Origin of the sequence: Streptomyces sp. NPDC087422 (genome assembly GCF_044744145.1) — a bacterium.
In the GTDB taxonomy this organism is placed as follows: Bacteria; Actinomycetota; Actinomycetes; order Streptomycetales; family Streptomycetaceae; genus Actinacidiphila.
Genome location: NZ_JBIUXT010000010.1, coordinates 225,187 through 271,882 on the forward strand (window position 1 = coordinate 225,187; position 46,696 = coordinate 271,882).

Here is a 46,696-nt window from a genome sequence, read left to right on the forward strand (position 1 = left end):
GTCAGGGAATCACCCTGTTCAAGGAGTTGGAACGTGAGACAACGCATCGGACTGCTCGCCGCCGCCGCGGTGGCGATCCTGGCCCCGCTCGGCGCCGCGACCTCCGCCAGCGCCGCGGGCGAATTCCACGTCTCGGGCGTCTACTACACGCAGGAACAGTGCCAGGCGGCGGGCGCCGCGGGCGTCGCGCTCTGGGGTCCCAACTACTTCTGCTCCCAGGCCAACGGCTTCGTGTACCTCTACACGCACTGACCCCGTGACCCCGCGGACCCGCTGATCCCACCGGGGTCACCGGCGGCACGGGACCGGGGGCGCGGCGCGGGCCCGCCCCCGGTCGTCACCGTGACGACACCCGAACGTCTTCCTGCGGTGGTTCGTTCAGGACAGAATCACCCCTCGTGACGATGACGGATGCCACGGAGACCGCCCACGCCGGCGGGAACGGCCCTGCGGCGCTGCTGCGCGGACTGCTGGTCGGCGGGGCGTTCGGCGCCGGGGTGGCGGCGATCGTGGTCGGCGGCACCATCGGCAAGGTCGCGGTGTGGGGCAGCGGTATCGCGGCCCTGGCGCTGCTGGTCCTGACCACGGCCGCGTTCAGCGCGCGGCGCCGGGTGCGGCGGCCGGTCGTGGAGCGGGTCAAGGCCGTCGCCATGATCGAGAGCAGGCGCGCCACCAGCGGGGAGTACGCGGACGTGCCGGTGGCCTTCGACCTGACCGTGGCGCCGGACGACCGGCCCGCGTTCCGGGCCCACGTCCACCGGTCGGTGAATCTGGTCGACCTCCCCGACTTCCCGGTGCGCGGCATCGTGGTGGTCGAGTACCGGCCCGACAGGCCGTGGGACGTCACGATCGTCAGCGAGCCGGACGCGGAGTGGGCGAGCCGGGCGGCGCGGGCGTCGCTGGACTCGGCGCCGGAGTCCACGCGGGTCCGCGATCCGGAGAAGGCCGGCCCCTGGTGCGCGATCGCCGTCCTCGGCATGCTGGCCGGCGCCGCGGTCGTCGTCCTGGTCTTCCGCGGCGACCTCTTCACGGACGACCCGGCGAAGCCCTCCTCGTCCGCGACGAGCCCCGGCGCCTTCGGCGGTTCCGGCCGTTCCGGCGGTTCCGGCGCCACGAGCACGACCGTCTCGCGGAGCGTGACCACGGCCGACGTCAGCACCTCGATCCTCATCGGAGGGCAGTTGCGCGCCACCTCCGACGCGCTGCTCAAGGCCGGGGTGTCCACCGCCGTCAGCGTCAGCGTCACCGACCGCCGTATGACGGCCCGCGGCACGAAGCCGGACGAGTGGGCACCGGGTCAACTGCCCGTGGTGCTGACCGACCTGCCGTACGAGCGGATGCCGGAACTCGTCAGGGAGGCCAGGACCAACCTCGGGGTCACGGGCGCGGGCGCCGGCTCCTGGAGGATCGACATCGCCCGCGACGCGAAGACCAGGGCCGTGGTGATCCGGGTGACCGTCACCGGCGGCAACGGCACGGCCGACGTGCAAGCGGACGGAACAGGACGTATCACCGCGACCCACTCGCTGTGAGGGCCGCCGCCGCACGCCTCAACGAGCCCAGGTTTGGCGGCCGAACGCGGAGGGGTAAGCTTTCCGGCCCGATTGGCCACGGCCATGCCCCATATGGCACACTGTCCAAGTTGCTCGGTCGAGCGCCGATGCTGCGCGCCTCCCGTCGGGAGGACCGGAAGCGAGTCCCACAGTACTCGTCGCCTTAACTGCCCCTCGGGGCAGCGCTGGGGCGGACGTACGGGAATCTTCCGGGAAGCGTGAGCGCGGTTCCGACCAGGCATCCGGTGGGTGTTATCTCCCACGCAACCCCCTGAAGAGGGATTTCCGCATGCGGAAATTCGCGGAAGGGGCGCGACACGCCCGACCGCGTGGGTCGGCGAAGCGGATGTCAGAGCGTAAACAGAGACAAGGACTACGGAGTAGCCATGGCGGGACAGAAGATCCGCATCCGGCTCAAGGCCTACGACCACGAGGTCATCGACTCCTCGGCGAAGAAGATCGTCGAGACGGTGACGCGTACTGGTGCGCAGGTCGCGGGCCCGGTGCCGCTGCCCACTGAGAAGAACGTGTACTGCGTCATCAAGTCGCCGCACAAGTACAAGGACTCGCGCGAGCACTTCGAGATGCGCACGCACAAGCGCCTGATCGACATCCTCGACCCGACGCCCAAGACCGTTGACTCGTTGATGCGCCTGGACCTTCCGGCCGGCGTCGACATCGAGATCAAGCTCTGAGAGGCGCGGAGAAGATGACCAAGCAGATCAAGGGCATCCTGGGCGAGAAGCTCGGCATGACCCAGGTCTGGGACGAGAACAACCGTGTCGTCCCAGTGACTGTCGTCAAGGCCGGTCCGAACGTTGTGACCCAGGTCCGTACGAACGACGCCGACGGTTACGAGTCGGTTCAGCTCGCCTTCGGCGAGATCGACCCGCGCAAGGTGAACAAGCCCCTCAAGGGCCACTTCGCGAAGGCCGACGTCACCCCCCGCCGCCACCTGGTGGAGCTGCGCACCGCGGACGCCGCGGAGTACACGCTCGGCCAGGAGATCACCGCCGAGGTGTTCGAGGCAGGCGTCAAGGTCGACGTGACCGGCAAGAGCAAGGGCAAGGGCTTCGCCGGTGTCATGAAGCGTCACAACTTCAAGGGCCTCGGCGCCGGGCACGGCGTGCAGCGCAAGCACCGCTCGCCGGGCTCCATCGGTGGCTGCGCCACCCCCGGCCGTGTCTTCAAGGGCATGCGCATGGCGGGCCGCATGGGCAACGAGCGGGTCACCACCCAGAACCTGACCGTCCACGCCGTTGACGCGGAGAAGGGACTGCTGCTCATCAAGGGCGCTATCCCCGGTCCGAACGGCGGCCTCGTCCTGGTCCGCACCGCGGCCAAGGGGGCCTGAAGGCTATGAGCACCATCAACGTCCTGTCGCCGTCGGGCGACACCGCCGGGACCGTAGAACTCCCGGCCGAGATCTTCGACGCCAAGGTCAGCATCCCGCTGATCCACCAGGTCGTCGTCGCGCAGCTCGCCGCCGCCCGCCAGGGCACGCACAAGGTGAAGACGCGTGGCGAGGTCCGCGGTGGTGGCCGCAAGCCGTACCGCCAGAAGGGCACCGGCCGCGCCCGTCAGGGCTCGACCCGCGCCCCGCAGTTCGCCGGCGGTGGCGTCGTCCACGGTCCCGTACCGCGTGACTACTCGCAGCGCACCCCCAAGAAGATGGTCAAGGCCGCCCTCCGCGGCGCCCTGACCGACCGTGCGCGGCACAACCGCATCCACGTCGTCTCCGGCGTCGTCGAGGGCTCCGCCCCGTCGACGAAGGCCGCCAAGAGCCTGCTCGGCAAGATCAGCGAGCGCAAGAACGTGCTCCTGGTCATCGAGCGCGCCGACGAGGCCGCGTGGCTTTCCGCCCGCAACCTGCCCCAGGTGCACATCCTGGACGCAGGCCAGCTCAACACGTACGACGTGCTCGTCTCCGACGACGTGGTCTTCACCAAGGACGCCTTCGAGCGTTTCGTGGCGGGATCCGGTCCTGAGTCGGCCTCCGGCAAGGCCGTCGCCTCCGAGGATGAGCTCGAAGGGAGCGAAGCCTGATGAGCGACGACACGACCACCACCGGACCCGTGATCACCAGCAAGACGTACACGGACCCCCGTGACCTCTTGATCAAGCCGGTGGTCTCGGAGAAGAGCTACGCGCTGCTGGACGAGAACAAGTACACGTTCGTCGTCGACCCGCGCGCGAACAAGACCCAGATCAAGCAGGCCGTCGAGGCGGTCTTCTCGGTCAAGGTCACCGGGGTCAACACGATCAACCGGCAGGGCAAGCGCAAGCGCACCCGCACCGGTTTCGGCAAGCGCGCCAACACCAAGCGCGCCATCGTGACCCTTGCCGAGGGCGACCGAATCGACATCTTCGGCGGCCCGGTCTCCTAACGGAGGCCGGATCGTGTCGAAGTCCTGAATTCATCCGAGGACTGAGAAATGGGTATCCGCAAGTACAAGCCGACGACTCCGGGCCGTCGTGGCTCCAGCGTCGCCGACTTTGTCGAGATCACGCGGTCCACGCCGGAGAAGTCGCTGGTCCGCCCGCTGCACAGCAAGGGCGGCCGTAACAACGCCGGTCGTGTGACCGTCCGCCACCAAGGCGGTGGCCACAAGCGCGCCTACCGTGTCATCGACTTCCGTCGCCATGACAAGGACGGCGTGCCCGCCAAGGTCGCGCACATCGAGTACGACCCCAACCGCACCGCGCGCATCGCGCTGCTGCACTACGCGGACGGCGAGAAGCGCTACATCCTCGCCCCCGCGAAGCTCCAGCAGGGTGACCGGATCGAGAACGGCCCCAACGCCGACATCAAGCCGGGCAACAACCTGCCGCTGCGCAACATCCCGGTGGGTACGACGATCCACGCGATCGAGCTGCGGCCCGGTGGCGGCGCGAAGATCTCCCGCTCCGCGGGCGCTTCCGTCCAGCTACTGGCGAAGGAAGGCACCATGGCCACCCTTCGCATGCCGTCCGGTGAAGTCCGCATGGTCGACGTCCGCTGCCGCGCCACGATCGGCGAGGTCGGCAACGCCGAGCAGTCGAACATCAACTGGGGCAAGGCCGGCCGCATGCGCTGGAAGGGCGTCCGCCCGACCGTCCGCGGTGTCGCCATGAACCCGGTGGACCACCCGCACGGTGGTGGTGAGGGCAAGACCTCCGGTGGTCGCCACCCGGTCTCCCCGTGGGGTCAGAAGGAAGGTCGTACTCGCTCGCCGAAGAAGGCATCGAGCAAGTACATCGTCCGCCGCCGCAAGACGAACAAGAAGCGCTAGGAGCGGGTTTAGATGCCGCGCAGTCTCAAGAAGGGGCCCTTCGTCGACGACCACCTGATCAAGAAGGTGGACGTACAGAACGAAGCAGGCACCAAGAACGTCATCAAGACCTGGTCCCGCCGCTCGATGATCATCCCGGCGATGCTGGGTCACACGATCGCGGTGCACGACGGCCGTAAGCACGTCCCGGTGTTCGTCACTGAGTCGATGGTCGGCCACAAGCTCGGCGAGTTCGCACCGACCCGCACCTTCCGCGGGCACGAGAAGGACGACCGCAAGTCGCGGCGTCGCTGAGCGGGCTGAACCGTGACGACGAAGACAGACACTGAAGGGACAACCATGGAAGCCAGGGCCCAGGCGCGGTACATCCGCGTCACGCCCATGAAGGCCCGCCGCGTGGTGGACCTCATCCGTGGCATGGACGCCACGGAGGCTCAGGCGGTCCTGCGTTTCACCCCGCAGGCCGCGAGCGTGCCGGTCGGCAAGGTGCTGGACAGCGCCATTGCCAACGCCGCGCACAACTACGACCACACCGACGCCGAGTCGCTGTTCATCAGCGAGGCGTATGTGGACGAGGGTCCGACCCTCAAGCGGTTCCGGCCGCGCGCCCAGGGCCGCGCCTACCGCATCCGCAAGCGGACCAGCCACATCACCGTGGTCGTCGCCAGCAAGGGAGAGACCCGGTAATGGGCCAGAAGGTAAACCCGTACGGGTTCCGCCTCGGCATCACCACGGACTTCAAGTCCCGCTGGTACGCCGACAAGCTGTACAAGGACTACGTCAAGGAAGACGTGGCCATCCGCAAGATGATGACGCAGGGCATGGAGCGCGCCGGTATCTCCAAGGTGGAGATCGAGCGCACCCGTGACCGCGTCCGCGTCGACATCCACACCGCCCGGCCGGGCATCGTCATCGGCCGTCGCGGCGCGGAGGCCGACCGCATCCGCGGTGACCTGGAGAAGCTGACCGGCAAGCAGGTCCAGCTCAACATCCTCGAGGTCAAGAACCCGGAGATGGACGCTCAGTTGGTGGCCCAGGCCGTCGCCGAGCAGCTCTCCTCGCGCGTCTCCTTCCGCCGTGCCATGCGCAAGAGCATGCAGGGCACCATGAAGGCCGGCGCCAAGGGCATCAAGATCCAGTGCGGTGGCCGCCTCGGCGGCGCCGAGATGTCCCGCTCCGAGTTCTACCGCGAGGGCCGTGTCCCGCTGCACACCCTGCGCGCCAACGTGGACTACGGCTTCTTCGAGGCCAAGACCACCTTCGGCCGTATCGGTGTCAAGGTGTGGATCTACAAGGGCGACGTCAAGAACATCGCCGAGGTCCGCGCCGACAACGCCGCGGCCCGTGCGGGCAACCGCCCGGCGCGTGGTGGCGGCAACGAGCGTCCGCAGCGCCGCGGTGGCGAGCGCGGTGGCCGCGGTGGCGGTGGCGGCCGTCGTCCTCAGACCGACGGCGCGTCCGGCTCCCCGGCCTCCAAGACGGATGTTCCTGCCGTCGAGGCCCCGGCAGCAGCCGCGGAGACCCCCGGAACGGAAGGCTAAGTACCATGCTGATCCCCCGTAGGGTCAAGCACCGCAAGCAGCACCACCCCGGGCGCGACGGAATGGCCAAGGGCGGCACGGAGCTGGCGTTCGGCGAGTACGGCCTTCAGGCCGTCACGCCCGCCTACGTGACCAACCGGCAGATCGAGTCCGCTCGTATCTCCATCACCCGTCACATCAAGCGCGGCGGCAAGGTCTGGATCAACATCTACCCGGACCGCCCGCTGACCAAGAAGCCCGCCGAGACCCGCATGGGTTCCGGTAAGGGTTCTCCCGAGTGGTGGATCGCGAACGTCAAGCCCGGTCGGGTGATGTTCGAGCTGTCATTCCCGAACGAGAAGGTTGCTCGTGAGGCGCTGACCCGCGCCGCGCACAAGCTTCCGATGAAGTGCCGCATCGTGCGGCGCGAGGCAGGTGAGTCGTGATGGCGGCCGGTACCAAGGCTTCCGAGCTGCGCCAGCTTGGTGACGAGGAGCTCGTCAACAAGCTGCGCGAGGCGAAGGAGGAGCTGTTCAACCTCCGCTTCCAAGGGGCCACCGGGCAGCTCGAGAACAACAGCCGGCTCAAGGTGGTCCGCAAGGACATCGCCCGGATCTACACGTTGATGCACGAGCGTGAGCTGGGCATCGAGACGGTGGAGACGGTGGAGAGCGCCTGATGAGCGAGAAGAATGTGACTGAGACGACCGACGAGCAGCGCGGCTTCCGCAAGACCCGCGAGGGCCTTGTGGTCAGCGACAAGATGGACAAGACCGTAGTGGTCGCCGTCGAGGACCGTGTGAAGCACGCCCTGTACGGCAAGGTCATCCGCCGCACCAACAAGCTCAAGGCGCACGACGAGCAGAACGCCGCGGGCATCGGCGACCGGGTCCTCCTCATGGAGACCCGGCCGACCTCCGCGACCAAGCGGTGGCGCGTCGTCGAGATCCTCGAGAAGGCCAAGTAATCCCTGAGGGCACTCCCTCAGGACCGTTCCGTCAGGCTCGGCGGTGGCCCGCTCCCCGTGAGTGGGCCCCGCCGGGAACCGACGCGACAAACAGGAGATAGACGTGATCCAGCAGGAGTCGCGACTTCGTGTCGCCGACAACACTGGTGCCAAGGAGATCCTTTGCATCCGTGTTCTCGGTGGCTCGGGTCGCCGCTACGCGGGAATCGGTGACGTCATCGTCGCCACCGTCAAGGACGCGATCCCCGGTGGCAACGTGAAGAAGGGCGAGGTCGTCAAGGCGGTCATCGTCCGGACCGTCAAGGAGCGCCGTCGCGCCGACGGCTCGTACATCCGGTTCGACGAGAACGCCGCCGTCATCCTCAAGAACGACGGCGACCCCCGCGGCACCCGTATCTTCGGCCCGGTGGGCCGTGAGCTGCGCGAGAAGAAGTTCATGAAGATCGTCTCGCTCGCGCCGGAGGTGCTGTAACCGATGAAGATCAAGAAGGGCGACCTGGTCCAGGTCATCACCGGTAAGGACAAGGGCAAGCAGGGCAAGGTCATCGTTGCCTACCCCGCGCTCGACCGTGTCCTCGTCGAGGGTGTCAACCGGGTCAAGAAGCACACCAAGGCCGGCCAGACCGACCGCGGTTCGAAGACCGGCGGCATCATCACCACCGAGGCGCCCATCCACGTCAGCAACGTGCAGCTCGTTGTTGAGAAGGACGGCAACAAGGTCGTGACCCGCGTCGGCTACCGGTTCGACGACGAGGGCAACAAGATCCGCGTTGCCAAGCGGACCGGTGAGGACATCTGATGACTGACACCGCTACGACGCACGCACAGCCGCGTCTCAAGACGCGCTACCGCGAGGAGATCGCGGGCAAGCTGCGCGACGAGTTCTCGTACGAGAACGTCATGCAGATTCCCGGTCTCACCAAGATCGTGGTCAACATGGGTGTGGGCGACGCCGCCCGCGACTCCAAGCTGATCGAGGGCGCCATCCGCGACCTCGCCACGATCACCGGCCAGAAGCCGCAGGTCACCAAGGCCCGGAAGTCCATCGCGCAGTTCAAGCTGCGTGAGGGTCAGCCGATCGGCGCCCACGTCACCCTCCGCGGTGACCGCATGTGGGAGTTCCTGGACCGCCTGCTGTCGCTCGCGCTCCCGCGTATCCGCGACTTCCGCGGTCTGTCGCCGAAGCAGTTCGACGGCCGGGGCAACTACACCTTCGGTCTCACGGAGCAGGTCATGTTCCACGAGATCGACCAGGACAAGATCGACCGCGTCCGGGGTATGGACATCACCGTGGTCACCACGGCGACCAACGACGATGAGGGCCGCGCCCTCCTTCGTCACCTCGGCTTCCCGTTCAAGGAGGCGTGAGCCGTGGCGAAGAAGGCTCTCATTGCCAAGGCCGCTCGTAAGCCGAAGTTCGCTGTGCGCGCGTACAACCGCTGCCAGCGCTGCGGCCGGCCGCACTCCGTCTACCGCAAGTTCGGCCTGTGCCGCGTGTGCCTTCGTGAGATGGCCCACCGTGGCGAGCTGCCGGGCGTGACCAAGAGCTCCTGGTAGTCCGGGCAATCCGGATCACCAGGAACTCTCGGTAAGCATCTGGACGGTCGGGGGCCCAACCTTTTTCCCGTAAGGTAGAAGGGTTGGGCGTCCGCCGCCCGATTCGACTTACTACGCCGTAGGTCCCCGTACCGCACCCGTCCCGACGTGTCCGCCACCGTGCGGCGCACCTCTCGGGGAGAGGGATGGCACAGATAGGAAACCCCGGCGAGAGAGGCCCAGGGCCAACTCATGACCATGACCGACCCCATCGCGGACATGCTGACCCGTCTGCGTAACGCCAACTCGGCGTACCACGACGACGTCGAGATGCCGTTCAGCAAGATCAAGTCGCACATCGCGGAGATCCTCCAGCAGGAGGGTTACATCACCGGCTGGAAGGTCGAGGACGCCGAGGTCGGCAAGAACCTCATCCTCGAGCTGAAGTTCGGTCCGGAGCGGCAGCGCTCCATCGCCGGGATCAAGCGGATCAGCAAGCCTGGTCTGCGGGTCTACGCGAAGTCCACCAACCTGCCGAAGGTGCTCGGCGGCCTGGGCGTGGCGATCATCTCCACGTCCCACGGGCTGCTCACCGGCCAGCAGGCGCAGAAGAAGGGCGTGGGTGGGGAAGTCCTCGCCTACGTCTGGTAACCGGGAAAGCGAGGTATAGCAATGTCGCGCATCGGCAAGCTGCCCATCTCGGTTCCCGCCGGAGTGGACGTCACCATCGACGGCCGCACGGTCGCTGTGAAGGGCCCCAAGGGTTCCCTTTCGCACACCGTTGCCGCGCCGATCGAGATCGCCAAGGGCGAGGACGGCACTCTGCTGGTCACCCGCCCCAACGACGAGCGTGTCTCGAAGGCCCTGCACGGCCTGTCCCGCACGCTGGTGGCGAACATGATCACCGGCGTGACCGCGGGCTACAGCAAGCAGCTCGAAATCAGCGGTGTCGGCTACCGCGTCCAGGCGAAGGGCTCCAACCTGGAGTTCGCCCTGGGCTACAGCCACCCGATTCTCGTCGAGGCCCCCGAGGGGATCTCCTTCAAGGTCGAGAACCCGACGAAGTTCTCCGTCGAGGGCATCGACAAGCAGAAGGTCGGCGAGGTGGCCGCCAACATCCGCAAGCTGCGGAAGCCCGACCCGTACAAGGCCAAGGGCGTCAAGTACGCCGGCGAGGTCATCCGCCGCAAGGTCGGAAAGGCTGGTAAGTAGCCATGGCATACGGTGTGAAGATCGCCAAGGGCAAGGCGTACAAGGGTGCGGCACTCAAGCGTCGCCACATCCGCGTCCGCAAGCGGGTCTCGGGCACGGAGGCGCGTCCGCGTCTGGTCGTGACCCGTTCCAACCGTGGCATCGTGGCGCAGGTCATCGACGATCTCGCGGGCCACACGCTCGCGTCCGCGTCGACCCTCGACGCGTCCATCCGCGGCGGCGAAGGCGACAAGAGCGCCAAGGCCAAGCAGGTCGGCCAGCTCGTGGCCGAGCGTGCGAAGGCCAAGGGCGTCGAGGCTGTCGTGTTCGACCGTGGCGGCAACCAGTACGCGGGGCGCATCGCCGCCCTGGCGGACGCCGCCCGCGAAGCCGGACTGAAGTTCTGATCCGGTTCCGTAGCTAGCGGAAAACGAAGAGAGGTAATTCCAATGGCTGGACCCCAGCGCCGCGGAAGCGGTGCCGGTGGCGGCGAGCGACGGGACCGTAAGGACCGGCGGGACGGCGGCCAGCAGGCCGAGAAGACCGCCTATGTCGAGCGTGTCGTCGCGATCAATCGCGTCGCCAAGGTTGTGAAGGGTGGTCGTCGCTTCAGCTTCACCGCGCTGGTCGTGGTGGGCGACGGTGACGGCACCGTGGGTGTCGGTTACGGCAAGGCCAAGGAGGTGCCGGCCGCCATCGCCAAGGGTGTGGAGGAGGCCAAGAAGCACTTCTTCAAGGTCCCCCGTATCCAGGGCACCATCCCGCACCCGATCCAGGGCGAGAAGGCCGCGGGCGTCGTCCTGCTCAAGCCCGCTTCCCCCGGTACCGGTGTGATCGCCGGTGGCCCGGTGCGCGCCGTTCTGGAGTGCGCCGGTATCCACGACGTGCTGTCCAAGAGCCTCGGCTCGGACAACGCGATCAACATCGTGCACGCCACGGTGGCCGCGCTCCAGGGGCTTCAGCGCCCCGAGGAGATCGCCGCCCGCCGCGGTCTGCCGATCGAGGACGTCGCGCCCGCCGCCCTGCTGCGTGCGCGTGCCGGGGTGGGTGCGTAATGGCTCGCCTCAAGGTCACCCAGACCAAGTCCTACATCGGCAGCAAGCAGAACCACCGTGACACCCTGCGGTCGCTCGGCCTGAAGCGGCTGAACGACGTGGTGGTCAAGGAGGACCGGCCGGAGATCCGCGGCATGGTCCAGACCGTCCGCCACCTCGTCACGGTCGAGGAGGTCGACTGATCATGGGTAACGAAAGCCCGATCAAGATCCACAACCTCCGTCCGGCCCCCGGCGCCAAGACCGCCAAGACCCGTGTGGGTCGTGGCGAGGCGTCCAAGGGCAAGACGGCCGGTCGTGGCACCAAGGGCACCAAGGCCCGCTACCAGGTTCCGGAGCGCTTCGAGGGCGGGCAGATGCCCCTCCACATGCGTCTCCCGAAGCTCAAGGGCTTCAAGAACCCGTTCCGCACCGAGTACCAGGTCGTCAACCTGGACAAGCTCGCGACCCTCTACCCCGAGGGTGGCGAGGTCACGGTGGCCGATCTGGTCGCCAAGGGCGCGGTACGCAAGAACCAGCTCGTCAAGGTGCTCGGCACCGGCGAGGTGACCGTGGCGCTCCAGGTGACCGTGGACGCGGTTTCCGGGTCCGCCCAGCAGAAGATCACCGCCGCCGGCGGTACCGTGACCGAACTCATCTGAGTCAGATGTCACACGACGACCGGGGATGCCCAGCACCTAGGGGCATCCCCGGTCGTTGTTTCCTTGTATTTCCTTGGCCGATTGGTCATTCCTAGGGAGCCCGCCTCGCGGGTAGGGTGACGTCGGTTGTTACTGTTCGCAGAGCCTGTGTGCTTTCGCGGGTGGTACAGCCGTATGGCCAGCGCCGTATCTGCCCGTATCAGTCAGTACCTCATCAGACCGTCCTTCCGCCGTGCGCGGGGGGTGCAGGAGGCACCGTGCTCACCGCGTTCGCACGGGCGTTCAGGACGCCCGACCTGCGGAAGAAGCTGCTGTTCACGTTGGGCATCGTGGTGATCTATCGCCTCGGTGCGCATGTTCCGGTGCCGGGGATCGACTACTCGGTGGTCAACCAGTGCATTAAGGACACGAAGAGCAGCAACAGCCTCTTCGGCCTGGTGAACATGTTCAGCGGCGGCGCTCTTCTCCAGCTCACGATCTTCGCGCTCGGGATCATGCCGTACATCACGGCGAGCATCATCCTGCAGCTCCTCACGGTGGTGATCCCACGCCTGGAGGCCCTCAAGAAGGAGGGCCAGGCGGGCACCACCAAGATCACGCAGTACACCCGGTACCTGACCGTCGCGCTCGCGGTCCTCCAGGGCACCGGCCTCGTCGCCACCGCCCGCTCCGGCAGCCTGTTCTCCAGTTGCCAGAACAAGTTCGACATCGTGCCGAACCAGTCGATCTTCACCACCGTGACCATGGTGACCACCATGACCGCGGGCACCGTGATGATCATGTGGCTCGGTGAGCTGATCACCGACAAGGGCATCGGCAACGGCATGTCGATCCTGATGTTCGTCGCCATCGCCGCCGGATTCCCCGGCTCGCTGTGGGCGATCAAGGTCTCCGGCAAGATCGCCGGCGGCTGGGTGGAGTTCCTCGCGGTGATCGCCGTCGGTCTCGCGATGGTCGGCCTGGTGGTCTTCGTCGAACAGGCCCAGCGCCGAATTCCGGTGCAGTACGCGAAGCGCATGATCGGCCGCCGCTCGTACGGCGGCACCTCCACGTACATCCCCCTGAAGGTCAATCAGGCGGGTGTGATCCCGGTCATCTTCGCGTCGTCGCTGCTCTACATCCCGGCGCTGATCGTGCAGTTCTCCGGGTCGACCGCGGGCTGGGCGCAGTGGATCAGCCGCAACATGACCAAGGGCGACCACCCGATCTACATGGCCGCCTACTTCCTGCTGATCGTGTTCTTCGCCTTCTTCTACGTCGCTATCTCGTTTAACCCCGAGGAAGTGGCGGATAATATGAAGAAGTACGGTGGCTTCATCCCCGGCATCCGGGCCGGCCGCCCCACCGCGGAGTACCTGAGTTACGTGCTGAATCGCATCACGTGGCCGGGATCGCTGTATCTGGGTCTCATCGCTCTCGTGCCAACGGTCGCCATCGCGGTCTTCAACGGGAGCAACGGCAGCTTCCCGCTGGGCGGCACCAGCATCCTGATCATCGTGGGTGTCGGTCTGGAGACGGTGAAGCAGATCGAGAGCCAGCTCCAGCAGCGTAACTACGAAGGGTTCCTCCGCTGATGCGAATCGTCCTGGTCGGTCCCCCCGGCGCGGGCAAGGGGACGCAGGCCGCGTTCCTCGCCAAGAACCTGTCGATCCCGCACATCTCCACGGGAGACCTGTTCCGCGCCAACATCAGTCAAGGGACCGACCTGGGCAAGCAGGCGAAGGCGTTCATGGACGCCGGTGACCTGGTACCTGACGAGATCACCATCGGCATGGCGGAGGACCGCCTGGAGCAGGCGGACGCGGCGGAGGGCTTCCTGCTCGACGGCTTTCCGCGCAACGAGTTCCAGGCCCGCGCGCTGGACGCGTACATGGCCGGGCACGGGATCGCGCTCGACGGTGTGCTCGACCTGGAGGTCCCCGAGGACGAGGTCGTCAAGCGGATCGCCGGCCGCCGGGTGTGCCGCAACAACAGCGCGCACGTCTTCCATGTCGAGTACAGCAAGCCCGCCACCGAGGGCGTCTGCGACGTCTGCGGCGGCGAGCTGTACCAGCGCAGCGACGACGCGGAGGACAAGGTCCGCAACCGGATCGAGGTCTACCACCGCGAGACCGAGCCGATCATCGACTACTACAAGCAGCAGGACCTTGTGGTGACGATCTCGGCGCTCGGCCCGGTGGCCGAGGTCACGCAGCGCGCGATGGACGCGCTGCGCGCGGGCGAGCGGCGGTAGCCGCCGCAGAGCACGGCATCGGCCGTGGTGCCCTGACGGGCGCCACGGCCGTATCGTTGAGTGGGCACATGCCGTCCCCGAGGGGGCTGGCGGTGCCCGAGCACTGACGTACACAAGGAAGGCGCCAGCCGTCATGGTGGAGATCAAGACCCCCGAGCAGATCGCCAAGATGCGCGAGGCCGGGTTGGTCGTGGCGGCGATCCACCGGGCGACGCGCGCCGCGGCGGTGCCCGGCGCCACCACCAAGGACCTGGACGAGGTCGCCGCGAAGGTGATCGCCGACCACGGCGCCAAGCCGAACTTCCTGGGGTACGGCGGCTTCCCCGGCAACATCTGCACGTCGGTCAACGACGTGGTGGTGCACGGCATCCCGGACCGCGAGACGGTGCTCAAGGACGGCGACATGATCGCCATCGACGCCGGCGCCATCGTCGACGGCTGGCACGGCGACGCGGCCTTCACGTGCTTCGTGGGCAGCGGGCACGCGCCGGAGCTGATCGAGCTGAGCCGGGTCACCGAGGAGTCCATGTGGGCGGGCATCGCCGCCTTCCGCAAGGGCAACCGGTTGGAGGACATCTCCAAGGCGATCGAGGGCTACATCCGCCGCCAGCCGCGGCCCGCCTCCGGCAAGTACGGCATCGTCGAGGACTACGGGGGCCACGGCATCGGCACCCAGATGCACATGGACCCGCACCTGCTGAACTACGTCACCAAGAAGCGCGGGCGCGGCATCAAGCTGATCCCCGGCGTCTGCCTCGCCATCGAGCCGATGGTCACCCTCGGCACCCCCCGCACCCACGTCCTCGCCGACGAGTGGACGGTCAAGTCCGACGACGGCTCCTGGTCCTCCCACTGGGAGCACTCCATCGCCCTCACCGAGGACGGCCCCCTCGTCCTGACCGCCGAGGACTGCGGCAAGGCCAAACTGGCCGAGTACGGCATCACGACCGCTCCGGACCCGCTGGCGTGACGTCGGACGGGGAGCCGTCGGCGGACGGAGTCCGGCGCAGCCGCTCGAAGCTTGTGAGGCGCCCCAGGCGCCGAGCCCGCGAGAGCGGCGTGAAGAGGATTCGCCTGCGGCAAGGCCAAACTGGCCGAGTACGGCATCACGACCGCTCCGGACCCGCTGGCGTGATGATCCACCGGTCTGACGTTCCCCTGCTTAAGGATCTTCGGGGCAGGGCATACATCCCTGATTCGTCTTTCCGGGTGGCGTGACGTAGACTGACACGTCGGCTCTCGCGTGTCTTTTGGCATGTCTGGGGCCGACCAAGGTAGCCGATCCCGAAAGCAGGACATGGCCAAAAAGCAAGGCGCCATCGAAATCGAGGGCACCGTGATCGAGTCTCTGCCGAACGCGATGTTCAAGGTGGAGCTGCAGAACGGTCACAAGGTCCTCGCGCACATCAGCGGCAAGATGCGGATGCACTACATCCGCATCCTCCCGGATGACCGGGTCGTTGTGGAGCTCTCTCCGTACGACCTGACGCGCGGACGGATCGTCTACCGATACAAGTAGCAACGAGTAGATCTCAAGACCCGGAGAACCTCACCTCATGAAGGTCAAGCCGAGCGTCAAGAAGATCTGCGACAAGTGCAAGGTGATCCGCCGTCACGGCCGGGTCATGGTCATCTGCGACAACCTGCGCCACAAGCAGCGCCAGGGCTGACGCACGCCGACCTACCTGCATCCGCAGAACTTCGCGCGACGCACACACGTACATACGCAGTGCCCATCTCCTGCCACAAGGGGATGACACCTCCGGCGGAGGCCGGGGACCTGGTCGTACCACCGCTCAGCACACGAGCGGTCGGCGGTCAGGAGCCGGTACTGCGGAAGACCTCCGAAACCATCAGGAGCCAAGAAAATGGCACGCCTTTCAGGCGTTGACCTCCCGCGTGAGAAGCGCGTGGAGATCGCCCTCACCTACGTCTTCGGCATCGGGCGCTCCCGCTCCCAGCAGGTGCTGAAGGAGACCGGTGTGAACCCCGACATCCGCGTCCGCGACCTGGCCGAGGAAGACCTCGTCAAGCTGCGCGAGTACGTCGATGCCAACTTCAAGACCGAGGGTGACCTCCGTCGCGAGGTGCAGGCCGACATCCGCCGCAAGGTGGAAATCGGCTGCTACCAGGGTCTGCGCCACCGTCGTGGCCTGCCGGTCCACGGTCAGCGCACTCACACCAACGCCCGTACCCGCAAGGGTCCGCGTCGCGCCATCGCCGGTAAGAAGAAGCCGGGCAAGAAGTAGTCCTCAGCGGACGCTCATCAGCGGTCTTCGCTGTAGGACCGACCACCTCCACCGGGAGAAGTTGACACATGCCTCCTAAGGGCCGTCAGGGCGCAGCCAAGAAGGTGCGCCGCAAGGAAAAGAAGAACGTCGCTCATGGGCACGCCCACATCAAGAGCACGTTCAACAACACGATCGTCTCGATCACCGACCCCGCGGGCAACGTGATCTCCTGGGCCTCCGCCGGCCACGTCGGCTTCAAGGGCTCGCGCAAGTCCACCCCCTTCGCCGCGCAGATGGCCGCCGAGTCGGCCGCCCGCCGGGCGCAGGAGCACGGCATGCGCAAGGTCGACGTCTTCGTGAAGGGTCCCGGCTCCGGCCGCGAGACCGCGATCCGCTCCCTCCAGGCCACGGGCCTCGAGGTCGGTTCGATCCAGGACGTCACCCCGACCCCGCACAACGGCTGCCGCCCGCCCAAGCGCCGCCGCGTCTGACAAGCTGATACAGGAGACACGAGACAATGGCGCGTTACACCGGGGCCGACTGCAAGCGTTGCCGTCGGGAGAAGCAGAAGCTCTTCCTCAAGGGGAGCAAGTGCGAGAGCGCGAAGTGCCCGATCGAGATCCGTCCTTACCCCCCGGGTGAGCACGGACGCGGGCGCACCAAGGACAGCGAGTACCTTCTCCAGCTTCGTGAGAAGCAGAAGTGCGCGCGCATCTACGGTGTCCTCGAGAAGCAGTTCGTGAACTACTACAAGGAAGCGAACCAGAAGTCCGGCAAGACCGGTGAGAACCTTCTCCGCATCCTTGAGACCCGCCTCGACAACGTGGTGTACCGGGCCGGCTTCGCCAAGTCCCGCGACCACGCGCGGCAGCTCGTCCGTCACGGACACATCACCGTCAACGGCCGCAAGACCGACATCCCGTCGGCCCGTGTGTCCGTGAGCGACATCGTCGAGGTCCGCGAGTCGTCCCGCAACCTGACCCCGTTCGCGGTGGCCCAGGGCGAGGCCGGCGACAAGACCGTGCCCGCGTGGCTCGAAGCCAACGCCGGCAAGCTGCGGATCCTCGTGCACAGCCTGCCCGAGCGCCAGGTGATCGACACCCAGGTGCAGGAGCAGCTCATCGTCGAGCTGTACTCGAAGTAAGCAATTACTTCGGCGTACGGACCGAGGCGATGCCGGGCGGTACGACGGACGACCGTCGTACCGCCCGTATCCTCGTAGTACAGGGGGCGTCAAATAGCGGGCGCCCACGAATGAAGGACCGACACTCATGCTGATCGCTCAGCGTCCCTCGTTGACCGAAGAGGTCGTCGACGAATTCCGCTCCCGGTTCGTGATCGAGCCGCTGGAGCCGGGCTTCGGCTACACCCTCGGCAACTCGCTCCGCCGTACGCTCCTCTCCTCGATCCCCGGTGCCGCTGTCACCAGCATCCGGGTCGACGGTGTCCTGCACGAGTTCACCACCGTGCCGGGCGTCAAGGAGGACGTGACCGACGTCATCCTCAACATCAAGCAGCTCGTCGTCTCCTCGGAGCACGACGAGCCGGTCGTGATGTACCTGCGCAAGCAGGGCCCGGGTGTCGTCACCGCCGCCGACATCGCGCCCCCGGCCGGTGTCGAGGTGCACAACCCCGACCTGGTCCTGGCGACGCTGAACGCCAAGGGCAAGCTGGAGATGGAGCTGACCGTCGAGCGCGGTCGCGGCTACGTCTCGGCGGTGCAGAACAAGCAGCAGGGCCAGGAGATCGGCCGCATCCCGGTCGACTCCATCTACAGCCCGGTGCTCAAGGTCACCTACAAGGTCGAGGCGACCCGTGTCGAGCAGCGCACCGACTTCGACAAGCTGATCGTCGACGTCGAGACCAAGCAGGCCATGCGCCCCCGTGACGCCATGGCGTCCGCGGGCAAGACCCTGGTCGAGCTGTTCGGCCTGGCCCGCGAGCTGAACGTCGACGCCGAGGGCATCGACATGGGCCCGTCCCCCACGGACGCCGCCCTGGCCGCTGACCTGGCGCTGCCGATCGAGGAGCTGGAACTCACCGTCCGCTCCTACAACTGCCTCAAGCGCGAGGGCATCCACTCCGTGGGTGAGCTCGTGGCACGCTCCGAGGCCGACCTGCTCGACATCCGCAACTTCGGCGCGAAGTCGATCGACGAGGTCAAGGCGAAGCTGGCCGGCATGGGCCTGGCCCTCAAGGACAGCCCGCCCGGATTCGACCCCACCGCCGCCGCCGACGCCTTCGGCGCCGACGACGACGTGGACGCCGGTTTCGTGGAGACCGAGCAGTACTGATCGCCTCCGGCGCGGCCGGGACCCCTGGTCCCGGCCGTCGCCGGGCGCCTTCCCGGTTCGCACCGAACGGGGAAGGCACCGGGGCCCCGCCCCGGACCCCCATCGAGCTGGCAGCCGCCAGTTCGCACTGACATCGGTACCTCGTACGGCCGGTGCAGCGGAGAAGGAGAAAGACCATGCCTCAGCCCGCGAAGGGTGCCCGCCTCGGCGGCGGCGCCGCGCACGAGAAGCTGCTGCTCGCGAACCTCGCGAAGTCGCTGTTCGAGCACGGCAGGATCAAGACCACCGAGGCCAAGGCGCGCCGTCTGCGTCCGGTCGCGGAGCGGCTGATCACCAAGGCGAAGAAGGGCGACATGCACAACCGTCGCCAGGTGCTGCAGACGATCACGGACAAGAGCGTCGTCCACACGCTCTTCACCGAGATCGCGCCGCGGTACGAGAACCGCCCGGGTGGCTACACCCGGATCACCAAGGTCGGTAACCGCCGCGGCGACAACGCGCCGATGGCCGTCATCGAGCTGGTCGAGGCGCTGACCGTGGCGCAGGCCGCCACGGGCGAGGCCGAGGCCGCCACCAAGCGTTCCGCCAAGGACCGCGCCGGTGACGAGGCTCTGGCCGACCTCAAGAAGGACTCCGAGCCGGCGGACGCCACGCCCGAGACCGCGGACGACGCGGTCGAGGACGCCGCTCCGGCCGACGAGGAGCCCAAGGAGTCCAAGGACGCCTGAGCGTTCTGAGACCCCGGGAGCGACCCCGCGGGCCCGTACCCCTCTGCCGGAGGGGTACGGGCCCGTTCCGCTGGTCCCCGCGATCCCCGGCCCCCGAAGTCCCCAGAGTTCCCAGAGTCCCCTGAGTCCCCAGAGTTCCCTGATCCCGCTGAGAGGAATGCGCGCGTGAGCGACGAGGTGGCGCCCGGCGCCGTACGGGTGCGGCTGGATCTGGCCTACGACGGTACGGACTTCTCCGGGTGGGCCAAGCAGCGCACCCGGCGGACCGTGCAGGGGGAGTTGGAGGCGGCGATCCCGACGGTGCTGCGGATGGCGGAGCCGGTGGAGCTGACCGTCGCGGGGCGCACCGACGCCGGGGTGCACGCGCGCGGGCAGGTGGCGCACGTGGACCTGCCCGCGGACGTGTGGGCGGCCGAGGGCGGCAATCTGCGCCGCCGGCTGGCCGGACGGCTGCCGTGGGACGTACGCGTCTGGGACGTCTCGGCGGCACCCGCCGGGTTCAACGCGCGGTTCTCGGCGGTCTGGCGGCGGTACGCCTACCGCGTCGGCGACCACCCCGGCGGTGTGGACCCGCTGCTGCGCGGCCACGTGCTGTGGCACGACCGTCCGGTGGACGTCGACCGGATGAACGCGGCGGCCGAACTCCTGCTCGGCGAGCACGACTTCGCCGCATACTGCAAGAAGCGCGAGGGCGCCACGACCATCCGCACCCTGCTCGACCTGCGCTGGGAGCGTACGGCCGACGGTCTCGCGGTCGCCACGGTCCGCGCCGACGCCTTCTGCCACAACATGGTGCGCGCGCTGATCGGCGCGATGATCCTGGTCGGCGACGGCCACCGCCCGGTCGGCTTCCCCGGCGAGGTCCTGGCCGGGCGCGAGCGCCATTCCGCCGTCAAGGTCCTGCGCCCGCACGGCCTCACCCTGGAAGAGGTCGGCTACCCGGCGGACGACCAGCTGGCCGCCCGCTCGGTGGAGGCCCGCAACAGACGGACCCTGCCGTGCGCCCCCGCCGCGCCCGCCGCCGCCGCCGTTACGGGGTAGCGGCGCTCGCGGCGTCGCGGCCGCGCTGGATGACGCGCTGGAAGGCGAAGTCGGAGGCGTCGTTGGCGGCCTGCCTGGCGGTGGTGTCGGCCTTGGTGAGGGTCTTGCCGGTCTTGAAGCCGGAGATGGTGAAGTAGGCGTAGCGGCCGACGGCGTTGGACGTCATCTGGCAGGCGACGGCGTGGCAGAAGTCCTTGATGCCGCCGCCGTTGAGCGGGCCGAGGTAGTGGGCGGTCTTCTGCACCTTCGCCGCGTGGGCGGTGTCGTCGAAGACGGCGACGCCGACGGTGACGGCCACGCCGCCGCGTACGTAGGTGGCGCGGATCAGCTTGCGGCAGCCGTTGGCGGTGAGGGCGGCGGCCAGCTCGCTGCGGGCGCCGTCGGCGCACTTGGCGGTGGTGGCGGCGGCGGTCTGGGAGTAGACGTTGCCGCCGATCCGGAACTGCTTGCCGGGGAAGAGGCCGCCCACGGTGATCGGGGCGGTGTCCTTGGCGGCGGTGGAGATGAAGTCCAGCGGGTTGGGCGGCGGCGGGGGAGCGACCGAGGAGAACGAGGGCGCGGGCGGCAGCGGCGACTGCGACGTGGCGCCGCTGGTGGCCGAGGACGGCCCGGCCACCGGCTCGTCGTCCGAGCCGCCCGACATCACGACGGCGGTGGCGACGCCGCCCGCTATCACCGCGACGGCGACGATCCCGCCGCCGAGCATCATCAGCTTGCGCCGCTTGGCGCCGCTGGCGGCCTGCTGCTCGGCGAGCGCCCCCCAGTCGGGTGTCCCGGCCGAGGGGGGGCCGCCCGGCCCTGAGGCGGGCGTGTGCGCCCCTTGCCGACGCTGTCCCGCGCCGCGCTGCTGGCGCGGGAAGGGCTGACGGTGGGTGCCCATGCCGGGCGCGCCCTGCGGGGCGCCCTGGGGGCTCTGCGACGGGCTTCGGGGTGCGCCCTGGGCGGGGGCCTGGGGCGTGCTCCGGGGCGCGGTCTGGGCGGCCGAGGGCGGGCCTGTCGGGCCGGTGGGCCGCGCGGGGGCGGGGCCGGGCGGCGGCGCGGGAGCCGCGGGGGTCTCGGCGGCACCCGGCGCCGCGGCGGCGGGCGGCAGCGAGGCGTGCGGCCGGGCCGCGCCCTGGCCGGGGACGCCGGGCCGTACCTGGTACGCGCCCGGCTGCTCGGCCTGCGGCGACCACGCGGGACCGGACGAGGGCGCCTGCGGCTGCGACTGTCCGGGCTCGTGGCGGAACCCGCGCCGCGGGTCGTCCGCGTAGCCCCCCGGCGGCCCGGCCGGCTGGTCGGCGGCCGGGCCCGACGGCGGCTGCGGGCCCTGCGGCGCCTGCGCGTCGTACGGCGACGGCTGCTGCGGGGGTGCCTGGGCGGCGGCGTGGCGCGGCTGGGGCCGAGAGGGGATGACGCGTCCCTCAAGGACCTCGCGCTCGCCCTCGGGGGCGCTCGTGGGGGGTTCCTGCGGAGGCTGCGGCTGCTGTCCGGGCCCATCAGTCATGCCGCGCATCATATTGCCGGTCAGGCCGCGCACATATTCCGGTGAACACACCGGAGAACGCACCGGAGAACGCACCGGTGAACGCGCCGGTGGAGACCTCACGAAAACGAGTTGGGGCGGATCGCGCCCCACAGGGAGAATCCAGGACATGGGACATGTGGAAGCAGCGCACTTGGAGTACTACCTGCCGGATGGGCGGGCGCTGCTCGGCGACGTCTCGTTCCGGGTGGGCGACGGCGCCGTGGTCGCGCTGGTCGGCGCCAACGGCGCGGGCAAGACCACGCTGCTGCGGCTGATCTCCGGCGAGATCAAGCCGCACGGCGGCACGGTCACGGTCAGCGGCGGCCTCGGCGTGATGCGGCAGTTCGTCGGCAGCGTCCGCGACGACCGCACCGTACGTGACCTGCTGGTGTCCGTCGCGCACCCGCGGATCCGGACCGCCGCCAAGGCGGTCGACGCGGCCGAGCTGGCGATCATGGCGCAGGACGACGAACCGGCGCAGATGGCGTACGCGCACGCCCTGGCCGAATGGGCCGAGGCGCGCGGCTACGAGGCCGAGACCCTGTGGGACATGTGCACGATGGCCGCGCTCGGCGTGCCGTACGAGCGGGCGCAGTGGCGCGAGGTGAAGACGCTCTCGGGCGGTGAGCAGAAACGGCTGGTTCTGGAGGCCCTGCTGCGCGGCCCCGACGAGACGCTGCTGCTCGACGAGCCGGACAACTACCTGGACGTGCCGGGCAAGCGCTGGCTGGAGGAGCAGCTCGCCCTCACCAAGAAGACCGTGCTGTTCGTCAGCCACGACCGGGAGCTGCTGGCCCGCAGCGCGCAGAAGATCGTCGCCGTCGAGACCGGCCCTGCCGGGTCCACGGTGTGGGTGCACGGCGGCGGTTTCGACACCTTCCACGAGGCCCGCAAGGAGCGCTTCGCGCGCTTCGAGGAGCTGCGGCGGCGCTGGGAGGAGGAGCACGCCAAGCTCAAGGCGATGGTGCTGCGGCTGCGCCAGCAGGCGGCGAACAGCCCCGACATGGCGTCCCGCTACCACGCGGCGCAGACCCGGCTGAAGCGGTTCGAGGACGCGGGCGCCCCGCAGGAGCCGCCGCGCGAGCAGGACATCCGGATGCGACTGCGCGGCGGACGTACCGGCGTACGGGCGGTGACCTGCGAGAAGCTGGAGCTGACCGGTCTGATGAAGCCGTTCGACCTGGAGGTCTACTACGGCGAGCGGGTCGCGGTGCTCGGCTCCAACGGCTCGGGGAAGTCGCACTTCCTGCGGCTGCTCGCCGGGGACGGGAGCGTCGCGCACACCGGGACGTTCAAGCTCGGCGCGCGGGTGGTGCCCGGCCACTTCGCGCAGACCCACGCGCACCCGGAACTGCTCGGCCGCACCCTGGTCGACATCCTGTGGGGCGACCACGCGCACGACCGGGGCCGCGCCATGGGCGTCCTGCGGCGGTACGAGCTGGAGCGGCAGGGCGACCAGCCCTTCGACAAGCTCTCCGGCGGGCAGCAGGCCCGCTTCCAGATCCTGCTCATGGAGCTGGCCGGGACCACCGCGCTGCTGCTGGACGAGCCCACGGACAACCTCGACCTGGAGAGCGCCGAGGCCCTCCAGGAGGGCCTGGAGTCGTACGACGGCACGGTGCTCGCGGTGACGCACGACCGGTGGTTCGCGCGCAGTTTCGACCGCTATCTGGTCTTCGGGTCCGACGGTCTGGTCAGGGAGTCCACCGAGCCGGTCTGGGACGAGCGGCGGGTCGAGCGCAAGCGGTAGGGCCAGGCGGACGCCCGGTCCCCACGGGTCCTGAACGGCCCCTCCCGGCCCGGGAATCCGACGCGTTTTGACCCGTACGGGGGCGCGCGGGTATTCTTCGATGTCGTTATGCGTATTGGCTTGCTCTATCTCACGTGAGGGGCCCTTACGCCGGTCCACCGGGCCGATGACCAGCGGCAGGCAGACGGGTTGCGTCCCCGAATGCCGCCAGGGCTGGCCTGATCGTCCGGGTGGCCTTGTACAAGGACCCGTTTCCCCGGCCCCTCACGGGCTCGTGGAGACACCATCACTGAAGAAGCGAAGGCGACCGTGCGTACGTTCAGCCCCAAGCCCGGCGATGTCACCCGCCAGTGGCACGTAATCGACGCGCAGGACGTTGTCCTGGGCCGTCTGGCCACCCAGGCCGCGACCCTCCTGCGGGGCAAGCACAAGCCCATCTACGCCCCGCACGTCGACACCGGTGACTTCGTCATCATCATCAACGCCGACAAGGTGCACCTGTCGGGCAACAAGAAGACCCAGAAGATGGCGTACCGCCACTCCGGGTACCCGGGCGGCCTGCGCTCCGTGCGCTACGACGAGCTGCTCGACAAGAACCCGGAGAAGGCCGTGGAGAAGGCCATCAAGGGCATGCTCCCGAAGAACACCCTGGGCCGTCAGATGCTCTCGAAGCTGAAGGTCTACTCGGGCGACCAGCACCCGCACGCTGCCCAGCAGCCGGTGCCGTTCGAGATCACCCAGGTCGCGCAGTAGTACCGGCCACCAGCTACCAGAAAGAATCTGAGGAGAATCGTGGCTGAGACCACTGCCGAGACCGTCGTCGAGGGTGAAGAGACCTTCGAGGAGATCACGACCTTCGAGTCCGAGACCCCCGAGTCGGAGTACACCTCCGAGTCGCTCGCCTCGCGCTTCGGCGACCCGCAGCCGGCCGCCGGCACCGGCCGCCGCAAGCAGTCCATCGCCCGTGTCCGGATCGTTCCGGGCAGCGGCAAGTGGAAGATCAACGGCCGCACCCTTGAGGGCTACTTCCCCAACAAGGTGCACCAGCAGGAAGTCAACGAGCCCTTCAAGGTGCTCGAGCTGGACAACCGGTACGACGTCGTGGCCCGCATCAGCGGCGGCGGCATCTCCGGCCAGGCCGGTGCCCTGCGCCTGGGCGTCGCCCGCGCGCTCAACGAGGCGGACGTGGACAACAACCGCGGCCCGCTGAAGAAGGCCGGCTTCCTGACCCGTGACGACCGCGCGGTCGAGCGGAAGAAGGCCGGTCTGAAGAAGGCCCGCAAGGCCCCGCAGTTCAGCAAGCGCTAAGTCGCCTCCGGCGCGGGAACCAAACCCGCGCCGGGCGCATCGAACGCCTCGGAGACACTTTGTGCCTCCGAGGCGTTCGCATTCCTGGGAATCGGCACATTTGTCTGTTGATATGGCTCTGAGCCCTGGATGGTGGAGCCATGTCCCCGCACCGGGGGCGCGGACCGCGGGGCACGGGAGGCCCGGCGGCACAGGGATCGTCGCGTCCCGGGACGGCCGCACGACCGCACGGATCATCGGAGGAAACACTGTGGGACGACTCTTCGGCACCGACGGCGTGCGGGGCATGGCCAACGCCGACCTCACCGCCGAGCTTGCTCTCGGCCTGTCGGTCGCGGCGGCACACGTGCTCGGCGAAGCGGGCAGCTTCGCGGGCCACCGGCCGGTGGCGGTCGTGGGGCGCGACCCGCGCGCCTCGGGCGAATTCCTGGAGGCGGCCGTCGTGGCGGGCCTCGCGAGCGCGGGCGTGGACGTCCTGCGGGTCGGTGTGCTGCCCACCCCGGCGGTGGCGTATCTCACCGGCGCGCTGGGCGCCGACCTCGGCGTGATGCTCTCCGCGAGCCACAACGCGATGCCGGACAACGGCGTGAAGTTCCTGGCCCGCGGCGGCCACAAGCTCGACGACGAGCTGGAGGAGCGGATCGAGGCGATCTACGAGGAGCACCGCACCGGCGCCCCCTGGAACCGCCCGACCGGCGGCGGCGTCGGCCGGGTCCGCGACTACGACGAGGGCTTCGACCAGTACGTGGCCCACCTCATCGCGGTGCTGCCCAACCGCCTCGACGGCCTGAAAGTCGTCCTGGACGAGGCGCACGGCGCGGCCTCCCGCGTCTCGCCCGAGGCGTTCTCGCGCGCCGGTGCCGAGATCATCACCATCGGCGCCCAGCCCGACGGGCTCAACATCAACGACGGCTGCGGCTCCACCCACCTGGAGCTGCTGAAGGCCGCCGTGGTCGAGCACGGCGCCGACTTCGGCATCGCGCACGACGGCGACGCCGACCGCTGCCTGGCCGTCGACGCCACCGGTGAGGAGGTCGACGGCGACCAGATCCTCGCGATCCTCGCCCTGTCGCTGCGCGAGCGCGGCGCCCTGCGCGAGAACACCGTCGTCGGCACCGTGATGTCCAACCTCGGCTTCAAGCTGGCGATGGAACGCGAAGGCATCGAGATGGTGCAGACCGCCGTCGGCGACCGCTACGTCCTGGAAGCGATGAAGGAGCACGGGTACGCGCTCGGCGGCGAGCAGTCCGGGCACGTCATCGTGCTCGACCACGCCACCACCGGCGACGGCACCCTGACCGGTCTGCTGCTGGCCGCCCGCGTCGCCGCCACCAAGCGCACCCTGGCCGACCTGGCCGGGGTCATGGTGCGGCTGCCGCAGGTGCTGGTCAATGTGCCGGACGTCGACAAGAGCCGCGTCGACTCCACGCCCGAGCTGCTGACCGCCGTCGCCGAGGCCGAGACCGAGCTGGGCACCACCGGCCGGGTCCTGCTGCGGCCCTCCGGCACCGAGCCGCTGGTGCGCGTGATGGTCGAGGCCGCCGACATCGACCACGCCCAGTCCGTCGCCGGGCGGCTGGCCGACGTCGTCAAGTCCACCCTGGGCTGAGCCGCCCCGCGCGGGGGCCGACCGTACGTCGTCAGGCGGCGGGTACGTGCCGCTTCGCCCAGAGCCACTTCTGGGCGAGCAGCGTCAACGTGCCCGCCACCGCGATGCCCGCCAGGTTGATCACGAGCTGCAAGGTGGAGCCCCACGCCTCGCCCCAGGCCCCGTAGCTGATCCCCAGGGCGGCGTTCGCGGCGGCCGGCACCGTCGTCACCGAGATCGCCACGCCCACCAGCGCGCCCGACTTGGACGAGGTCAGGGAGAGGATTCCGGCGATCCCGGCGAGGAACGCGACGACGAACGAATCCCACGTCGGCTGCCAGATGAACTCCGTCGCCGGGTGCGGCGCGTCGAACCGCGCCTGCGTGAACAGCCCGAACAGGCTCATCAGGTCGCTGAACCCGCCGGTGATCAGCATCGCCACCGGGAAGCCGATCAGCAGCGCCGCCACCGACCGCCCCACCAGGCGGCGCTGACGCCGCACCACCCCCGTACAGATCCCGGCCAGCGGCCCGAACTCCGGCCCGACCACCATCGCGCCGACGATCAGGATCGAGCTGTCCAGCATCACGCCGTACGCGGCCAGCATCGTCGCCACCGTCAGGAACGCGATGTACGTGACGGTCAGCGTCGACTCCTCGTGCGTCTCCTCGACCAGCGACTCCCACAGCACCGCGTCCGCGCCCTCGCCCGGCGCGTCCTCCTCGGCCTTCTCCGCGCTCGTCGACAGCGTCAGGTCGATGTTCTCGACCGCGATCGAACCGGTCTCCGCCACGCCCAGCTCACGCAGCCCGGCCAGCAGGCCGTCGGCCGCCTCCCGCGCCACGTCGCAGGTCAGCACGTCGCCGAGCGGGTCGTACGCGGCGCCGCGCATCACCGTCAGATGGGTGGCGCCGAGGGTCGCGCCGACCAGTCGCGCGACCTCCTCGGTGCGGTCGGCGGGCACGATCATCCGCAGGTGCAGCACGGCGGGGCTCCCGTTTCCTCGACATCTGGCGGCCGCGTCGGGCGAGCCGCGTCATGTGACCGGCGCCGGGGTGGCCGGCGTCAGAGCTTGCGCAGCGACAGGCGCTGCACCTTGTGCCCCGGTCCCTTGCGGAGCACCAGCGTCGCCCGGCTGCGGGTGGGCAGCACATTCTGCTGCAAGTTGGGCTGATTGACGGTGCGCCACATCAGCCGGGCGTACTCCAGCGCCTCGTCCTCCGAGACCTGGGTGTACTTGCGGAAGTACGAGTGCGGGTCCTGGAAGGCCGTCTCGCGCAGTTTCCTGAACCGCCCCAGGTACCACTGCTCGATGTCCTCGGTGCGCGCGTCCACGTACACGCTGAAGTCGAAGTGGTCGGCCAGGCCGATCCTCGTCCTGCCGTCCTTGCCGGGCAGCGCCGGCTGGAGGACGTTCAGGCCCTCCACGATGAGGATGTCCGGGCGGCGGACCGTCAGCGTCTCGCCGGGCACGATGTCGTAGATCAGGTGCGAGTAGACCGGCGCGGTGACCTCGTCGCGGCCGGCCTTCACGTCCGCCACGAAGCGGGTCAGCGCGCGGCGGTCGTACGACTCGGGGAAGCCCTTGCGGGACATCAGGCCGCGCCGGTGCAGCTCCGCGTTGGGCAGCAGGAAGCCGTCGGTGGTGACCAGTTCGACCCGCGGGTGCTCGGGCCAGCGGGCCAGCAGCGCCTGGAGCAGCCGGGCCGTGGTCGACTTGCCCACCGCCACACTGCCCGCCACCCCGATCACGAACGGCGTCCCCGGCTGCGCGTGGTGCCCTCCCCCTGCCTTCGGCGGAGGCGCCCCCACCGCGTCCCCCAGGAAGGTGTTCAGCGCGCCGCGCAGCCGGTTGTGCGCGGCCACGTACAGATTCAGCAGCCGGGACAGCGGCAGATAGACGTCCACCACCTCGTCCAGGTCGATCACGTCGCCCAGGCCGCGCAGCCGCTCCACCTCCTCGGCGGTCAGCGGCAGCGGCGTGCGCTCGCGCAGCGCACTCCACTCCTCGCGGGTCAGGTCGACATAGGGGCTGGTCGCGGCTGGGGTCGTCGGCACGGGCCCCATTGTCCAGACGTACGTGTACGGAGCGCGGGCGGGGGGTGCGGCGCGCGGGCGGGGTGTGGAGCGCGGCCGGGGGTGCGGCGTGCGGCCGGGGGCACGGCGGGTGGGGGCACGGCCTAAGCTGGCCGGCATGAACGGCACGTCGGGCGAAGGGGATGGCCAGTGATCGTCGGGGTCGGGATCGACGTCGCCGAGATCGACCGCTTCGCCGCCGCCCTGGAGCGCACGCCCGGCATGGCCGACCGGCTCTTCCTCCCCGGCGAACTGCTGCTGCCGACCGGCGAGCGGCGCGGTGTCGCCTCGCTGGCCGCCCGGTTCGCGGCCAAGGAAGCGCTCGCCAAGGCCCTGGGCGCTCCCGCCGGGCTGCACTGGCTCGACGCCGAGATCACCACGGAGCCGTCCGGCCGGCCCCGGCTGACCGTCACCGGGACCGTGGCCGCGCGGGCCGCGGAGCTGGGGGTACGCGGCTGGCACGTCTCCCTCAGCCATGACGCCGGGGTCGCGTCCGCGGTGGTCATCGCGGAGGGCTGACCCGCGGGCGGGTCGCGGGGGCGGGTCGGGCGGATGCGCCGGGCGCGTCCGGTGCGCCTGGTCGGGGGGCTGGGTGTGCCGGTCCGCCTGGTCGGGGGGCTGGGTGCGCGCCGGGCGCGTAGTGTCCGTTGAGGCTGTTTCCGTCGAGCCCTGCCGGAGGACTTTCCATGAGGTACGCGCACGCGGTGGAGACCGTACGGGCCGCCGAGGGCGAGTTGATGGCCCGGCTGCCCGAGGGCGCGCTCATGCAGCGCGCGGCGGCCGGGCTCGCGGCGGCGTGCCGGGACCTGCTCGGGCGTACGTACGGCGCGCGCGTCGTCGTCCTCGCCGGGAGCGGCGACAACGGCGGTGACGCGCTGTACGCCGGTGCCCGGCTGGCCCGCCGCGGCGCCGCCGTGCACGCCGTGCTGCTGGCCCCCGAACGCGCCCACCGCGGCGGCCTCGCCGCCCTGCTGGCCGCCGGGGGCCGCGCCGCCGCCACGGAGGACGCCGAGGCGCTGATCGGGCGGGCCGACCTCGTGCTCGACGGGATCGTCGGCATCGGCGGCAAGGGCGGGCTGCGGCCCGGCGCCGTACCGCTCGCCGAGGCCGCCGGGGCCTCCCGCGCCCTCGTCGTCGCCGTCGACCTGCCCAGCGGCGTCGACGCCGACACCGGGGAAGTCCTCGGGGACGCCGTGCACGCCGACGCGACCGTCACCTTCGGTACGTACAAGCCGGGGCTGCTCGTCGACCCGGCCGCCACCTTCGCCGGGGCGCCCCGGCTCGTCGACATCGGCCTCGGGCCGTACCTCGGCGAACCCGAACTGGAGGCGCTCCAGCACGCGGACGTCGCCGCCGCGCTGCCGCGGCCGGGGGAGTCGAGCGACAAGTACCGGCGCGGTGTCGTCGGCGTCGTCGCCGGGTCCGGGCGGTATCCGGGGGCCGCCGTCCTCGCCGTCTCCGGCGCGCTGCGGGGCGGCGCCGGTGCGGTGCGCTACGTCGGGCCCGGCGGCGACGCCGTGCTCGCCCGGCACCCCGAGGTGCTGGTGTCCACCGGGTCCCCGCACAGCGCCGGGCGCGTTCAGTCCTGGGTGGTCGGGCCCGGCATCGGCGACTCCCCGGAGGCGCGGCAGGCCGTCACCGACGTGCTCGCCACCTCGGTGCCGGTCCTCGTCGACGCCGACGCCTTGCGCTTCCTCTCGCCCGCCGCCGTACGGGAGCGGAGCGCCCCCACCGTCCTCACCCCGCACGCCGGGGAGGCCGCCGCGCTGCTCGGCTGGGCGCGGGAGGAGGTCGAGGCGCGGCGCCTCGACGCCGTGCGGGGGCTGGCCGGGCGGTTCGGTGCCACCGTTCTGCTCAAGGGGGCCACCACGTTGGTGGCTTCGCCGTCGCCCCGGGCGGCCGTTCGCGTCAATCCGACGGGGGTCGCGTGGCTGGCGACGGCGGGGAGTGGGGACGTGCTGTCCGGGCTTACGGGGTCGTTGCTCGCGGCGGGGCTTGCGCCGATGGACGCGGCTGCTTGTGGGGCGTACCTGCATGGGCTCGCTGCGCGGCTGGGGTCGGGGGGAGCGCCGCTTGCGGCGTTGGATGTGGCCGCCGCCGTTCCCACTGCGTGGCGCAGCCTTTAGCTTGTCTTTCCCGCCCGCCCACCCGTGCGGGTGCTTTCTTCGTCTGCGGGTGCCGCTTGTGCCTGGGTCGGTGCCGGTCCGGGGCACCTCCTCGGGCGACGAACGTGTCCGCACTTCGATGACGTCCAGCCCTTGTCTGTTCGTCCCCCTGCGGGGGCACCCCGGCCCGTCCCCTCCCGGTACGTCGGCGTCCGCCCGCCGGTGGGGGTGGCCGGGGAGGGGGTGGGTGGGCTCGGGTACGTCGGTGTCCGGCGGTCCGGTGGGGGTGGCCGGGCGGGGTGGGTGGGCTTGGGTACGTCGGTGTCCGACGGTGCGCTGTGGTGGCGGAGGGGGTGGGTGGGGGCTCGGCTGCTTCCGGTGCGTCGGTGTCCGACGGTCCGGGGGGCAGGTGAGGCGGGGGGGGCTGGGGGGCTTGGGGTGGGGGGTAGGATCTGCGGGCCTTGTCGGGGTGTGCCGGTGGGGGTGGGCTGGTCCTGTGGGGGGATTGTCGATGACGTTCCGGCTGCGTGCTGTGCGCGCGTTGGTGTTGCTGGTCGGGTTCGTGTTGTTGGGGTTTGTGCTGTTGGCGGCGATGGCGGCGCTGGACTGGCTGCTGGTGACGCGGTGGTTCGCGGCGGGGGCGGCGTGGTTCGAGGGCACGATTTTGATGGTCACGGCGTTGGTGGCGGTGGCGATCGTGCGGGGGATGCTGGCGTTTCTGCGGGCCGGGCGGCTGGGGTCGGTGCCGGACGGGGTGGCGGTCGCGGCGCAGGAGCAGCCCGAGTTGTGGGAGCAGGTGCGGGCGGCGGCGGAGGTGGCGGGGGAGCGGGCGCCGGACGAGCTGTACCTGGTTTCCGAGGTCAACGCGGGGGTGGCGGAACAGAGCCGTCTGCTGGGCCTGTTGCCGGGGCGGCGCCGTCTGCTGCTGGGCCTGCCGCTGCTCGCGGGGCTGACCGTGCCCCGGCTGCGGGCCGTTCTGGCGCATGAGTTCGGCCACTACGGCAATCGCGACACCCGGCTCGGCGGCCTCACCCTGCGTGGCCGGGCGGCGGTACTGCACACGGTGGAGGTGTTCAGCGAGGGCACCACGCGGATGCATTACGTGGTCGGCGCCGTCTACGTCGGCTACGCCCGGATGTTCCTGCGGACCTCGCAGTCCGTCGCCCGCCAGCAGGAGTTCGCCGCCGATGAGTCGGCCGCCCGGTACGCGGGCCGTGACGCGACGGTCGGCGCACTGCGCGCCATGCCGGTCATCGACGCCGCGTACGACCACTACGTGGACACGTACGCCGGGATGGGCGGCCCCGTGGGGGCGCTGCCTCCGGTCGGCGAGGTCCTCGGCGGATTCTCGCGACTGCTCGCCGCCCGGCCGGGGGAGAGGCTCGCCGCGCTCGCGGACGGTCGGCGTCCGCCGAAGCCGCACCCGTACGACTCCCACCCGCCGCTCCAGGATCGGATAGCCCGGATCGAGCGGCTGCCCGCCGACGGCAGGACGGACGGGGCCGAGGGGGCTGAGGGGGAGGCGAACGCGCTGTCCCTGCTGCGGGACCAGAGCCAGGTGTTCGCCGCTCTGGAGGCGCGCACGCTGCCCCCGGAGGCGGCCGAGCGCCCGCGTCTGGCCTGGGACGACCTGGTCATGGCCCGCGCCTCGGCGGATGCCGAGGGCTGGTCCCGACCGCTGCTGCTCGCGGTCGCCAGGGCGCTGCGCGCGGAGTCGCCGGACCAGGACGGCGCGGCCCGTACGTCCCGCCGCGCCTCCTCCGAGACGGTGACGGACACCGATCTGCCCACCCTGGAGGACGTGCTCGACGCCTTCGACCACGGCCTGCTGTGGATGGCGGTCGCCGACCGTATCCCCAAGCCGCCGCAGGCGGGGCGCCTGACCGGCGCGTCGGCGCGCAACTTCATCCGGCCCGTGGTCTTCGACGGGCTGGCCGGTCTCATCCAGCTCCGTCTCATCGAGTCCGGACTCGCCGCCCCCGACATCGCCTGGACGGGCCGCCCCGGACTTGTTCTCCCGCCGGCCTGGGAGAACGGCATGGACGACGCCATCGACGCGGCCATCGCCGACACCCCCGACACGGCCCCCCTCCGCACGCTCCTCGCCGCCGCCGACCGGGAGGTCGTCCCGTAGCCGTGGCGGGGGTCAGGCCGGGCGAACGCAGAAGTGGTGCCCGGCCGGACTGGCGTAGACCCGGGCGCCCTCGCGGTCGGCGGGGCCGACATCGCCGGTCGGCCGCAGTCGGCGCCCGCCCGCCGCGAGCACCCGCGTGTCGGCGCTCTCCATGTCGTCCGTCGCGAGGTCGAAGTGCATCTGCTGGGAGGTCCCGTCGGGCCACCGGGGCATGACATGCCCCGGAACCCGCTGGACCACGAGCACGGGGAATCCGTCGCTGCGCAGGAAGTGGTGCGTGGCCGTCCGGGTGACCGAGCCGCCGAGCAGGCGGTGCCAGAACGCGCCTTCGCTCTCCGGGTCCGCGGCGTCCACGATCAGTGACGTCAGGCTGAAGGTCACGGTGTCTCTCCTCGGAATCGCTGGGGCTCAGACGGTGGGGATGATGCCGCCGTCGACCCTGAACTGGGCCCCGGTGAGCCATTTGGCGCGGCCGGACGCGAGGAACGCGATCATCTCGGCGACGTCCTCGGGTTCGCCGGGCCGTCCCATCGGCAGCTTCAGGTGCTCCACGATCCGCTGCGTGACGTCGTCGACGCCGATGCCCTCACTGTCGGCCATCCGCCGGAGGTGGTCGGCGGCTCCCTCGGTGACGACGAAGCCCGGCAGCACGCACACCACGCGTACGCCGTGGCCGCCCACCGCCGTCGCCAGTTCGCGGCTGTAGGCGTTGAGCGCCGCCTTCGACGCGGCGTACGACGCCTCGGCGGGCTGGGGGAGGTGGCTGGCGATGGACGAGACGTGCACCACGACGCCCGAGCCGCGCTCGACCATCCCCGGAACCAACGCCCGGTCGAGCCGGACCGCGCTGAGCAGATTCATCTCCAGGTCGGCGAGCCACGACGCGTCGGACCGCTCCAGAGTCGGCATCGGCCCGGTCGCGGCTCCCGCGTTGTCCACCAGGACGTCAACGCCTCCGACGCTGTCCAGCACGCGCTGCCCCAGTTCCCGCACCCCCTCCTCGGACCGCAGGTCGGCCGGGATGAAGGCGGCGTCCAGGTCGTCCGGCGGCGCGGTGCGCGAGGCCGTCAGCACCGTGGCGCCCGCGGCGGCGAAGCGGCGGGCTGTCGCCTCCCCGAGCCCTCGGCTGCCGCCGGTCACCAGCACACGCAGGCCGTCAAGCCCCTCGTTCTCGATCGTCACGGACGTTCTCCCCAGTAAAGTGAACCCGACTCCGGAAACTGTACACAAGCGGAGTCCGATTCACCTTATGGAGGACTGTTGCCGTCACCACGCCCGTTGCGCGCCGACGCCCGCCGCAACCGCGACGCGCTCCTCGCCGCCGCGCGCGAAGCGCTCCTCTCCGACGACGACGCCCACGTCGAGGAGATCGCCCGCCGTGCCGGTGTGGCCGTCGGCACGCTGTACCGCCACTTCGACACCCGCGAAGCCCTTGTCGCCGACGTGTACCGCCAAGAGGTCGCCGACCTCTGCGCGGCCCCCTCCCGGCTGCTCGCCCAGCACGCCCCCGACGAAGCCCTGCGCGCCTTCCTCCTGCTGCTCGTGGAGCACGCGGCGGTCGGCCGCGGCATGGGCGAAGTGCTGGAGAGCATCATGGCGACCGACTCGCCCGTCTTCGACGACACCCGCGCCGAGATGGCCCGTGCCCTGGACCACCTCCTCACCGTCGGCGCCGCCGCCGGCCTTATCCGCGAGGACGTCAGCGGCCGCCTCCTCCTCCGCGCCCTCGGCGGCATCTGCGGCCTGCGCTCCGAAGGCTGGCAGGACGACGCCGTACGCATCGCCTCACTCCTCTACAACGGCCTCCGCCTCCCCACCTAGCGCCTGTCCGGCGAATCACGAACGGCCTCCTTCGACCCTGCCCCGCTCCGCCACCACAGCCCACCGTCGGCCGCCGACGCACCCGTGCCCACCCACCCCCCTCCGCCACCCCCACCGGACAGGCGGACGCCGACGTACCCGTGCCCACCCACCCCCCTCCGCCACCCCCACCGGACAGGCGGACGCCGACGTACCGGGAGGGGACGGGCCGGGGTGCCCCCGCAGGGGGACGAACGGAAAGGGGCTGGACGTTTTCGAAGTGGGTGCACGTTCGTCGCCCGAGGAGGTGCCCCGGACCGGCACCGACCCAGGCACAGGCGGCACCCGCAGACGAAGAAAGCACCCGCACGGGTGGGCGGGCGGGAAAGACACGCCCAGCACCCGACCTGAGACACTGACCGCAATGGACGAGAAGCGGATGCGCGGCTGGGCACAAGTGGACCTGACCGCGCTGCGAGCAAACGTGAGAGCGCTGCGCGCAAAGGCACCCACGGCCGCGTTCATGGCCGTCGTGAAGGCCGACGCCTACGGCCACGGAATGGTCCCGTGCGCCAAGGCGGCCGTCGAGGCCGGAGCGACCTGGCTCGGCGTGGCCACCCCCGAGGAAGCCCTGACCCTGCGGGCAGCGGGCCTGAAGGCCCGCACCCTGTGCTGGCTGTGGACCCCCGGAGGGCCCTGGCGGGAGTGCGTCGAAGCCGACATCGACGTGACGGTGAGCGCGATGTGGGCGCTCCGCGAAGCCACGGCGGCGGCCGAGGCGGCCGGCCGCCCGGCCAGAGTGCAGCTCAAGATCGACGCGGGCCTCGGCCGCAACGGCGCCCAGCCCGCCCAGTGGCCCGAACTGGTCGCACGGGCCCGCGCGGCCGAGCGCGACGGCCTCATCCGGGTGACAGGAGTGTGGGCGCACTTCAGCTGCGCCGACGAACCGGGCCACCCCTCCATCGAGCGGGAGCTGAACGTCTTCAAGGAGGCCCTGGCGCAGGCCGAGGCGGCGGGCCTCACCCCCGAGGTGCGGCACCTCGCGAATTCGCCGGGCACCCTGACGCTCCCGGAAGCGCACTTCGACCTGGTGCGGCCGGGCGTGGCGATGTACGGCATCTCGCCGGTGCCCGAGATCGGCGGTTCCGCGGACTTCGGGCTGCGGCCGGTGATGACGGTCGTCGGCCGCCTGGCGTCGGTGAAGCGGGTGCCGGGCGGGCACGGGGTGAGCTACGGGCACAAGTACGTGACGCCGGGCGAGACGACGTTGGCGCTGGTGCCGCTGGGCTACGCGGACGGCGTGCCGCGGCACGCCTCGGGCACGGGCCCGGTGCTGGTCGCGGGCAAGTGGCGGACGGTCGCGGGCCGGGTCGCGATGGACCAGTTCGTGGTGGACCTCGGCGGCGACGCGGCCGAGCCCGGCGACGAGGCGGTGCTGTTCGGCCCCGGCGACCAGGGCGAGCCGACCGCCGAGGACTGGGCACGGGCGTGCGGCACGATCGCGTACGAGATCGTCACCCGCATCGGCGCGCGGGTCCCGCGGGTATACGTGGGGGAAGGCGCCGGTCCCGGCGCAGGCGCCAGCGACGGCGCGCCGTGCCCGTAGGCGTGACCGGCCCCCTGGTCTCGGCGGGCGAGACCACAGGCGGCAGCGACGACGCCCCGTGTCCCACGGCGTGATCGGCGCGCGGGTCCCGCGGGTATACGTGGGGGAAGGCGCCGGTCCCGGCGCAGGCGACAGCGATGGAGCACCGTGCCAGAAGGCGTGAAGTGGGAGAAGGCAGGGCTGGTCGGCGCGGCGATCGGGGTGGTCGCGGCGGGCGCGGCCGCGGGCGTGGCGATCGAGCGGGTGACCGTCGGCCGCGGGATGCGCCGTCGCGCCCGGCTGGCGCTGGACTCGGCGGGCCCGTACGGAACGCTGCGCGGACAGCCCGGCACGGTCGCGGCGGAGGACGGCACGGAGCTGTACTACGAGACCGAGGACGTCGCGCCGCCCGAGCCCGAGCCGCAGACACCGCCCTCGCGCCGCAGCCGCGGCTGGCTGCGCCGCCGCGCCGAGGCGCCGCAGCCGGTGACGGTGGTGTTCTCGCACGGGTACTGCCTGAACCAGGACTCCTGGCACTTCCAGCGGGCGGCGCTGCGCGGCACCGTACGGGCGGTGTACTGGGACCAGCGCAGTCACGGCCGCAGCGAGCGCGGCCGGGACCAAGTGGCGGGCGGGCCCGCCACCATCGACCAGCTGGGCCGCGACCTGAAGGCGGTGCTGGACGCGGCGGTGCCCGAGGGCCCGGTGGTGCTGGTCGGGCACTCGATGGGCGGGATGACGGTGATGGCGTTCGCCGACCAGTTCCCCGAGTACGTCGAGGAGCGGGTCGTCGGCGTCGCGTTCGTCTCGACGTCGGCGGGGAAGCTGGCCGCGGTGACGCTGGGGCTGCCCGCCGCGGGCGCGCGGGCGTTCCGGGCGCTGGCGCCCGCGGTGCTGCGGGCGCTGGGCAGCCAGGCGGATCTGGTCGAGCGGGGGCGGCAGGCCACCGCCGACCTGTTCGCGGGGATCATCAAGCGGTACTCGTTCGGCTCCGACGTGGACCCGGCGGTCGGCCGGTTCGCCGAGCGGCTGATCGAGTCGACGCCGATCGACGTGGTCGCCGAGTTCTATCCGGCGTTCACCGACCACGACAAGGGCGACGCGCTGTCGGTGCTCGACGGGTTGCCCGGTCTCGTACTGGCGGGGGACAAGGACCTGTTGACGCCGAGCGCGCACAGTACGGAGATCGCCGAGAAGCTGCCGGACGCCGAACTGGTGATCGTGGAGGGCGCGGGGCACCTGGTCATCATGGAGCGCCCCGAGGTGGTGAACGCGGCGCTCGCGCTGCTGATCGCGCAGGCCGCGGACTCGGTGCGCGCACCGGTCCCGCAGGTGCTGCGCGACCTGGCGGCGGTGCGGGCGTCGACCCGTACGACGGCCGCCGACGCGTAACATTCGCGTTCATGGCCACACCGCACGATGCCACGCCGCCGCACGAGACCGCCGCGCAGAACGCCGCCGAGCACGAGGCGGTGCGGCGCGGCGCGACACCGCACGAACCGGGCTCCGTGGGGATCACCGTCCCCACCCCCGACCTGATGCGCGACCTGGGCCGCCGCCTGGCCGCGCTGCTCGCCCCCGGCGACCTGGTGCTGCTCAGCGGCGAGCTGGGCGCGGGCAAGACCACGCTGGCCCGCGGCCTCGGCGAGGGTCTGGGCGTACGCGGCGCCGTCACCTCCCCGACCTTCGTGATCGCCCGCGTCCACCCCTCCCTGACCGCGGGTCCCGCGCTGGTGCACGTGGACGCGTACCGCCTGGGCGGCGGCCTGGACGAGATGGAGGACCTGGACCTCGACGTGTCGCTCCCCGAGTCCGTGGTCGTCGTGGAGTGGGGCGACGGCAAGGTCGAGGAGCTGTCGGAGGCGCGGCTCCAGGTCGTCATCGCCCGTACGGTCGGCGGCCCGGCGGACGGGGACGGCGAGGGCGACGACGTACGCGAGGTGACCGTCACCGGCGTCGGCCCGCGCTGGACCGGCCAGGACCTCACCGCGCTGCGCGCCTGACCCTCGCTCCGATCCCCCGTTCGGCCCCCGCTCCGCCCTCCGTTCCGACAGGCTGTCGGCAAGATGTTGCGCGAGGGCGGCCGGGCGTGGTCTGCTGGTTGCGGGTACCTGGTTAGGGCGCCCTAACTACGTCTCTTCGGGGAGGCGCACATGCCGGCCCAGATCCGGACCCAGGACACGCGGGACCCGCGGCGGGACACCCCGCCGCCCAACGTCGGCGCCCTGCTGGCCGCCGGAGCCGCGGCCCGCACACTGTCGACCCCGCCGGACGACGGCGAGGAGCCCGCGCCGGCGGACCCGCCGGTCACCACGGCGACGGGCAGGACGACGGACGCGCCGGAGGCAGAAACCGGCGCGTGAGACGCGCGGCTACTCCACAGGGCGGCTACTTCACGACGCGGCTACTCCGCGCGGCTACTCCGCGCGGCTACTCCGCGCGGCTACTCCGCGCGGCTACTCCGCGCGGCTACTCCGCGCGGCTACTCCGCGACGCGCCTACTCCGCGTGCCTACTTCACGACGAAAACACTGCTGCCGATCGTCGCGATCTGCCACAGCGCCGTGCCGTCGAGCCGCGTCTCGCGGATCGCCGCCGTCTGCTTCGAGGGATCAGGCTTCGCCAGCGACCCGTCCGCGGCCGCGCTGAAGCCGACGTTTATCCCGTCGGTCGTCGCGAAGAGCACCACGTGCTCGACCTGGGCGCCGTCGCCTCCTATGCCGGAGGCGCGCCGCGAGAAGACGCGGTGTATCCCCACGCTCGGCGCCACATTGCCCGCGACCACCGCGTAGGTGCGGTCGACCTTCTCCGCGTCACCGACCAGCCACACCCGCTTGGCGGAGATGCTGTAGACCACGCGCCTGCCGGTGCCGGAGGCGGCGGGCAGCGGATACGTCTTCGGCGTCGGCTTGGTGCTGGGCGACTTCACGGCCGAGGTGGAGGGCCTGGCCTGCGGCGGCTGGTCGGGCGCGGAGCCCGCCGCCTGCGCGGCGAGCACGGCGATGACGACCAGGGCAGCCGCAGTGAGCCCCGAGACCAGGGTGCTCGACTTGATCCGCGCCACGGTTGTCCTCCGGATGGGGTTCGCACATGCTCCCGGTTGACGGTAGCAGCCGCGCCGCCCGCGGCCACGACCGTACGGGCGCGCGCCGTACCCTTGGGGACGTGCTGCTGCTTGCCTTCGATACCGCCACACCCGCCGTCACCGCCGCCCTGCACGACGGGGAGCGGGTCCTCGCCGAGTCGACCGTCGTCGACGCGCGCCGGCACGGCGAGTTGCTGATGCCCGCGATCGACCGGGTCCTGGTCGCCGCCGACCGTACGCTCGCCCACGTCACCGGCGTCGTGGTCGGCGTCGGCCCGGGACCGTACACCGGGCTGCGCGTCGGCCTGGTGACGGCCGCGTCCTTCGGGGACGCGCTGGGCGTCCCCGTGCACGGCGTGTGCACCCTGGACGGGCTGGCCTGGGCCGCGGGCGCGGCCGGGCTCGACGGGCCGTTCACCGTGGCCACCGACGCCCGCCGCAAAGAGGTGTACTGGGCGCGCTACGACGACCCGCGGCACCGCGCCACCGAGCCCGCCGTGGACCGCCCGGCCGACATCGCGGACGCGGTACGCGGCCTGCCGTCGGTCGGCGCGGGCGCCGCGCTGTACCCGGAGGTCTTCACCGACCGCCGTCAGGGCACCGAGGACCAGTCGGCGGGCGCGCTCGCGGCGCTGGCCGCGTACCGGCTGGCCGCTGACGAGCCCTTCGACCCGCCGCTGCCGCTGTACCTGCGGCGGCCGGACGCGCAGGTGCCCGCCGGGTACAAGGCGGTACTGCCGAAGTGACCGGGGCCGCTCACGGGAGCGCCACCGCCGTGACGCTGCGCGAGATGCGCTGGTGGGACCTGGACGCCGTACTGGCCCTGGAACACGACCTGTTCCCCGAGGACGCCTGGTCGCGCGCGATGTTCTGGTCGGAGCTGGCCGACGCCCGGCACCCGGCCGCGACCCGCTTCTACGTGGTCGCGCAGGACGCCGGGGGACGGCTCGTCGGCTACGCGGGGCTCGCCGCCATCGCCGGAACGGGTGATGTGCAGACCATCGCCGCCGCCCGCGACCACTGGGGCACCGGGCTCGGCGCCCGGCTTCTCACCACACTGCTGCGCGCCGCCACCGACGCCGAGTGCCACGAGGTGCTGCTGGAGGTACGGGTCGACAACACCCGCGCCCAGCGGCTCTACCAGCGCTTCGGCTTCGAGCCGATCGGCTTCCGCAAGGGCTACTACCAGCCGGGCAACGTGGACGCCCTCGTCATGCGGCTCGCCGACCCGGCCGCCACCCCCGTCGCCCCCGCCGCCTTCGCGCAGACCGACGAAACCGACCCGGCCGCCCCGCCTCCCACCCGTACAGGAAACTGAGATCCATGGCTGACGAACCCCTTGTCCTCGGCATCGAGACCTCGTGCGACGAGACCGGCGTCGGCATCGTGCGCGGCCACACGCTGCTGGCCGACGCGGTCGCCTCCAGCGTCGACGAGCACGCCCGGTACGGCGGTGTGGTCCCCGAAGTGGCCAGCCGCGCGCACCTGGAGGCGATGGTCCCCACCATCCAGCGCGCGCTGAAGGACGCCGGGGTCGCCGCGAGCGACCTGGACGGCATCGCGGTCACGGCGGGCCCCGGGCTCGCGGGCGCGCTGCTGGTCGGGGTGTCGGCGGCGAAGGCGTACGCGTACGCGCTCGGCAAGCCGCTGTACGGCGTCAACCACCTGGCCTCGCACATCTGCGTGGACCAGCTCGAACACGGCGCGCTGCCCGAGCCGACGATGGCGCTGCTGGTGTCCGGCGGGCACTCGTCGCTGCTGCTCGCGCCCGACATCACCAGCGACGTACGGCCGTTGGGCGCGACCATCGACGACGCGGCGGGCGAGGCGTTCGACAAGGTCGCCAGGGTGCTGGGGCTCGGCTTCCCCGGCGGCCCGGCGATCGACCGGCACGCCCGCGAGGGCGACCCCGGGGCCATCGCCTTCCCGCGCGGCCTGACCGGCGGGCGCGACCCGGTCTACGACTTCTCCTTCTCCGGCCTGAAGACCGCCGTGGCGCGCTGGGTCGAGGCCCGGCGCAGGGACGGCCAGGACGTGCCGATCGCCGATGTGGCCGCGTCCTTCCAGGAGGCCGTGGTGGACGTGCTGACCCGCAAGGCGATCCGCGCCTGCCGGGACAACGGCGTCGACCACCTGATGATCGGCGGCGGTGTCGCCGCCAACTCCCGCCTGCGGTCACTGGCGTTGGAGCGCTGCGAGGACGCGGGCATCCGGCTGCGGGTGCCGCGCCCCGGCCTGTGCACCGACAACGGCGCGATGGTCGCGGCCCTCGGCGCCGAGATGGTCGCGCGCGGCCGGGCCTCCTCCACCCTCGACCTGCCCGCCGACTCCTCGCTGCCGGTCACGGAGGTGTCGGTGCCCGGCCACACCCACCCCGGCCCGCACGGCCACGGACACCCGCACGCACACGACCACGGGCCGGGCCACGCGCACGACCACGACCATGTGCACGAGCTGAGCAAGGACAACCTGTACGGATGACCGTCACGCTGATGTGGGAGGCCGCCGCCGCAGAAGGCCGCGGCCCCGACCTCCTCGACTGGGCCAGGAAGCAGGCCCGTACGCTCCCCGGCACGCCGACCCGCCGCGAATTCCTCACCGCGCCCGACGACCGGGTGCTCATCCTCACGTGGTGGGACGCGCCCTACGACGCCGTACTGCCGGAACTGCCCGACCCGGACGGGACGTTGGTGCGCCGCCAGGTGCACCGCTGGCGCTTCACCTCGGTGTCGGTGGAACCCGGCGCCTGAAAGTCGCATCAGCCAGGGTGTGCACCACGATCCCCTGACCCCCGTCCCCACCCGCGCCCGTCGCCGCCCCGGCGGTCGCCCGGGCCGTACCGGCAGCAGGGCCGCTCTCCCGCTGCTGGCGGCGGCCTGCCTGCTGCTCGTCGCGGGCTGCTCGGGCAGCACCTCGACGTCCGCCTCGACGCCCGGCCCGTCCGCGCCGACGGGCACGGCCACGAGCGCGGGCGGCACCGGGAAGCCCACCACGCCGGCCGGCTCCGCGCAGGCCGAGCGCGCCGCCGCCTTCCGCAAGTGGGGCATACCCGTGCTCGCGGACCCGCCCCCGCCGCCCGCGGTGAAGCCGGTCAAGACCGGCAAGGGGCTGCTGCCGGTGGTCAGCGACGTCCCGACGACGCGGAAGATCGTCTTCGTCACCTTCGACGACGGCGCGGAGAAGGACCCGAAGTTCGTGCGGATGATGCAGGACCTGAAGATCCCCTTCACCATGTTCCTGACGAACGCGATCATCCAGAACGACTACGGCTTCTTCAAACCGCTCCAGGCGCTGGGCAACTCGATCGAGAACCACACCCTGACCCACCCCAACCTGAACACCGAGTCGCTCGCCGCGCAGAAGCACGAGATCTGCGGCCAGCAGACGAAACTCACCCACGAGTACGGCACCGCGCCCGGCCTCTTCCGCCCGCCCTACGGCAACCACAACGCCGCCACCAAGGAGGCCGTGCGGTCCTGCGGGGGCCTGCGCGCGATCATCCTGTGGCGCGAGTCGATGCAGATCAAGAAGGTGCAGTTCCAGCGGCCCGACCACACGTTCCACCCCGGCGACATCATCCTGGCGCACTTCCGCGGGCCCAGTGAGCTCAAGGGCGAGTCGATGACGAAGATGACCGCGAACATGCTCCGGCAGATCGCCCAACAGGGCTTCACCGTGGCCCGGTTGGAGGACTACGTCTGAGAGGTCCCGGTCACCGGCCGCCCGAGCAGCATCGAGGGCGCGCCCGCCACCCGGGTCAGGAACACGGTCGCCGCGTGCGGCCCCCGCGGCTTGACCCGGCGCCGCACCTCCTCGGGCTCCACCGCCGACCCGCGCTTCTTCACCGTCAGCACGCCGACCTCGCGCTCCCGCAGCAGCGCCTTGAGCCGCTTCAGCCCGAACGGCAGCACATCGCCGATCTCGTACGCCGTCGCGTACGGCGTCGGCCGCAGCTCGTCCGCCGTCACGTACGCGATGGTCTCGTCGATCAGGCCGCCGTCCAGCGGGGCCGCCGCCTCCGCCACCAGATGCGCGCGGATCACCGCGCCGTCCGGCTCGTACAGATACCGGCCGACCGGGCGGACCTCCGGGTCGGGCAGCGGCGCCGCCGTGCGCAGACTGGCCCCGCCGGGCAGCAGCGTGGCGCGTACGGCGCCGGGCTCGGTGCCGAACCACAGCGCCGCCTCCTTCACGTCACCGCGGTCCGAGACCCACTCCGCCTCGGCCTCCGGCGGCACCGCCTCGTGCGGAATGCCGGGCGCGACCTTCACCGCGGCGAACGGCACCGCACGGGCCGCGGCCAACGCCCAGGACAGCGGCGGCGCGTACGCCTCGGGGTCGAAGGTCCGTCCGCCCGTCGCCCGGCCGCCACCCCTCATCGACGTGCCGCGCGCGGCCCCGCCCGGTCCGCCGGTCCGGCGCGCCGGGTCCACGAACACCGCGTCGAACCCGGCGGTGTCCACCTCCGTCACGTCCGCGCAGCGCACCTCGATCAGGTCGGCCAGGCCCAGCGCCGCCGCGTTCGCCCGCGCCGCCGCGCACGCCAGCGGGTCCCGGTCCACGGCCAGCACCTCGATCCCGGCCCGCGCCAGCGCGAGGGCGTCCCCGCCGATGCCCCCGCACAGATCCGCCAGCCGCCGCACGCCGAGCGCCCTGAAGCGCTCCGCGCGGTGCGTCGCGACACTCTTCCGGGTGGACTGCTCCACGCCGTTCGGCGTGAAGTACATCCGGTACGCGTCCTCCTCGCCGAATTTCGCCACGGCCCGCTGCCGCAGCCGCGCCTGCCCCAGCGCCGCCGACACCAGCCCGGCGTCGTACGTGCGCCGCAGCCGGGTGGCCGCCGCCAGCTCGTCGGCGGGGCTGTGCTCCCGCAACTCCGCGAGCAGCGCCTGTCCGTCGCCGGACAGCAGCCCGGCAAATCCTTGGAGGTCCACCCGGCCATTGTCCCCGCCCGCCATGCGCCGGACGACGGGGCCTGGTACCCCCGAGGGGTACCCCTTTGGAGGGCGTCGCCTGGCACTCCGCTTGACCGAGTGCTAAGCGCGTCCTAGTCTCGGTTCTGGCACTCGGCACCGCTGAGTGCCAGCACTCAGCGACGGGCAGGTCCGGCACCCGCGACGACGGGCCTACCAGGTCGCCGACCCAGACAGACACTCTTCCGTGAGCCCTTTGAAGGGGGAGGTCGGATCGTGACGACCGCCAGCACCAAGGTTGCCATCAAGCCGCTCGAGGACCGCATCGTGGTCCAGCCGCTGGATGCCGAGCAGACCACGGCCTCCGGCCTGGTCATCCCGGACACCGCCAAGGAGAAGCCCCAGGAGGGCGTCGTCCTGGCCGTCGGTCCGGGCCGCTTCGAGGACGGCAACCGCCTGCCGCTCGACGTCTCCGTGGGCGACGTCGTGCTCTACAGCAAGTACGGCGGCACCGAGGTGAAGTACAACGGCGAGGAGTACCTCGTCCTCTCGGCTCGCGACGTCCTCGCGATCGTCGAGAAGTAAGCACCGCTTTTACCGCAGCAGTGATCCCGCCCCGGGTTTCCGCGTCCTACGGACCGGGCGCCCGGGGTGGTTTCGTTGCCTGCTCCTGCCGTCCTTGACGACGTGATTTGACGAGTAGACGAGGTAGTTCACAGGCATGGCCAAGACCCTGAAGTTCGACGAGGACGCCCGTCGCGCCCTTGAGCGCGGCGTCAACAAGCTCGCCGACACCGTGAAGGTGACGATCGGTCCCAAGGGCCGCAACGTCGTCATCGACAAGAAGTTCGGCGCCCCCACCATCACCAACGACGGCGTGACCATCGCCCGTGAGGTGGAGCTGGAGGACGCCTACGAGAACCTGGGCGCCCAGCTCGTCAAGGAGGTGGCGACCAAGACCAACGACATCGCGGGTGACGGCACCACCACCGCGACCGTGCTGGCCCAGGCCCTGGTCCGCGAGGGCCTGCGCAACGTGGCCGCGGGCGCCTCCCCGGCCGCCCTGAAGAAGGGCATCGACGCCGCCGTCAAGGCCGTGTCCGAGGAGCTGCTCGCCACCGCCCGCGCGATCGAGGGCAAGGAGGACATCGCCGCCGTCGCCGCGCTGTCCGCGCAGGACAAGCAGGTCGGCGACCTGATCGCCGAGGCGATGGACAAGGTCGGCAAGGACGGTGTCATCACCGTCGAGGAGTCCAACACCTTCGGCCTGGAGCTGGACTTCACCGAGGGCATGGCGTTCGACAAGGGCTACCTGTCGCCGTACTTCGTCACCGACCAGGAGCGGATGGAAGCGGTCCTCGACGACCCCTACGTCCTCATCCACCAGGGCAAGATCTCCTCGATCCAGGACCTGCTGCCGCTGCTGGAGAAGGTCATCCAGTCCGGCGCGTCCAAGCCGCTGCTGATCATCGCCGAGGACGTCGAGGGCGAGGCCCTGTCGACCCTGGTGGTCAACAAGATCCGCGGCACGTTCAACGCCGTCGCCGTCAAGGCGCCCGGCTTCGGTGACCGCCGCAAGGCCATGCTGGGCGACATCGCGACGCTGACCGGCGCCACGGTCATCGCCGAGGAGGTCGGCCTCAAGCTCGACCAGGCCGGTCTCGACCTGCTCGGCACCGCCCGCCGCATCACCGTCACCAAGGACGACACCACGATCGTCGACGGCGCCGGTGACAAGGCCGAGATCGAGGGCCGCGTCAACCAGATCAAGGCCGAGATCGGCACCACCGACTCGGACTGGGACCGCGAGAAGCTCCAGGAGCGCCTGGCCAAGCTCGCCGGCGGCGTCTGCGTCATCAAGGTCGGCGCGGCCACCGAGGTCGAGCTCAAGGAGAAGAAGCACCGTCTGGAGGACGCCATCTCCGCGACCCGCGCCGCGGTCGAGGAAGGCATCGTCTCCGGTGGCGGCTCCGCGCTCGTCCACGCCGTCAAGGTCCTGGAGGGCAACCTCGGCAAGACCGGTGACGAGGCGACCGGTGTCGCCGTCGTCCGCCGCGCCGCCGTCGAGCCGCTGCGCTGGATCGCCGAGAACGCCGGTCTCGAGGGCTACGTCATCACCGCCAAGGTGGCCGAGCTGGAGAAGAACCACGGCTTCAACGCCGCCTCCGGTGAGTACGGCGACCTCGTCAAGGCCGGCGTCATCGACCCGGTCAAGGTCACGCGCTCCGCGCTGGAGAACGCGGCCTCGATCGCGTCGCTGCTGCTGACGACGGAGACGCTGGTCGTGGAGAAGAAGGAAGAGGAGCCCGCTGACGCGGGGCACGGTGGGCACGGTCACTCCCACTGAGTGACGTCCGTCGGTTCCACCGGGGCGGGCCCCGCCCCCCCCCCCGGGGGGCGGGGGCGCCCCCCCTGACCCCCCCCCCCCCCCCCCCCCCCCCCCCCCCCCGCCCCCCCCCCCGGCCCCCCCCCCCCCCCCCCCGGGGCGCCCCCACCCTCCCGACCACCCCGCAAACCTGACAAAGGAGACAGCACTCATGGCGACCCGCCCCGCTTGGCCCGCGGACACGACGACGACCGGCACGG

The 46,696-nt window shown here is 70.9% G+C and carries 60 protein-coding genes; 53 read left to right on the forward strand and 7 right to left on the reverse strand.

Annotation, left to right across the window (positions count from 1 at the left end; genetic code table 11):
* The first annotated feature begins 33 nt into the window (after positions 1–33).
* The 34 genes from ACIO6U_RS28440 (at position 34) to truA (ending at position 20,260) form a co-directional block, all read left to right on the forward strand.
* Positions 34–252, forward strand: a complete 219-nt coding sequence (locus ACIO6U_RS28440) for a hypothetical protein (protein WP_355340225.1) — start codon at positions 34–36, stop codon at positions 250–252.
* 146 nt (positions 253–398) lie between these two features.
* The gene (locus ACIO6U_RS28445) at positions 399–1,532 is read left to right on the forward strand and encodes a hypothetical protein (protein WP_401723418.1); all 1,134 of its coding nucleotides are present in this window, start codon (positions 399–401) and stop codon (positions 1,530–1,532) included.
* A gap of 407 nt (positions 1,533–1,939) precedes the next feature.
* Positions 1,940–2,248, forward strand: a complete 309-nt coding sequence (gene rpsJ / locus ACIO6U_RS28450) for a 30S ribosomal protein S10 (protein ID WP_014144312.1) — start codon at positions 1,940–1,942, stop codon at positions 2,246–2,248.
* Positions 2,249–2,262: 14 nt separating this feature from the next.
* Entirely contained in the window at positions 2,263–2,907 is a 645-nt protein-coding gene (gene rplC / locus ACIO6U_RS28455; protein WP_188284641.1) for a 50S ribosomal protein L3, read from the forward strand.
* 5 nt (positions 2,908–2,912) lie between these two features.
* Entirely contained in the window at positions 2,913–3,599 is a 687-nt protein-coding gene (gene rplD, locus ACIO6U_RS28460; protein ID WP_355340218.1) for a 50S ribosomal protein L4, read from the forward strand.
* Positions 3,599–3,940, forward strand: coding sequence for a 50S ribosomal protein L23 (gene rplW / locus ACIO6U_RS28465; RefSeq protein ID WP_188284643.1), 342 nt, complete (start codon positions 3,599–3,601; stop codon positions 3,938–3,940). Before rplD ends, rplW begins: the two co-directional genes overlap by 1 nt.
* 48 nt (positions 3,941–3,988) lie before the next feature.
* The gene (gene rplB, locus ACIO6U_RS28470) at positions 3,989–4,825 is read left to right on the forward strand and encodes a 50S ribosomal protein L2 (protein WP_073492405.1); all 837 of its coding nucleotides are present in this window, start codon (positions 3,989–3,991) and stop codon (positions 4,823–4,825) included.
* Between the two features lie 12 nt (positions 4,826–4,837).
* Positions 4,838–5,119: a 30S ribosomal protein S19 gene (gene rpsS / locus ACIO6U_RS28475; protein WP_033177798.1), complete on the forward strand. Its 282-nt coding sequence runs from the start codon at positions 4,838–4,840 to the stop codon at positions 5,117–5,119.
* Between the two features lie 45 nt (positions 5,120–5,164).
* Positions 5,165–5,512 (forward strand): 50S ribosomal protein L22, encoded by a 348-nt coding sequence (rplV, locus tag ACIO6U_RS28480; protein WP_188284646.1) that lies wholly within the window; start codon positions 5,165–5,167, stop codon positions 5,510–5,512.
* Positions 5,512–6,366: a 30S ribosomal protein S3 gene (gene rpsC, locus ACIO6U_RS28485; RefSeq protein WP_355340213.1), complete on the forward strand. Its 855-nt coding sequence runs from the start codon at positions 5,512–5,514 to the stop codon at positions 6,364–6,366. The genes rplV and rpsC overlap by 1 nt, the downstream gene beginning before the upstream one ends.
* 5 nt (positions 6,367–6,371) lie before the next feature.
* Positions 6,372–6,791 carry a 50S ribosomal protein L16 gene (rplP, locus tag ACIO6U_RS28490; protein WP_188284648.1) on the forward strand — a complete coding sequence of 140 codons (420 nt, stop codon included), beginning with the start codon at positions 6,372–6,374 and terminating at the stop codon, positions 6,789–6,791.
* On the forward strand, positions 6,791–7,024 hold the full coding sequence (gene rpmC / locus ACIO6U_RS28495; RefSeq protein WP_093713214.1) for a 50S ribosomal protein L29: 234 nt from the start codon (positions 6,791–6,793) through the stop codon (positions 7,022–7,024). Before rplP ends, rpmC begins: the two co-directional genes overlap by 1 nt.
* Complete coding sequence (gene rpsQ, locus ACIO6U_RS28500) at positions 7,024–7,311, forward strand: 30S ribosomal protein S17 (protein ID WP_188284650.1); 288 nt, start codon at positions 7,024–7,026, stop codon at positions 7,309–7,311. The genes rpmC and rpsQ overlap by 1 nt, the downstream gene beginning before the upstream one ends.
* A 103-nt stretch (positions 7,312–7,414) precedes the next feature.
* Positions 7,415–7,783: a 50S ribosomal protein L14 gene (gene rplN / locus ACIO6U_RS28505; RefSeq protein ID WP_031524788.1), complete on the forward strand. Its 369-nt coding sequence runs from the start codon at positions 7,415–7,417 to the stop codon at positions 7,781–7,783.
* Positions 7,784–7,786: 3 nt separating this feature from the next.
* Positions 7,787–8,110 carry a 50S ribosomal protein L24 gene (rplX, locus tag ACIO6U_RS28510; protein ID WP_188284651.1) on the forward strand — a complete coding sequence of 108 codons (324 nt, stop codon included), beginning with the start codon at positions 7,787–7,789 and terminating at the stop codon, positions 8,108–8,110.
* Positions 8,110–8,679 (forward strand): 50S ribosomal protein L5, encoded by a 570-nt coding sequence (gene rplE / locus ACIO6U_RS28515; RefSeq protein ID WP_188284652.1) that lies wholly within the window; start codon positions 8,110–8,112, stop codon positions 8,677–8,679. The genes rplX and rplE overlap by 1 nt, the downstream gene beginning before the upstream one ends.
* Positions 8,680–8,682: 3 nt before the next feature.
* Positions 8,683–8,868, forward strand: coding sequence for a type Z 30S ribosomal protein S14 (locus ACIO6U_RS28520; protein WP_030890724.1), 186 nt, complete (start codon positions 8,683–8,685; stop codon positions 8,866–8,868).
* A 231-nt stretch (positions 8,869–9,099) separates the two neighbouring features.
* Positions 9,100–9,498, forward strand: coding sequence for a 30S ribosomal protein S8 (gene rpsH, locus ACIO6U_RS28525; protein ID WP_355340206.1), 399 nt, complete (start codon positions 9,100–9,102; stop codon positions 9,496–9,498).
* 21 nt (positions 9,499–9,519) lie between these two features.
* Positions 9,520–10,059, forward strand: coding sequence for a 50S ribosomal protein L6 (gene rplF, locus ACIO6U_RS28530; RefSeq protein WP_188284654.1), 540 nt, complete (start codon positions 9,520–9,522; stop codon positions 10,057–10,059).
* A gap of 2 nt (positions 10,060–10,061) precedes the next feature.
* A complete protein-coding gene (gene rplR, locus ACIO6U_RS28535) occupies positions 10,062–10,445 on the forward strand; it encodes a 50S ribosomal protein L18 (RefSeq protein ID WP_188284655.1) in 384 nt (127 codons plus the stop codon).
* A 42-nt stretch (positions 10,446–10,487) separates the two neighbouring features.
* Positions 10,488–11,093, forward strand: coding sequence for a 30S ribosomal protein S5 (rpsE, locus tag ACIO6U_RS28540; RefSeq protein WP_093713222.1), 606 nt, complete (start codon positions 10,488–10,490; stop codon positions 11,091–11,093).
* Entirely contained in the window at positions 11,093–11,275 is a 183-nt protein-coding gene (gene rpmD, locus ACIO6U_RS28545) for a 50S ribosomal protein L30 (protein ID WP_030890715.1), read from the forward strand. The genes rpsE and rpmD overlap by 1 nt, the downstream gene beginning before the upstream one ends.
* 2 nt (positions 11,276–11,277) lie before the next feature.
* Positions 11,278–11,733, forward strand: a complete 456-nt coding sequence (gene rplO, locus ACIO6U_RS28550; RefSeq protein ID WP_355340200.1) for a 50S ribosomal protein L15 — start codon at positions 11,278–11,280, stop codon at positions 11,731–11,733.
* 257 nt (positions 11,734–11,990) lie between these two features.
* Positions 11,991–13,307 carry a preprotein translocase subunit SecY gene (gene secY, locus ACIO6U_RS28555; protein WP_093713225.1) on the forward strand — a complete coding sequence of 439 codons (1,317 nt, stop codon included), beginning with the start codon at positions 11,991–11,993 and terminating at the stop codon, positions 13,305–13,307.
* Positions 13,307–13,966 carry an adenylate kinase gene (locus ACIO6U_RS28560; RefSeq protein ID WP_355340197.1) on the forward strand — a complete coding sequence of 220 codons (660 nt, stop codon included), beginning with the start codon at positions 13,307–13,309 and terminating at the stop codon, positions 13,964–13,966. The genes secY and ACIO6U_RS28560 overlap by 1 nt, the downstream gene beginning before the upstream one ends.
* A gap of 133 nt (positions 13,967–14,099) precedes the next feature.
* Positions 14,100–14,936 carry a type I methionyl aminopeptidase gene (map, locus tag ACIO6U_RS28565; protein ID WP_355340194.1) on the forward strand — a complete coding sequence of 279 codons (837 nt, stop codon included), beginning with the start codon at positions 14,100–14,102 and terminating at the stop codon, positions 14,934–14,936.
* Between the two features lie 327 nt (positions 14,937–15,263).
* Positions 15,264–15,485 carry a translation initiation factor IF-1 gene (gene infA / locus ACIO6U_RS28570; protein ID WP_003956442.1) on the forward strand — a complete coding sequence of 74 codons (222 nt, stop codon included), beginning with the start codon at positions 15,264–15,266 and terminating at the stop codon, positions 15,483–15,485.
* Between the two features lie 37 nt (positions 15,486–15,522).
* Entirely contained in the window at positions 15,523–15,636 is a 114-nt protein-coding gene (rpmJ, locus tag ACIO6U_RS28575; protein WP_003956441.1) for a 50S ribosomal protein L36, read from the forward strand.
* A 198-nt stretch (positions 15,637–15,834) separates the two neighbouring features.
* Entirely contained in the window at positions 15,835–16,215 is a 381-nt protein-coding gene (gene rpsM / locus ACIO6U_RS28580) for a 30S ribosomal protein S13 (protein WP_188284659.1), read from the forward strand.
* 68 nt (positions 16,216–16,283) lie between these two features.
* Positions 16,284–16,688, forward strand: coding sequence for a 30S ribosomal protein S11 (rpsK, locus tag ACIO6U_RS28585; protein ID WP_006376016.1), 405 nt, complete (start codon positions 16,284–16,286; stop codon positions 16,686–16,688).
* 26 nt (positions 16,689–16,714) lie between these two features.
* Positions 16,715–17,341, forward strand: coding sequence for a 30S ribosomal protein S4 (gene rpsD, locus ACIO6U_RS28590; protein WP_355340190.1), 627 nt, complete (start codon positions 16,715–16,717; stop codon positions 17,339–17,341).
* Between the two features lie 127 nt (positions 17,342–17,468).
* On the forward strand, positions 17,469–18,491 hold the full coding sequence (locus tag ACIO6U_RS28595) for a DNA-directed RNA polymerase subunit alpha (RefSeq protein WP_033177813.1): 1,023 nt from the start codon (positions 17,469–17,471) through the stop codon (positions 18,489–18,491).
* Positions 18,492–18,667: 176 nt separating this feature from the next.
* Complete coding sequence (gene rplQ, locus ACIO6U_RS28600; protein ID WP_355340186.1) at positions 18,668–19,219, forward strand: 50S ribosomal protein L17; 552 nt, start codon at positions 18,668–18,670, stop codon at positions 19,217–19,219.
* A gap of 165 nt (positions 19,220–19,384) precedes the next feature.
* Positions 19,385–20,260 (forward strand): tRNA pseudouridine(38-40) synthase TruA, encoded by an 876-nt coding sequence (gene truA, locus ACIO6U_RS28605; protein WP_401723436.1) that lies wholly within the window; start codon positions 19,385–19,387, stop codon positions 20,258–20,260.
* Here the strand turns inward: truA and ACIO6U_RS28610 are convergent.
* Positions 20,250–21,746 carry a hypothetical protein gene (locus ACIO6U_RS28610; protein ID WP_401723438.1) on the reverse strand — a complete coding sequence of 499 codons (1,497 nt, stop codon included), beginning with the start codon at positions 21,744–21,746 and terminating at the stop codon, positions 20,250–20,252. The genes truA and ACIO6U_RS28610 overlap by 11 nt on opposite strands.
* A gap of 148 nt (positions 21,747–21,894) precedes the next feature.
* On the opposite strand from ACIO6U_RS28610, the gene ACIO6U_RS28615 reads away from it, so the two are divergent.
* From ACIO6U_RS28615 to glmM, 4 genes are all read left to right on the forward strand, one after another.
* On the forward strand, positions 21,895–23,517 hold the full coding sequence (locus ACIO6U_RS28615) for an ATP-binding cassette domain-containing protein (protein ID WP_391050425.1): 1,623 nt from the start codon (positions 21,895–21,897) through the stop codon (positions 23,515–23,517).
* Positions 23,518–23,826: 309 nt separating this feature from the next.
* A complete protein-coding gene (gene rplM / locus ACIO6U_RS28620) occupies positions 23,827–24,270 on the forward strand; it encodes a 50S ribosomal protein L13 (protein ID WP_355340175.1) in 444 nt (147 codons plus the stop codon).
* Positions 24,271–24,309: 39 nt separating this feature from the next.
* Positions 24,310–24,825: a 30S ribosomal protein S9 gene (gene rpsI / locus ACIO6U_RS28625; protein WP_188283331.1), complete on the forward strand. Its 516-nt coding sequence runs from the start codon at positions 24,310–24,312 to the stop codon at positions 24,823–24,825.
* Positions 24,826–25,075: 250 nt separating this feature from the next.
* Complete coding sequence (gene glmM / locus ACIO6U_RS28630) at positions 25,076–26,434, forward strand: phosphoglucosamine mutase (RefSeq protein WP_355340172.1); 1,359 nt, start codon at positions 25,076–25,078, stop codon at positions 26,432–26,434.
* 31 nt (positions 26,435–26,465) lie between these two features.
* Here the strand turns inward: glmM and ACIO6U_RS28635 are convergent, their stop codons facing one another.
* Together ACIO6U_RS28635 and coaA are read right to left on the reverse strand one after the other, a co-directional pair.
* Positions 26,466–27,398 (reverse strand): DUF389 domain-containing protein, encoded by a 933-nt coding sequence (locus ACIO6U_RS28635; protein WP_401309237.1) that lies wholly within the window; start codon positions 27,396–27,398, stop codon positions 26,466–26,468.
* A gap of 80 nt (positions 27,399–27,478) precedes the next feature.
* Positions 27,479–28,480, reverse strand: coding sequence for a type I pantothenate kinase (gene coaA / locus ACIO6U_RS28640; RefSeq protein ID WP_391050427.1), 1,002 nt, complete (start codon positions 28,478–28,480; stop codon positions 27,479–27,481).
* A gap of 159 nt (positions 28,481–28,639) precedes the next feature.
* Here coaA and ACIO6U_RS28645 point away from each other — a divergent pair, with 159 nt between their 5' ends.
* From ACIO6U_RS28645 to ACIO6U_RS28655, 3 genes are all read left to right on the forward strand, one after another.
* Complete coding sequence (locus ACIO6U_RS28645) at positions 28,640–29,008, forward strand: holo-ACP synthase (RefSeq protein ID WP_355340163.1); 369 nt, start codon at positions 28,640–28,642, stop codon at positions 29,006–29,008.
* A gap of 167 nt (positions 29,009–29,175) precedes the next feature.
* Positions 29,176–30,615 carry an NAD(P)H-hydrate dehydratase gene (locus ACIO6U_RS28650; protein ID WP_401723444.1) on the forward strand — a complete coding sequence of 480 codons (1,440 nt, stop codon included), beginning with the start codon at positions 29,176–29,178 and terminating at the stop codon, positions 30,613–30,615.
* A gap of 490 nt (positions 30,616–31,105) precedes the next feature.
* Positions 31,106–32,728, forward strand: coding sequence for a M48 family metalloprotease (locus tag ACIO6U_RS28655; protein WP_401723447.1), 1,623 nt, complete (start codon positions 31,106–31,108; stop codon positions 32,726–32,728).
* A 12-nt stretch (positions 32,729–32,740) separates the two neighbouring features.
* On the opposite strand, the gene ACIO6U_RS28660 is transcribed toward ACIO6U_RS28655, so the two are convergent.
* Both ACIO6U_RS28660 and ACIO6U_RS28665 read right to left on the reverse strand, forming a co-directional pair.
* Positions 32,741–33,109 (reverse strand): VOC family protein, encoded by a 369-nt coding sequence (locus tag ACIO6U_RS28660; RefSeq protein WP_401723450.1) that lies wholly within the window; start codon positions 33,107–33,109, stop codon positions 32,741–32,743.
* Between the two features lie 27 nt (positions 33,110–33,136).
* Positions 33,137–33,910, reverse strand: a complete 774-nt coding sequence (locus tag ACIO6U_RS28665) for an oxidoreductase (protein WP_401723453.1) — start codon at positions 33,908–33,910, stop codon at positions 33,137–33,139.
* 78 nt (positions 33,911–33,988) lie between these two features.
* Between ACIO6U_RS28665 and ACIO6U_RS28670 the strand changes: the two genes are divergently transcribed.
* The 5 genes from ACIO6U_RS28670 (at position 33,989) to ACIO6U_RS28690 (ending at position 38,476) form a co-directional block, all read left to right on the forward strand.
* Entirely contained in the window at positions 33,989–34,549 is a 561-nt protein-coding gene (locus tag ACIO6U_RS28670) for a TetR/AcrR family transcriptional regulator (protein WP_401723457.1), read from the forward strand.
* A gap of 403 nt (positions 34,550–34,952) precedes the next feature.
* Positions 34,953–36,134, forward strand: a complete 1,182-nt coding sequence (gene alr / locus ACIO6U_RS28675) for an alanine racemase (RefSeq protein WP_401723460.1) — start codon at positions 34,953–34,955, stop codon at positions 36,132–36,134.
* 147 nt (positions 36,135–36,281) lie between these two features.
* Positions 36,282–37,505: an alpha/beta fold hydrolase gene (locus ACIO6U_RS28680; protein ID WP_401723463.1), complete on the forward strand. Its 1,224-nt coding sequence runs from the start codon at positions 36,282–36,284 to the stop codon at positions 37,503–37,505.
* Between the two features lie 11 nt (positions 37,506–37,516).
* Positions 37,517–38,116, forward strand: a complete 600-nt coding sequence (gene tsaE / locus ACIO6U_RS28685) for a tRNA (adenosine(37)-N6)-threonylcarbamoyltransferase complex ATPase subunit type 1 TsaE (RefSeq protein WP_391163421.1) — start codon at positions 37,517–37,519, stop codon at positions 38,114–38,116.
* A 150-nt stretch (positions 38,117–38,266) separates the two neighbouring features.
* Positions 38,267–38,476 carry a hypothetical protein gene (locus tag ACIO6U_RS28690; RefSeq protein ID WP_355336784.1) on the forward strand — a complete coding sequence of 70 codons (210 nt, stop codon included), beginning with the start codon at positions 38,267–38,269 and terminating at the stop codon, positions 38,474–38,476.
* Positions 38,477–38,624: 148 nt separating this feature from the next.
* Here the strand turns inward: ACIO6U_RS28690 and ACIO6U_RS28695 are convergent, their stop codons facing one another.
* Entirely contained in the window at positions 38,625–39,176 is a 552-nt protein-coding gene (locus ACIO6U_RS28695) for a hypothetical protein (protein ID WP_355336785.1), read from the reverse strand.
* Positions 39,177–39,277: 101 nt separating this feature from the next.
* On the opposite strand from ACIO6U_RS28695, the gene tsaB reads away from it, so the two are divergent.
* Genes tsaB through ACIO6U_RS28720 form a run of 5 tightly spaced genes read left to right on the forward strand, consistent with a single transcriptional unit; the run spans position 39,278 to position 42,899 of the window.
* Positions 39,278–39,943: a tRNA (adenosine(37)-N6)-threonylcarbamoyltransferase complex dimerization subunit type 1 TsaB gene (gene tsaB / locus ACIO6U_RS28700; RefSeq protein ID WP_355336786.1), complete on the forward strand. Its 666-nt coding sequence runs from the start codon at positions 39,278–39,280 to the stop codon at positions 39,941–39,943.
* A 44-nt stretch (positions 39,944–39,987) separates the two neighbouring features.
* Complete coding sequence (gene rimI / locus ACIO6U_RS28705) at positions 39,988–40,515, forward strand: ribosomal protein S18-alanine N-acetyltransferase (RefSeq protein ID WP_355337193.1); 528 nt, start codon at positions 39,988–39,990, stop codon at positions 40,513–40,515.
* Between the two features lie 5 nt (positions 40,516–40,520).
* Entirely contained in the window at positions 40,521–41,678 is a 1,158-nt protein-coding gene (gene tsaD, locus ACIO6U_RS28710) for a tRNA (adenosine(37)-N6)-threonylcarbamoyltransferase complex transferase subunit TsaD (protein WP_401723469.1), read from the forward strand.
* Entirely contained in the window at positions 41,675–41,947 is a 273-nt protein-coding gene (locus ACIO6U_RS28715; RefSeq protein WP_391050434.1) for a hypothetical protein, read from the forward strand. Before tsaD ends, ACIO6U_RS28715 begins: the two co-directional genes overlap by 4 nt.
* Positions 41,948–41,966: 19 nt before the next feature.
* Entirely contained in the window at positions 41,967–42,899 is a 933-nt protein-coding gene (locus tag ACIO6U_RS28720; RefSeq protein WP_401723472.1) for a polysaccharide deacetylase family protein, read from the forward strand.
* Here the strand turns inward: ACIO6U_RS28720 and ACIO6U_RS28725 are convergent.
* Positions 42,890–44,155 carry a THUMP-like domain-containing protein gene (locus tag ACIO6U_RS28725; RefSeq protein WP_391163416.1) on the reverse strand — a complete coding sequence of 422 codons (1,266 nt, stop codon included), beginning with the start codon at positions 44,153–44,155 and terminating at the stop codon, positions 42,890–42,892. The genes ACIO6U_RS28720 and ACIO6U_RS28725 overlap by 10 nt on opposite strands.
* Before the next feature lie 231 nt (positions 44,156–44,386).
* On the opposite strand from ACIO6U_RS28725, the gene groES reads away from it, so the two are divergent.
* Both groES and groL read left to right on the forward strand, forming a co-directional pair.
* Entirely contained in the window at positions 44,387–44,695 is a 309-nt protein-coding gene (gene groES / locus ACIO6U_RS28730) for a co-chaperone GroES (protein ID WP_093740451.1), read from the forward strand.
* Positions 44,696–44,831: 136 nt separating this feature from the next.
* Positions 44,832–46,457, forward strand: coding sequence for a chaperonin GroEL (gene groL / locus ACIO6U_RS28735; protein WP_355336791.1), 1,626 nt, complete (start codon positions 44,832–44,834; stop codon positions 46,455–46,457).
* Positions 46,458–46,696: the final 239 nt, after the last annotated feature.

What these genes read in the sequence shown, in the direction of transcription:
- rpsJ (WP_014144312.1), top strand. Translation starts at nt 1,940, where the DNA reads ATGGCGGGACAGAAGATCCGCATCCGGCTCAAGGCCTACGACCACGAG.
- rplC (WP_188284641.1), top strand. Translation starts at nt 2,263, where the DNA reads ATGACCAAGCAGATCAAGGGCATCCTGGGCGAGAAGCTCGGCATGACC.
- rplD (WP_355340218.1), top strand. Translation starts at nt 2,913, where the DNA reads ATGAGCACCATCAACGTCCTGTCGCCGTCGGGCGACACCGCCGGGACC.
- rplW (WP_188284643.1), top strand. Translation starts at nt 3,599, where the DNA reads ATGAGCGACGACACGACCACCACCGGACCCGTGATCACCAGCAAGACG.
- rplB (WP_073492405.1), top strand. Translation starts at nt 3,989, where the DNA reads ATGGGTATCCGCAAGTACAAGCCGACGACTCCGGGCCGTCGTGGCTCC.
- rpsS (WP_033177798.1), top strand. Translation starts at nt 4,838, where the DNA reads ATGCCGCGCAGTCTCAAGAAGGGGCCCTTCGTCGACGACCACCTGATC.
- rplV (WP_188284646.1), top strand. Translation starts at nt 5,165, where the DNA reads ATGGAAGCCAGGGCCCAGGCGCGGTACATCCGCGTCACGCCCATGAAG.
- rpsC (WP_355340213.1), top strand. Translation starts at nt 5,512, where the DNA reads ATGGGCCAGAAGGTAAACCCGTACGGGTTCCGCCTCGGCATCACCACG.
- rplP (WP_188284648.1), top strand. Translation starts at nt 6,372, where the DNA reads ATGCTGATCCCCCGTAGGGTCAAGCACCGCAAGCAGCACCACCCCGGG.
- rpmC (WP_093713214.1), top strand. Translation starts at nt 6,791, where the DNA reads ATGGCGGCCGGTACCAAGGCTTCCGAGCTGCGCCAGCTTGGTGACGAG.
- rpsQ (WP_188284650.1), top strand. Translation starts at nt 7,024, where the DNA reads ATGAGCGAGAAGAATGTGACTGAGACGACCGACGAGCAGCGCGGCTTC.
- rplX (WP_188284651.1), top strand. Translation starts at nt 7,787, where the DNA reads ATGAAGATCAAGAAGGGCGACCTGGTCCAGGTCATCACCGGTAAGGAC.
- rplE (WP_188284652.1), top strand. Translation starts at nt 8,110, where the DNA reads ATGACTGACACCGCTACGACGCACGCACAGCCGCGTCTCAAGACGCGC.
- rpsH (WP_355340206.1), top strand. Translation starts at nt 9,100, where the DNA reads ATGACCATGACCGACCCCATCGCGGACATGCTGACCCGTCTGCGTAAC.
- rplF (WP_188284654.1), top strand. Translation starts at nt 9,520, where the DNA reads ATGTCGCGCATCGGCAAGCTGCCCATCTCGGTTCCCGCCGGAGTGGAC.
- rplR (WP_188284655.1), top strand. Translation starts at nt 10,062, where the DNA reads ATGGCATACGGTGTGAAGATCGCCAAGGGCAAGGCGTACAAGGGTGCG.
- rpsE (WP_093713222.1), top strand. Translation starts at nt 10,488, where the DNA reads ATGGCTGGACCCCAGCGCCGCGGAAGCGGTGCCGGTGGCGGCGAGCGA.
- rpmD (WP_030890715.1), top strand. Translation starts at nt 11,093, where the DNA reads ATGGCTCGCCTCAAGGTCACCCAGACCAAGTCCTACATCGGCAGCAAG.
- rplO (WP_355340200.1), top strand. Translation starts at nt 11,278, where the DNA reads ATGGGTAACGAAAGCCCGATCAAGATCCACAACCTCCGTCCGGCCCCC.
- ACIO6U_RS28560 (WP_355340197.1), top strand. Translation starts at nt 13,307, where the DNA reads ATGCGAATCGTCCTGGTCGGTCCCCCCGGCGCGGGCAAGGGGACGCAG.
- map (WP_355340194.1), top strand. Translation starts at nt 14,100, where the DNA reads ATGGTGGAGATCAAGACCCCCGAGCAGATCGCCAAGATGCGCGAGGCC.
- infA (WP_003956442.1), top strand. Translation starts at nt 15,264, where the DNA reads ATGGCCAAAAAGCAAGGCGCCATCGAAATCGAGGGCACCGTGATCGAG.
- rpmJ (WP_003956441.1), top strand. Translation starts at nt 15,523, where the DNA reads ATGAAGGTCAAGCCGAGCGTCAAGAAGATCTGCGACAAGTGCAAGGTG.
- rpsM (WP_188284659.1), top strand. Translation starts at nt 15,835, where the DNA reads ATGGCACGCCTTTCAGGCGTTGACCTCCCGCGTGAGAAGCGCGTGGAG.
- rpsK (WP_006376016.1), top strand. Translation starts at nt 16,284, where the DNA reads ATGCCTCCTAAGGGCCGTCAGGGCGCAGCCAAGAAGGTGCGCCGCAAG.
- rpsD (WP_355340190.1), top strand. Translation starts at nt 16,715, where the DNA reads ATGGCGCGTTACACCGGGGCCGACTGCAAGCGTTGCCGTCGGGAGAAG.
- ACIO6U_RS28595 (WP_033177813.1), top strand. Translation starts at nt 17,469, where the DNA reads ATGCTGATCGCTCAGCGTCCCTCGTTGACCGAAGAGGTCGTCGACGAA.
- rplQ (WP_355340186.1), top strand. Translation starts at nt 18,668, where the DNA reads ATGCCTCAGCCCGCGAAGGGTGCCCGCCTCGGCGGCGGCGCCGCGCAC.
- ACIO6U_RS28610 (WP_401723438.1), bottom strand. Translation starts at nt 21,746, where the DNA reads ATGACTGATGGGCCCGGACAGCAGCCGCAGCCTCCGCAGGAACCCCCC.
- ACIO6U_RS28615 (WP_391050425.1), top strand. Translation starts at nt 21,895, where the DNA reads ATGGGACATGTGGAAGCAGCGCACTTGGAGTACTACCTGCCGGATGGG.
- coaA (WP_391050427.1), bottom strand. Translation starts at nt 28,480, where the DNA reads ATGGGGCCCGTGCCGACGACCCCAGCCGCGACCAGCCCCTATGTCGAC.
- ACIO6U_RS28650 (WP_401723444.1), top strand. Translation starts at nt 29,176, where the DNA reads ATGAGGTACGCGCACGCGGTGGAGACCGTACGGGCCGCCGAGGGCGAG.
- ACIO6U_RS28655 (WP_401723447.1), top strand. Translation starts at nt 31,106, where the DNA reads ATGACGTTCCGGCTGCGTGCTGTGCGCGCGTTGGTGTTGCTGGTCGGG.
- alr (WP_401723460.1), top strand. Translation starts at nt 34,953, where the DNA reads ATGGACGAGAAGCGGATGCGCGGCTGGGCACAAGTGGACCTGACCGCG.
- tsaE (WP_391163421.1), top strand. Translation starts at nt 37,517, where the DNA reads ATGGCCACACCGCACGATGCCACGCCGCCGCACGAGACCGCCGCGCAG.
- ACIO6U_RS28690 (WP_355336784.1), top strand. Translation starts at nt 38,267, where the DNA reads ATGCCGGCCCAGATCCGGACCCAGGACACGCGGGACCCGCGGCGGGAC.
- rimI (WP_355337193.1), top strand. Translation starts at nt 39,988, where the DNA reads ATGCGCTGGTGGGACCTGGACGCCGTACTGGCCCTGGAACACGACCTG.
- tsaD (WP_401723469.1), top strand. Translation starts at nt 40,521, where the DNA reads ATGGCTGACGAACCCCTTGTCCTCGGCATCGAGACCTCGTGCGACGAG.
- ACIO6U_RS28715 (WP_391050434.1), top strand. Translation starts at nt 41,675, where the DNA reads ATGACCGTCACGCTGATGTGGGAGGCCGCCGCCGCAGAAGGCCGCGGC.
- ACIO6U_RS28725 (WP_391163416.1), bottom strand. Translation starts at nt 44,155, where the DNA reads ATGGCGGGCGGGGACAATGGCCGGGTGGACCTCCAAGGATTTGCCGGG.
- groL (WP_355336791.1), top strand. Translation starts at nt 44,832, where the DNA reads ATGGCCAAGACCCTGAAGTTCGACGAGGACGCCCGTCGCGCCCTTGAG.